The organism is Rhodocyclus gracilis (assembly GCF_009617575.1).
GTDB classification, from domain to species: domain Bacteria; phylum Pseudomonadota; class Gammaproteobacteria; order Burkholderiales; family Rhodocyclaceae; genus Rhodocyclus; species Rhodocyclus gracilis.
Genome location: NZ_WIXJ01000006.1, coordinates 55,749 through 111,977 on the forward strand (window position 1 = coordinate 55,749; position 56,229 = coordinate 111,977).

52 protein-coding genes, 1 tRNA gene and 1 other RNA gene (2 of these 54 running past the window's edge) are annotated in these 56,229 nt (G+C 65.5%); 22 read left to right on the forward strand and 32 right to left on the reverse strand.

All coding sequences use genetic code 11. From position 1 onward, the window contains the following. From GHK24_RS09415 to bioD, 6 genes are all read left to right on the forward strand, one after another. A protein-coding gene (locus tag GHK24_RS09415; RefSeq protein WP_153472555.1) for a site-specific recombinase crosses the window boundary here: on the forward strand, positions 1-323 show its 3' portion. It extends 1,912 nt beyond the left edge of the window; 323 of the gene's 2,235 nt are visible here — the last part of the coding sequence; its start codon lies off the left edge, out of view; its stop codon occupies positions 321-323. Positions 324-395: 72 nt separating this feature from the next. After that, positions 396-1,568, forward strand: a complete 1,173-nt coding sequence (locus tag GHK24_RS09420; protein WP_153472557.1) for a DUF2863 family protein — start codon at positions 396-398, stop codon at positions 1,566-1,568. A 73-nt stretch (positions 1,569-1,641) separates the two neighbouring features. Next, entirely contained in the window at positions 1,642-2,985 is a 1,344-nt protein-coding gene (locus tag GHK24_RS09425; protein ID WP_153472559.1) for an adenosylmethionine--8-amino-7-oxononanoate transaminase, read from the forward strand. A gap of 41 nt (positions 2,986-3,026) precedes the next feature. Continuing rightward, complete coding sequence (gene bioF / locus GHK24_RS09430; RefSeq protein WP_153472728.1) at positions 3,027-4,178, forward strand: 8-amino-7-oxononanoate synthase; 1,152 nt, start codon at positions 3,027-3,029, stop codon at positions 4,176-4,178. A gap of 15 nt (positions 4,179-4,193) precedes the next feature. Then, the gene (locus GHK24_RS09435) at positions 4,194-5,954 is read left to right on the forward strand and encodes an alpha/beta fold hydrolase (RefSeq protein WP_153472561.1); all 1,761 of its coding nucleotides are present in this window, start codon (positions 4,194-4,196) and stop codon (positions 5,952-5,954) included. Positions 5,955-5,969: 15 nt separating this feature from the next. Then, positions 5,970-6,650 (forward strand): dethiobiotin synthase, encoded by a 681-nt coding sequence (gene bioD, locus GHK24_RS09440; RefSeq protein ID WP_153472563.1) that lies wholly within the window; start codon positions 5,970-5,972, stop codon positions 6,648-6,650. Here the strand turns inward: bioD and GHK24_RS09445 are convergent. Beyond that, positions 6,647-9,595, reverse strand: a complete 2,949-nt coding sequence (locus GHK24_RS09445; RefSeq protein ID WP_194286406.1) for a PAS domain-containing hybrid sensor histidine kinase/response regulator — start codon at positions 9,593-9,595, stop codon at positions 6,647-6,649. The genes bioD and GHK24_RS09445 overlap by 4 nt on opposite strands. 190 nt (positions 9,596-9,785) lie before the next feature. Between GHK24_RS09445 and GHK24_RS09450 the strand changes: the two genes are divergently transcribed. The 5 genes from GHK24_RS09450 (at position 9,786) to GHK24_RS09470 (ending at position 12,471) form a co-directional block, all read left to right on the forward strand. Continuing rightward, positions 9,786-10,319, forward strand: coding sequence for a septation protein A (locus GHK24_RS09450; RefSeq protein WP_153472567.1), 534 nt, complete (start codon positions 9,786-9,788; stop codon positions 10,317-10,319). Then, positions 10,319-10,621 (forward strand): YciI family protein, encoded by a 303-nt coding sequence (locus GHK24_RS09455; protein WP_153472570.1) that lies wholly within the window; start codon positions 10,319-10,321, stop codon positions 10,619-10,621. The genes GHK24_RS09450 and GHK24_RS09455 overlap by 1 nt, the downstream gene beginning before the upstream one ends. Continuing rightward, complete coding sequence (locus GHK24_RS09460; protein ID WP_153472572.1) at positions 10,618-10,896, forward strand: BolA family protein; 279 nt, start codon at positions 10,618-10,620, stop codon at positions 10,894-10,896. Before GHK24_RS09455 ends, GHK24_RS09460 begins: the two co-directional genes overlap by 4 nt. A gap of 83 nt (positions 10,897-10,979) precedes the next feature. Beyond that, the gene (locus tag GHK24_RS09465) at positions 10,980-11,777 is read left to right on the forward strand and encodes a peptidylprolyl isomerase (RefSeq protein WP_153472574.1); all 798 of its coding nucleotides are present in this window, start codon (positions 10,980-10,982) and stop codon (positions 11,775-11,777) included. A gap of 313 nt (positions 11,778-12,090) precedes the next feature. Beyond that, on the forward strand, positions 12,091-12,471 hold the full coding sequence (locus GHK24_RS09470; protein WP_153472576.1) for a hypothetical protein: 381 nt from the start codon (positions 12,091-12,093) through the stop codon (positions 12,469-12,471). 63 nt (positions 12,472-12,534) lie between these two features. Here the strand turns inward: GHK24_RS09470 and purL are convergent, their stop codons facing one another. The 3 genes from purL to GHK24_RS09485 form a co-directional block, all read right to left on the reverse strand. Further along, the gene (purL, locus tag GHK24_RS09475) at positions 12,535-16,590 is read right to left on the reverse strand and encodes a phosphoribosylformylglycinamidine synthase (protein ID WP_153472578.1); all 4,056 of its coding nucleotides are present in this window, start codon (positions 16,588-16,590) and stop codon (positions 12,535-12,537) included. 283 nt (positions 16,591-16,873) lie between these two features. Beyond that, the gene (locus tag GHK24_RS09480; RefSeq protein ID WP_153472580.1) at positions 16,874-17,866 is read right to left on the reverse strand and encodes an ABC transporter substrate-binding protein; all 993 of its coding nucleotides are present in this window, start codon (positions 17,864-17,866) and stop codon (positions 16,874-16,876) included. Continuing rightward, positions 17,863-18,129 carry a hypothetical protein gene (locus GHK24_RS09485; protein WP_153472582.1) on the reverse strand — a complete coding sequence of 89 codons (267 nt, stop codon included), beginning with the start codon at positions 18,127-18,129 and terminating at the stop codon, positions 17,863-17,865. The genes GHK24_RS09480 and GHK24_RS09485 overlap by 4 nt, the downstream gene beginning before the upstream one ends. Positions 18,130-18,308: 179 nt before the next feature. On the opposite strand from GHK24_RS09485, the gene GHK24_RS09490 reads away from it, so the two are divergent. Together GHK24_RS09490 and nadC are read left to right on the forward strand one after the other, a co-directional pair. Then, a complete protein-coding gene (locus GHK24_RS09490; protein WP_153472584.1) occupies positions 18,309-19,934 on the forward strand; it encodes an NAD(P)H-hydrate dehydratase in 1,626 nt (541 codons plus the stop codon). Between the two features lie 219 nt (positions 19,935-20,153). Next, entirely contained in the window at positions 20,154-21,011 is an 858-nt protein-coding gene (gene nadC, locus GHK24_RS09495; protein ID WP_153472586.1) for a carboxylating nicotinate-nucleotide diphosphorylase, read from the forward strand. Positions 21,012-21,082: 71 nt separating this feature from the next. On the opposite strand, the gene thrC is transcribed toward nadC, so the two are convergent. From thrC to GHK24_RS09510, 3 genes are all read right to left on the reverse strand, one after another. Further along, entirely contained in the window at positions 21,083-22,525 is a 1,443-nt protein-coding gene (gene thrC, locus GHK24_RS09500; RefSeq protein WP_153472588.1) for a threonine synthase, read from the reverse strand. 225 nt (positions 22,526-22,750) lie between these two features. Then, on the reverse strand, positions 22,751-23,482 hold the full coding sequence (locus tag GHK24_RS09505; protein ID WP_153472590.1) for a diguanylate cyclase: 732 nt from the start codon (positions 23,480-23,482) through the stop codon (positions 22,751-22,753). Positions 23,483-23,753: 271 nt separating this feature from the next. Continuing rightward, positions 23,754-23,966, reverse strand: coding sequence for a hypothetical protein (locus tag GHK24_RS09510; RefSeq protein ID WP_153472592.1), 213 nt, complete (start codon positions 23,964-23,966; stop codon positions 23,754-23,756). Between the two features lie 401 nt (positions 23,967-24,367). Here GHK24_RS09510 and rlmD point away from each other — a divergent pair, with 401 nt between their 5' ends. Beyond that, positions 24,368-25,663, forward strand: coding sequence for a 23S rRNA (uracil(1939)-C(5))-methyltransferase RlmD (gene rlmD, locus GHK24_RS09515; RefSeq protein WP_153472594.1), 1,296 nt, complete (start codon positions 24,368-24,370; stop codon positions 25,661-25,663). Here rlmD and pgl read toward each other — a convergent pair. The 7 genes from pgl to GHK24_RS09550 all read right to left on the reverse strand — a co-directional run bounded on the left by pgl (position 25,637) and on the right by GHK24_RS09550 (position 31,562). After that, positions 25,637-26,362, reverse strand: coding sequence for a 6-phosphogluconolactonase (pgl, locus tag GHK24_RS09520; RefSeq protein ID WP_194286407.1), 726 nt, complete (start codon positions 26,360-26,362; stop codon positions 25,637-25,639). The genes rlmD and pgl overlap by 27 nt on opposite strands. A gap of 47 nt (positions 26,363-26,409) precedes the next feature. Next, complete coding sequence (zwf, locus tag GHK24_RS09525) at positions 26,410-27,792, reverse strand: glucose-6-phosphate dehydrogenase (RefSeq protein WP_153472598.1); 1,383 nt, start codon at positions 27,790-27,792, stop codon at positions 26,410-26,412. Beyond that, complete coding sequence (gene gnd, locus GHK24_RS09530) at positions 27,789-28,817, reverse strand: phosphogluconate dehydrogenase (NAD(+)-dependent, decarboxylating) (RefSeq protein ID WP_153472600.1); 1,029 nt, start codon at positions 28,815-28,817, stop codon at positions 27,789-27,791. Before gnd ends, zwf begins: the two co-directional genes overlap by 4 nt. Before the next feature lie 256 nt (positions 28,818-29,073). Beyond that, positions 29,074-29,150 (reverse strand) — tRNA-Arg (locus GHK24_RS09535). A 127-nt stretch (positions 29,151-29,277) separates the two neighbouring features. Beyond that, entirely contained in the window at positions 29,278-30,030 is a 753-nt protein-coding gene (locus GHK24_RS09540; RefSeq protein WP_153472602.1) for an amino acid ABC transporter ATP-binding protein, read from the reverse strand. A 4-nt stretch (positions 30,031-30,034) separates the two neighbouring features. Continuing rightward, complete coding sequence (locus tag GHK24_RS09545; RefSeq protein ID WP_153472604.1) at positions 30,035-30,688, reverse strand: amino acid ABC transporter permease; 654 nt, start codon at positions 30,686-30,688, stop codon at positions 30,035-30,037. Positions 30,689-30,770: 82 nt separating this feature from the next. Continuing rightward, entirely contained in the window at positions 30,771-31,562 is a 792-nt protein-coding gene (locus tag GHK24_RS09550; RefSeq protein WP_153472606.1) for an amino acid ABC transporter substrate-binding protein, read from the reverse strand. A 231-nt stretch (positions 31,563-31,793) separates the two neighbouring features. Between GHK24_RS09550 and ssrA the strand changes: the two genes are divergently transcribed. Further along, positions 31,794-32,118: a transfer-messenger RNA gene (gene ssrA, locus GHK24_RS09555) on the forward strand. A gap of 36 nt (positions 32,119-32,154) precedes the next feature. Here ssrA and GHK24_RS09560 read toward each other — a convergent pair. The 5 genes from GHK24_RS09560 to frdA all read right to left on the reverse strand — a co-directional run bounded on the left by GHK24_RS09560 (position 32,155) and on the right by frdA (position 36,749). Next, positions 32,155-33,072 (reverse strand): flagellar brake protein, encoded by a 918-nt coding sequence (locus GHK24_RS09560; RefSeq protein WP_153472608.1) that lies wholly within the window; start codon positions 33,070-33,072, stop codon positions 32,155-32,157. A gap of 245 nt (positions 33,073-33,317) precedes the next feature. Next, positions 33,318-33,710 (reverse strand): fumarate reductase subunit FrdD, encoded by a 393-nt coding sequence (gene frdD / locus GHK24_RS09565; RefSeq protein WP_153472610.1) that lies wholly within the window; start codon positions 33,708-33,710, stop codon positions 33,318-33,320. Further along, the gene (locus tag GHK24_RS09570; RefSeq protein ID WP_153472612.1) at positions 33,707-34,144 is read right to left on the reverse strand and encodes a fumarate reductase subunit C; all 438 of its coding nucleotides are present in this window, start codon (positions 34,142-34,144) and stop codon (positions 33,707-33,709) included. Before GHK24_RS09570 ends, frdD begins: the two co-directional genes overlap by 4 nt. Next, positions 34,141-34,896, reverse strand: a complete 756-nt coding sequence (locus GHK24_RS09575) for a succinate dehydrogenase/fumarate reductase iron-sulfur subunit (protein ID WP_153472614.1) — start codon at positions 34,894-34,896, stop codon at positions 34,141-34,143. The genes GHK24_RS09570 and GHK24_RS09575 overlap by 4 nt, the downstream gene beginning before the upstream one ends. Then, entirely contained in the window at positions 34,896-36,749 is a 1,854-nt protein-coding gene (gene frdA, locus GHK24_RS09580) for a fumarate reductase (quinol) flavoprotein subunit (RefSeq protein ID WP_340666161.1), read from the reverse strand. Before frdA ends, GHK24_RS09575 begins: the two co-directional genes overlap by 1 nt. A 260-nt stretch (positions 36,750-37,009) precedes the next feature. Between frdA and GHK24_RS09585 the strand changes: the two genes are divergently transcribed. Continuing rightward, positions 37,010-38,191: a branched-chain amino acid ABC transporter substrate-binding protein gene (locus GHK24_RS09585; RefSeq protein ID WP_228384642.1), complete on the forward strand. Its 1,182-nt coding sequence runs from the start codon at positions 37,010-37,012 to the stop codon at positions 38,189-38,191. Positions 38,192-38,355: 164 nt separating this feature from the next. On the opposite strand, the gene GHK24_RS09590 is transcribed toward GHK24_RS09585, so the two are convergent. From GHK24_RS09590 to rpsT, 4 genes are all read right to left on the reverse strand, one after another. Next, complete coding sequence (locus tag GHK24_RS09590; RefSeq protein WP_153472618.1) at positions 38,356-39,987, reverse strand: methyl-accepting chemotaxis protein; 1,632 nt, start codon at positions 39,985-39,987, stop codon at positions 38,356-38,358. A gap of 255 nt (positions 39,988-40,242) precedes the next feature. Further along, positions 40,243-40,716, reverse strand: a complete 474-nt coding sequence (locus GHK24_RS09595; protein WP_153472620.1) for a DUF2269 family protein — start codon at positions 40,714-40,716, stop codon at positions 40,243-40,245. 305 nt (positions 40,717-41,021) lie between these two features. Then, positions 41,022-41,456 (reverse strand): hypothetical protein, encoded by a 435-nt coding sequence (locus tag GHK24_RS13515; RefSeq protein ID WP_194286408.1) that lies wholly within the window; start codon positions 41,454-41,456, stop codon positions 41,022-41,024. 189 nt (positions 41,457-41,645) lie between these two features. After that, the gene (gene rpsT, locus GHK24_RS09605; RefSeq protein ID WP_153472622.1) at positions 41,646-41,912 is read right to left on the reverse strand and encodes a 30S ribosomal protein S20; all 267 of its coding nucleotides are present in this window, start codon (positions 41,910-41,912) and stop codon (positions 41,646-41,648) included. Positions 41,913-42,115: 203 nt separating this feature from the next. On the opposite strand from rpsT, the gene murJ reads away from it, so the two are divergent. Both murJ and GHK24_RS09615 read left to right on the forward strand, forming a co-directional pair. After that, on the forward strand, positions 42,116-43,654 hold the full coding sequence (gene murJ / locus GHK24_RS09610; protein WP_153472624.1) for a murein biosynthesis integral membrane protein MurJ: 1,539 nt from the start codon (positions 42,116-42,118) through the stop codon (positions 43,652-43,654). 79 nt (positions 43,655-43,733) lie between these two features. Beyond that, on the forward strand, positions 43,734-44,363 hold the full coding sequence (locus GHK24_RS09615; protein WP_153472626.1) for a YbhB/YbcL family Raf kinase inhibitor-like protein: 630 nt from the start codon (positions 43,734-43,736) through the stop codon (positions 44,361-44,363). A gap of 40 nt (positions 44,364-44,403) precedes the next feature. On the opposite strand, the gene GHK24_RS09620 is transcribed toward GHK24_RS09615, so the two are convergent. The 7 genes from GHK24_RS09620 to GHK24_RS09650 all read right to left on the reverse strand — a co-directional run bounded on the left by GHK24_RS09620 (position 44,404) and on the right by GHK24_RS09650 (position 49,702). Next, positions 44,404-45,675 carry a 6-phosphofructokinase gene (locus GHK24_RS09620; protein WP_153472628.1) on the reverse strand — a complete coding sequence of 424 codons (1,272 nt, stop codon included), beginning with the start codon at positions 45,673-45,675 and terminating at the stop codon, positions 44,404-44,406. Between the two features lie 9 nt (positions 45,676-45,684). Further along, on the reverse strand, positions 45,685-46,338 hold the full coding sequence (gene adk, locus GHK24_RS09625; RefSeq protein ID WP_153472630.1) for an adenylate kinase: 654 nt from the start codon (positions 46,336-46,338) through the stop codon (positions 45,685-45,687). A 245-nt stretch (positions 46,339-46,583) separates the two neighbouring features. Next, positions 46,584-47,396, reverse strand: a complete 813-nt coding sequence (gene kdsB / locus GHK24_RS09630; protein WP_153472632.1) for a 3-deoxy-manno-octulosonate cytidylyltransferase — start codon at positions 47,394-47,396, stop codon at positions 46,584-46,586. A 9-nt stretch (positions 47,397-47,405) separates the two neighbouring features. Beyond that, positions 47,406-47,582 carry a Trm112 family protein gene (locus tag GHK24_RS09635; RefSeq protein WP_153472634.1) on the reverse strand — a complete coding sequence of 59 codons (177 nt, stop codon included), beginning with the start codon at positions 47,580-47,582 and terminating at the stop codon, positions 47,406-47,408. Then, on the reverse strand, positions 47,563-48,657 hold the full coding sequence (gene lpxK / locus GHK24_RS09640; protein ID WP_153472636.1) for a tetraacyldisaccharide 4'-kinase: 1,095 nt from the start codon (positions 48,655-48,657) through the stop codon (positions 47,563-47,565). Before lpxK ends, GHK24_RS09635 begins: the two co-directional genes overlap by 20 nt. A gap of 10 nt (positions 48,658-48,667) precedes the next feature. Beyond that, positions 48,668-49,084, reverse strand: coding sequence for an ExbD/TolR family protein (locus GHK24_RS09645; protein WP_153472638.1), 417 nt, complete (start codon positions 49,082-49,084; stop codon positions 48,668-48,670). 9 nt (positions 49,085-49,093) lie between these two features. After that, entirely contained in the window at positions 49,094-49,702 is a 609-nt protein-coding gene (locus GHK24_RS09650) for a MotA/TolQ/ExbB proton channel family protein (protein ID WP_167682244.1), read from the reverse strand. Between the two features lie 673 nt (positions 49,703-50,375). Between GHK24_RS09650 and xseA the strand changes: the two genes are divergently transcribed. Continuing rightward, positions 50,376-51,755, forward strand: a complete 1,380-nt coding sequence (gene xseA, locus GHK24_RS09655; protein ID WP_153472640.1) for an exodeoxyribonuclease VII large subunit — start codon at positions 50,376-50,378, stop codon at positions 51,753-51,755. 115 nt (positions 51,756-51,870) lie between these two features. Further along, positions 51,871-52,458, forward strand: coding sequence for a superoxide dismutase (locus tag GHK24_RS09660; protein WP_153472642.1), 588 nt, complete (start codon positions 51,871-51,873; stop codon positions 52,456-52,458). 101 nt (positions 52,459-52,559) lie between these two features. On the opposite strand, the gene GHK24_RS09665 is transcribed toward GHK24_RS09660, so the two are convergent. After that, positions 52,560-53,639, reverse strand: a complete 1,080-nt coding sequence (locus tag GHK24_RS09665) for a YeiH family protein (RefSeq protein WP_153472644.1) — start codon at positions 53,637-53,639, stop codon at positions 52,560-52,562. A gap of 90 nt (positions 53,640-53,729) precedes the next feature. Between GHK24_RS09665 and GHK24_RS09670 the strand changes: the two genes are divergently transcribed. Continuing rightward, positions 53,730-54,608, forward strand: a complete 879-nt coding sequence (locus GHK24_RS09670; RefSeq protein ID WP_153472646.1) for a LysR substrate-binding domain-containing protein — start codon at positions 53,730-53,732, stop codon at positions 54,606-54,608. On the opposite strand, the gene GHK24_RS09675 is transcribed toward GHK24_RS09670, so the two are convergent. Beyond that, positions 54,588-55,376: an SIR2 family NAD-dependent protein deacylase gene (locus GHK24_RS09675; RefSeq protein ID WP_153472648.1), complete on the reverse strand. Its 789-nt coding sequence runs from the start codon at positions 55,374-55,376 to the stop codon at positions 54,588-54,590. The two genes, GHK24_RS09670 and GHK24_RS09675, sit on opposite strands and share 21 nt — an antisense overlap. A gap of 356 nt (positions 55,377-55,732) precedes the next feature. On the opposite strand from GHK24_RS09675, the gene GHK24_RS09680 reads away from it, so the two are divergent. After that, on the forward strand, positions 55,733-56,229 hold the 5' portion of the coding sequence (locus tag GHK24_RS09680) for an HAD-IA family hydrolase (protein ID WP_153472650.1). Its footprint extends 322 nt past the window's final position; 497 of the gene's 819 nt are visible here — the first part of the coding sequence; the start codon lies at positions 55,733-55,735; its stop codon lies beyond the right edge, outside the window.

Genomic DNA, 56,229 nt, shown 5'->3' on the forward strand with positions numbered 1-56,229 from the left:
CGACGATCATTGGCGTGCTGTTCGGGCTGCCGCTCGATATTCGCCACGTCGCCTTCTCGTCGGCCTTCATCGGCATCGCCACGGTCGGTACCGGCTTCGCGCCCGATGCCTGGACGCTCGTCTGGGCGGTGCTGGGCGTCGTGGCCATCGGCACGGCCAATTTGCTGGTGAGCTTCGCCCTCGCGCTCAACGTCGCCCTGCGCGCCCGGCAGGTGTCCGACGCGCAATGGCGGCTGATCGGCGCCTCGCTGGCGCGTCATCTGGCCCGCCAGCCACGCGACTTCTTCCTGCCCCCGAAAGCGCGCGCGCCCCATGAGACATAAGGCGCGCCAAGGTCGGGCACGGCCGGCGGCAGCTTGCTACAATACGTTCCTGATTCTCTTGCAAGGCCTATCATGAAACGCACCCGCTTCTCCGCGCGCAAACGCATTTCCCCCGACGCGGGAGAACTGGGCCGGCTCGCTACCGGCCTCGCCGAATCGGGCGGTCGCCTCGAAGACCACCTGTGGGAAGCGCAACTCGTCGCGCTGACGGAGCGGTTGCTCGCCGATGGCGCCGAGGACGACATCAACGCCGCGCTTGACCGGCTCTACGACACCCACGCCGACGCTCACGACGAACTCGCGGATCTCGTCGAATCCTGCGCCGAATCCTGCGTACTCACGCATCAGGGCCGCGATTTCGACATCCTGCTGTTCAACGCGCCGGTACTCGCCTGGTCGCGCTTTTCGATCCCGGCCGAACGCATCGGCGGCGGCACGCTGCAATCGCTGAAAGTCCAGCTCGGCGCGCACGTCTTCGCCGCCGGCGCCGATATTGCGCTGGTGGACTTCCTCTACAGCCCCGACCAACTGCCGCGCAGCTTTGTCGACACCTGGCGCCTGCTGCGCGAACTCGGCGGCGCCGCGCTCGAACACCGCGACCTGTCGCTCGACGTCGAAACGCTGCCGGAAACCTCGCGCTTCCTGTCTGACACGCGCTACCTCGTTGGCGCCGTCGCCGTGCCGCGCGGCGCACCGCTCTTCCGCTGGAACGAGAGCGACGGCAACCGCGAACAGGCACAAAAAGAATGGGTCAAGCAGGGCGGCCCCTGCCTCGAACCGCTGCTCACCGGCTGCGCCTTCCAGCCGCTGCTCGCCGACTCCTATCACGCCGCCTGCCGCAACGCCGACAGCGCCTCGCGCCCTTACTCCGTACACGCCTCGGCAGCGTTTTTGCAGACCACGCTCGGCCAGCCGACTGAATCGCTGCGTGCCGTCATCGGCGGCTTTCACGACCGGCAACTGGAGGAATTCCGCATTTCCTTCGGTCCGCGCGACTCCGATGCCGTCTATCACGGCGTCGTCTGGCCGCTGCTCGGCGCCGAAGACGAAAATACCGACATCATCGGCGAAATCGAAGCCGTCCTGCGCGAGTCGGGCGTCAAGGAAATCGTCAGTCTCGACCAGCAGTTCCCCTTCGAGTTTTGCGACGATTGCGGCGCGCCGCTCTACCCCAATCTCGAAGGCGAAACGGTGCACGCCGAAATGCCCGAAAGCGCCAACACCGCCTCACAAACCCTGCACTGAGCGAGTCGCCCATCGCGTCACCGCCCATCACCTGCAACCCTGTGGCCGCCCTTCCGGGCGGCCTTTTACCATCATGACCAACGACGAACTCCTGCGCCGCAGCCTCGCCGCCATCTGGCATCCGTGCACGCAGATGAAGCAGCATTCGCCGGCACTCGCCGCGCATGAGTCCTGGCTGCCGCTGACCCCCATCGCGCGCGGCGAAGGCGTCTGGCTGACCGACTGCGAGGGCAAACGCTACCTCGACGCAATCAGCTCCTGGTGGGTCAACCTCTTCGGCCACTGCCACCCGGCGATCAACGCGGCGCTACGCGATCAGCTCGAAACACTGGAGCACGTGCTGCTCGCCGGTTTCACGCACACGCCCGCCGTCACGCTGGCGGAGCGCCTGTCGGCGCTCACCGACGGCGCGCTCGGCCACTGCTTCTTCGCCTCCGACGGCGCATCGGCCACCGAAATCGCCCTGAAGATGTCGGTGCATGCCTGGCGCAATCGCGGGCGCAGCGAAAAATGCGAATTCGTCTGCGTCGCCGGTGGCTACCACGGCGAGACGGTCGGCGCGCTGGCCGTCACCGACGTCGCCATCTTCCGCGCCGCCTACGCGCCGCTGATCCGCGCCGCCGCCGTCGCCCCCAGCCCCGACGCCCGGCAGGCCGCCGCGGGCGAAAGCGCAGTTGACGTCGCCCGCCGCGCCGCCGCCGGCCTCGAAGCCATCCTCGCCGACCAGCACGAGCGCATCGCCGCCTTCATCGTCGAGCCGCTGATCCAGTGCGCCAACGGCATGGCCATGTACGACCCGGAATACCTGCGTCTGGCCCGCGCCCTCTGCGACCGCTACGAGGTTCACCTCATCTGCGACGAAATCGCCGTCGGCTATGGCCGTACCGGCACCTTCTTCGCCCACGAACAAGCCGGCATCCGCCCCGACCTGCTTTGCCTGTCGAAGGGCATTTCCGGCGGCTACCTGCCGCTGTCGGTCGTCCTCAGCAGCGACGCCATCTATGCCGCCTTCTGGGACGACAGTACAACGCGCGCCTTTCTGCACTCGCATTCCTACACGGGCAACGCGCTGGCCTGCCGCGCCGCGCTGGCGACGCTCGACCTCTTCGCAAGCCAGAACACGCTCGCCGCCAATCGCCAGCTCGCGCAACACATCGCTCAGCATCTGGCGCCGCTTGGCGAGCACCCGCAAGTCCGCCACCTGCGACAGCGCGGCATGATCGCCGCCTTTGACGTCGTCGACAGCGACCCCGGCTTTGGCCGCCGCTTTCACCGCGAAGCGCTGGCGCGCGGGCTGCTGCTGCGGCCCATCGGCAACACCGTGTACGTCATGCCGCCCTATCTCATCACGGAAAACGAGTGCGCGCTGCTCGGGCAAGGCATCGGCGCTGCGCTGCGCGCGAGTCTGCAACCGTGAGCGTCACTCCGGAGACGCCACGCCCGCCGGAAATGCCCGAGATGCTTGCCGATCTGGCGCGACAACTGGAAAAACTCGACGCCGACGGACTGACCCGCCGGCCGCCGACGCTGCAAGCGCCCTGCGGCCCGGTGGCGACGATCGACGGGCGCACCCTGATCAGCTTCGCCAGCAACGACTATCTCGGTCTGGCCAACGATCCGGCGGTGATCGACGCCGCCATCGACGGCGCCCGTCACTGGGGTGTGGGCGCGGGCGCTTCGGCGCTCGTCAGCGGCCATTTCTCCCCACATGCCGAACTGGAGCGCCGTCTGGCCGAGTTCGTTGGCTATCCGCGCGCCCTGTTTTTTTCGACCGGCTATCTCGCCAACATCGGCATCGTGCCGACGCTGGTCGGGCGTGGCGACGCCGTCTTTGCCGACCGCCTCAATCACGCCTCGCTGATCGACGCCGTTCAACTCTCCCGCGCCGATAGCCATCGCTACCCGCACGGCGACCTCGCCGCCCTCGAACGTCTGCTGGCGAGCCGCCCGGCGCGCCGCCGTCTGATCCTGACCGACGCCGTCTTCAGCATGGACGGCGACGTCGCCCCGCTGCCCGAACTGCTCGACCTCGCCGAACGCTACGACGCCTGGCTCGTCATCGACGACGCGCACGGCTTTGGCGTTCTCGGACATCAAGGACGCGGCAGCCTCGATCATTGTTGCCTGAAGAAATCGCCGCGCATCGTTTACATGGGAACTCTCGGCAAAGCCGCCGGCGTTTCCGGCGCCTTTGTTGCCGCAGAAGCAACAGTAATCGACTGGCTCCTGCAACGCGCGCGCAGTCACATCTTCACGACAGCGTCGCCCCCCTTGCTCGCCAACGCGCTTCTGGCGGCGCTCGATCTGATTGCCGAGGGCGAATCGCGGCGCGCGCATCTGGCCGGCTTGCGCGAGCAGTTGCGTAGCGGCCTCGCCGACACCCGCTGGCGACTCTTGCCCTCGCCGACCGCCATTCAGCCGGTCCTCGTCGGCGACAACCACGAAGTCATTGCCGTCGCCGCCGCCCTCGCCGAACGCGGCCTATGGGTGCCGGCCATCCGCCCACCGACCGTCCCCGCCGGGCAGGCGCGCCTGCGCGTCTCGCTCAGTGCCGCCCATGCCACCGCGCACGTCAGCCAGCTCGTCGATGCGCTGCGCGCACTCGACTGACCGCCGCCTGCCACCATGTCTGTGTCTGTCGCCCACCCCCCCCGCGCGCGCGCGCCTTCCCGCCATCTCGCCCTCATCCACGGCTGGGGATTCGGCGCCGAAGTCTGGCAGAGCACGCTGAGCGCCCTGCGCACCGCGCTCGCCCCCCTCGACCATCCACTCCTCGCCACGCCGCAGACCGACGCGACGCAAGCCGCGGCACCGCACTGGCAGATCCACCGCCTCAGCCTGCCCGGCTACGACGGCGTCGCCGACCGTGACGAAACCTTTGCCGCGTGCGCACAAGCCATGGTCGACGCACTGCCCGCCGGCGTCGTGCTTGGCGGCTGGTCGCTCGGCGGACTGCTGGCATTGCATGCCGCCGCCGCCAACCCCGAAAAAATCGGTGGCCTGATCCTGATCGGCGCCACGCCGTGTTTTCAGGAACGTGCCGACTGGCCGGCAGCCCAGCCCGCCGCAACGCTCGCCGGCTTTCGCGAGGCGCTCGCCAGCGATGCCGTGGCGACGCGCCGCCGCTTTGCCGCGCAGCTCAATCAGGGCGACCGGCAGGCACGCCCCCTGACGCGCGCGCTGACCAATCTGCTGGCAACTACGCCCGCCCCTGCCCCGGCAGCGCTGGCGCGCGGACTCGACTGGCTGCGCGACGTCGACCTGCGGCCGCCACTGCGCGCCTGCCGCGTGCCGACGCTGATCGTGCACGGCGCGCACGACGCCATCGCCCCGCCCGGCGCAGCGGAATTCCTCGCCGCGCAGATCGAGACGAGCGAATACGTCTGCCTTGCCGACGCCGCGCACGCGCCCTTTCTTGCCGAACCGGAACAGGTCGCGGCGGCTATCGCCCGCTTTCTCGGCAAGAACATCGCCCAGTCCGGCGCTGCCGACCCGACGCTGCCGCCGAAGCGTCTCGTGCGCGCGGCCTTCGACCGCGCTGCGGCGGCCTACGACGACGTCGCGGTCATCCAGCGCCGCGTTGCCGCTCTGCTCTGCGCCGGGCTTCCGAAGACCCTCGCGCCGACCTGCGACGACGCCGCAACCCTCGGTACGGCACCGCCGCACGCGCCAGCCCCATGGCGCGCCCCCTCACCTACCCGGCCGCTAGCCCTCGACGCCGGCTGCGGCACGGGGTTTGGCGGTCTCGAATTGCGCGCACGCTGGGAGGGGATCGAACTCGTCGCCGCCGACTTCGCCCCCGCCATGCTGGCCCATCCGACGCATGGCGGCTCGGCACGGGTCGCCAGCGACATCGAAGCCCTGCCTTTCGCGCCCGGCGTCTTCGACCTCTACTGGTCGAGCCTTGCCGTGCAGTGGTGCGACAGCGCGCGCGTGCTGGCAGAAGCGGCCCGCAGTCTGCGCGCCGGCGGCCATCTGGCGCTGTCGACGCTCGGCCCGGACACCTTCGCCGAACTCCGGCAGTCCTTCGCCGGCATCGATCGCTACCGTCACACTCTGGCCTTCACGGACCCTGACACCGTGCGGGAGCATCTGCAACAGGCCGGCTTTGTCGACATCCGGCTCGAACGACAGACGCTGACACTGCATTACGACACGCTGCGCGCCCTGCTCGCTGCCGTGCGCGACATCGGCGCCAACGGCGTCGGCGGCGGCGCCCGGCGCGGGCTGATGAGCCGCCGCGTCTGGCAGGCGTTCACCGCCGCCTACGAAGCACAGCGCCAGCCGGCGGGATTACCCGCCAGCTACGACGTCATTCTCGTCCACGCGCGCAAGGCGGCACACCCGCCGGCTGCCGCCTGCGCGATCTTCCCACCGACTTTTTAGCGTTCATTTGCCCTCATGACGACCCCGATTCCGCCCGCCCGACGCCCCGCCTGGTTTATCGCCGGCACCGACACCGGCGTCGGCAAGACCTTTGTCACCTGCGCCCTGCTGCACGCCTTGCGCCAACGCGGCCTGCGCGCCGTCGGCATGAAGCCTGTCGCCAGCGGAACGGACGTAGCGGGCGACAACGAAGACGTCAGCGCCTTGGCCGATGCCTCGAACGTCGACGCGCCGCGCGCGCTGCGTAATCCCTACTGCTTTCGCGCCGCCATTGCGCCGCACATCGCCGCCGCCGATGAAGGCGTCAGCGTCGAACTGCCGCGCATCGTCGACGCCTTCGGCGAACTGCGCGCGCTCGCCGATGCGACGCTGGTGGAAGGCGTCGGCGGCTTTCTCGTGCCGCTGGGCGACGAGATCGACGCCGCCCAACTGGCGGTCGCACTCGATCTGCCGGTCATCCTCGTCGTCGGCATGCGTCTGGGCTGCATCAACCACGCGCTGCTCAGCTACGAGGCGATCACCGGGCGCGGGCTGCCGGTCGTCGGCTGGGTCGCCAACCGCATCGACCCCGACATGCCGCGCGTCGAGGAAAACCTCGCCACGCTCGCGCGCCTGTTGCCGGCGCCGCTCCTCGGCGTTGTCGAGCACGGTGTGACGCCCGCTTGCGCTGGCGCCGGACTGCGCCTCCCCGACTAAGGTGCGCTTGCGGCGGGGTGGTCGCCGTCAGGCTGACTAGCGCCTGCGTCGCAGTTCCCCGCGCTTCCCGGCCCGTTCTCTGCGGCGAGTTCGGCGGCGAGACGCGTCAGAGCCGCGTGCAGCTTTGCCACCTCGGCCGTCAGCGCCTCTGGTGACGAAACGTCGTCGGCCCTCTCCGCCATCGCCTCCAGCCCGGCGGCGAGCTGACTACCCACCGTATCGGCGAAGGTGCCAAAGACGCTTTTCAGCGAATGCGCCTCGCGCGCCAGCGCCCCACGCTCGCCGCGTGCCAGCGCCGCGTCCAGTGACGCGCGAGCCGCCGGCAAGCTGCTACGGAAAACTTCGACCACCTGCACATAGAGCGCCACATCGCCGCCGAGCTGCGCCAAGGCCAGCGCCCGCCTCGACGCGCGGCCATCGCCAGACACCTGCGCCGCACCCGACGGGTCGTTAGCCGCATTGCTGGCCAGATGCCTGGCGGCTTCCCCGGCGAGGTTCGTAGCCGCCGACACCATGCCGCTCTTGCCACTCACAGCCTCCCGAGGCGCCAGTGCTGCCAGCTCTTCCGCCGTCAGCGGTGGCAGGACGCTGGCAATCGCCGCGAATAAGGCCTCGGCGCGCAGCGGCTTGGCGAGATGCCCGTCCATGCCAGCAGCGCGGCACTCGTCCTGCATTTCGCGCGTGACACTCGCCGTCAGCGCCAGCACCGGCAGGTGCGATGGCCGCCGCGCTTCCTGCTGCCCCGGAGATTCCTGCGCCCTAGAGGAGGCCTCCTCACGACGCAGCGCACGTGTCGCGTCGAGGCCATCGAGCCGCGGCATCTGGATGTCCATGAGCACCACATCGAAGGGCTCGCTGGCGATACACGCCAGCGCCGCCTCGCCATCGTCGGCGACGACGACCTGATGGCCGTGCTTTTCGAGCAGGGCACTGGCGAGGCGCTGATTGATCGGCGTATCGTCGGCCACCAGCACCCGCAGACGCCGCACACCGCTCGTCAGCGCAGCCATCATGGCGCCAACCGATTCCGGCGGTGGACTCCCGGAATCTGCTCCCGGAATACCCGCCACGAGCGCCGACGCATCGCCGCGCGCCAGAGCGAGCCGGACACGAAACGTGCTGCCAAGGCCCGGCGTACTGTCGAGCGATATCTCGCCATCCATCATGCGTACGAGCTTGCGCGTAATGGCGAGCCCCAAACCACTGCCGCCAAAACGCCGCGTAATCGAGCTATCGGCCTGCGTGAAGGCGGCGAAGACCTCGGCGTGTTTTTCCGGCGCGATGCCCATACCCGTATCGGTGACGGCGATCTCCAGGGCGACCGGCGTGGCGGCAGCCACGGGCGCGTCACTCGCTGCCGCCAGGCCAGCCACCTCGACCCGGATACTGCCGGTAGCGGTGAACTTGATGGCGTTGCCGACGAGGTTGATCAGGATCTGGCGCAAGCGCGCCGGATCGCCGAGCACGGCGTCCGGGAGAGACTCATCAATGTGCCAGTCGAGGCGCAAGCCCTTTTGCGCGGCGCGCACGGCGAGCGGGCGCAATGTCTGCGCCAGCCAGTCGCGCAAGGAGAAAGAGACGCGCTCGATCTCCAGACGCCCGGCTTCGATCTTCGAGAAATCGAGAATGTCGTCGATGATCGACAGCAGCGCATCGGCGGAGGCCTTCACCATCTCCAGATAATCGCGCTGCTGCGCGTCGAGCGCGGTCTCCAGCGCGAGTTCGGTCATGCCGACGACGCCATTCAGCGGCGTACGCAACTCATGGCTCATCGCGGCGAGAAAGACGCCTTTGGTGTGGCTGGCCGACTCGGCAAGTTCCTTGGCGTGCTGCAACTGGCGCTCGACCTTCTTGCGCTCGCTGATATCGCGGAACACCCAGAGACGCCCCCGGTAATCCTCGACGCGCGGCAGATCGGGGTAGAGGAAGACCGGCGCCTGATCGACCTCGAACACACGACCATCGGCCAGCAGCAGTTCGCGCTCGGCCAAGGCACACGCCGCGCCGAGCGGCACTACACGCTCGCCGCGCATCAGGGCGGCTGGCGCGTTGGCCGCCGCGCGTGCCACCAGTTCGGCCAACTGCGCCGGACGTTGCAGCAGGCGCGCCGCCTCGTCGAGCACGGCGGCGGCAGCGACGCCGCACAGCTCGCCACCGACGGCATCGATGGCAAAAAGCGAACACAAGGACTGATTGGCAATGACGACCCGACCCGCCTCGTCCTCGAGCATGACGCCAGCGTGCATGCTTTCGAGCAGCGCCGACAGACGCGACGCCATCGCCAGCAGACGTTCCTCTTCGTCGCGTCGCTCGCTGATGTCCTGAAAGACGACGACGCTGCCGACATACTCGCCGTCGGCAAAGAGCGGCGTCGATACAAGCGATACGGCAAAGGCGCTCCCGTCGCGCCGGATGAAGGCATCCAGATCCGAACGGAAGGGCTGACGGGCAAGCACCGGCGCATGCAGCGGGCATTCGTCCTGCGCCAGCGGCAAACCGCTGGCGGTACGAAAGTGCACAGCCTCGTGCACGTTGCGTCCGAGCAGATCGGCGCGCACCCAGCCGAGCAGGCGCTCGCCTTCGGCGTTGATGAAGGAACAGCGTCCCTCGGCATCGCTGGCAATGATCCCCTGCCCCAGCGCGTCGGTCATGCCAGCGAAGAAACGCTGGCTGGCGGCAATTTCGGCGTCCTGCTGCCGCAAGCGCGACGCAGCGCGTTTGAGCTCCAGCAAGGGCGAGCGCAAGACCAGCAAAAAGACACCGGCACCGGCAAGGCTGGCCGCGACGGCGATCACGACGCCCGACAGCGCAAAGCCTTGGGCCTCCGGCAGGTAATACCCGACCAGACTCAAGAGCAGGAGCAACAAACCGAGCAGCAGCGCGAAAACAATGACCGCCAGGCGAACGCCGATGGAATCCGAAGGAGGCAGGCGGGCAGGTTTCATGGCCGGCGAGTATAACGCGCGTGCGCCATGGACAGCCGCTCGGCGCATCGTCCATAATCGCCGCACCCTGCCGCCATGTGCCGGCGCCTTCCCACCTTATCTGCCCCGCCGCCTGCCGCTCGCCACCCTACGCGGCGTCACTTCCGGCCACCTGATCCGCCTTCGCGGAACCACCTTTGACGAGCCGCGCATGAAGTTTCTTTTCGACCTCTTTCCGGTCATCCTTTTTTTCATCGCTTTCAAGGCGGCCGGCATCTACGTCGCCACCAGCGTCGCCATTGCCGCCACCGTCGCCCAGATCGCCTGGGTCTGGCTGCGCCACCGCCGCGTCGAGCCGATGCTCTGGGTGTCGCTTGTCATCGTCGGCGTTTTTGGCGGCATGACGCTGGCGCTGCATGATGAATCGTTCATCAAGTGGAAGCCGACCATCCTTTACTGGGCGTTCGCCATCGCCCTCTTCGGCAGCGAGCGCTTCCTCGGCAAGAATCTGATTCGCAAGCTCCTGAGCGAGCAGATGCAGCTGCCGGAGGCGGTCTGGCAGCGACTCAATGTCGCCTGGATCGCTTTCTTCGTCTTCATGGGCTGTGCCAACCTCGGCATCGCCTACAACTTTTCGACCGATGACTGGGTCAATTTCAAACTCTTCGGTGGCATGGGCCTGATGCTCGTTTTCGTCGTCGTCCAAGGCCTGCTGCTCGCGAAGTACATTGAGGAGAAACCCTGATGCTCTACGCCATCATGGCCGACGACCGGCCTGATTCACTCGCCGCCCGTCTCGCCGCCCGCCCGGCCCACCTGGAACGCCTGAACCAGCTGCAACACGCCGGCCGTCTGCTGCTGGCCGGCCCCTTCCCGGCCATCGACGCCAATGACCCCGGCCCCGCCGGCTTTTCCGGCAGCCTCATCGTCGCCGAGTTCGCCTCGCTGGACGAGGCGCGCCAATGGGCGGACGCCGATCCCTTCGTTGCCGCCGGCGTCTACGCCAGCGTCAGCGTCCGCCCCTTCCGCAAGACCTTGCCGGCATGAGCACGCCGACCGCCGGCGTTGAAGAGCAGTTGCGCGAGCGACTGGCGCATCTGTCGCCGCGCCGCCTCGAAATCATCGACGAATCGGCGAAGCACGCTGGCCATGCCGGCGCACGCAACGGTGGCGGACACTACCGCCTGCTGATCGTCGCCGACGCTTTTTCGGGGCTGACGCCGCTGGCGCGTCATCGCCTCGTCATGGAGGCAGTGGACGATCTCATGCGCGGCGCCGTGCACGCGCTGAGCATCAAGCCGCTGGCGCCCGAAGACGTATAATCATCGCGCCGCATCGAGTTATTTTCCGGGCATCGGCGGAGTCACAACCGACCCGAACCAACCTAATAAAAGGAAAAAGATCCATGCACAAGCTTTCGACACTGGCCGCCGCGCTGCTCGTCGGCTCCCTGCTTTCGGCACCGGCTTTCGCCGCCGACAAGGCTAAAGGGTCGGTTTTTGCGACGGTCAATGGCACTGCCATCTCGCAAGGCACCGCTGACGCCTTCATCAATGAGCAAAAGGCTCAGGGCGCACCGGATTCGCCGGAACTGAGAAACGCGGTGCGTGAAGAGCTGATTCGCCGCGAACTGCTGGCACAAGAAGCCAAGAAGAAGGGGCTGGACAAGCAACCCGCCGTGGTCACGCAAGCCGACCTCGCGCGTCAGGCGATCTACGTGCGCGCCTTCATTCAGGAGTACGTGAAGTCGCACCCGATCAGCGACGAAGTCCTCAAGGCCGACTACGACAAGGTCAAGGCGCAACTCGGCGGCAGCGAATACAAGGCTCGCCACATCCTCGTCGACAAGGAAGACGACGCCAAGGCGATCATCGCCAAGCTGAAGGGCGGCGCCAAGTTCGAAGAACTCGCCAAGCAGTCGAAGGACCCCGGCTCCAAGGACAACGGCGGCGATCTCGGCTGGGCCAGCCCGGCCAACTACGTGAAGCCGTTCGCCGATGCCCTGACCAAGCTGCAAAAGGGCAAGTACTCCGAGACGCCGGTGAAGACCGAGTTCGGCTACCACGTCATCCTGCAGGAAGACGTCCGCCCGCTGACGCCGCCTCCGTTCGATTCGATCAAGCCGCAGCTCGCGCAACGCGCGCAACAGCAGCAGATCGAAAAGATGGTCAACGATCTGCGTAGCAAGGCCAAGGTCGAGTAAGCTCCGCGCGCCCGCCGGCCCAGGCGTCGGCTCCGCGACAAAAAAACGCCGGAACAGTATTACTGTTCCGGCGTTTTCGTTGCGCCGCTGTTTTCGTGGTACCAACGGACTCATCGAGAGGCTGACACCCGCACCGCATGCGGCGCTGGCGACGGAGCAAGCACGGCAGATCGACGCCACGCGCCGACTCCACTTACCATAGCGGCCCACCTGCGGCATGGCCGGCGCCTTATCCTCCGTTTGGCTCTCCGCTTGATTTTCCGTTACCCGCCTTTACCTTCTTTCCCCGCCCTTCTTTGACAGGAAACGCTCGATGTATCCCGCTCTCCAACACTCGCACGCGCTGACTGCGGCGCTCTCGCTCTTGTTCACCCTCGCCTGGGCCGCCGTGGCCTGGGGCAAGGTAACGCCAAGCACGACGCTCGGCGGCAAGCAGAAAGTCCTTTACATCGCCAACCGCGCCGTAACCGGCATTGCCGGTATCACCGGTCTGGCCGTTACTTTCCTCGGCCCCTGGCGCGAATACATCTTCCCCTATCTCGGGCTGGCGGCCTTCGTCGTACACGGCATCTTTGCCGCCATCTCGAAGCGCGCCTACCTGAGCGGTGAAGACTCGCGGTGCCGCATCGCCTTGCTGATGCAGATCGCTGCGCTGCTTTTTGCCAGCGCCGTCATGGCAACGAAATTCGCCTGAGCGATCTACTCACAGAGAGACAGCGCAGCGCGGCAAACGCCGCCCTGCGCTGTCTCTGTTTGATCAGCCGATAAAGCGGCGGGCGTTGCGGAACATGCGCAGCCAGGGCGAAGCCTCGATGCCGGCGGCGTCCCAGTCGGCCGGCCGCCAGGACATCTGCGCGGCGCGGAAGGTGCGTTCCGGGTGCGGCATCATGATCGTGAAGCGGCCGTCGGCGGTGGTGACGCCGGTCAGCCCGCCCGGCGAGCCGTTCGGGTTGTACGGATACACCTCGGTCGGCACGCCGCGGTTATCGACGTAGCGCAGCGCGGCGAGCGAGGCGGCGACGCGCTCGGCCTGCGCCGCGCTGTCGAACTCGGCGCGGCCTTCACCGTGCGAGACGACCACCGGCAGGCGGCTGCCAGCCATGCCCGAGAGGAAGATCGACGGCGAAGCGACGATCTCGCTCATCACGTAGCGCGCCTCGAACTGCTCGACGCGGTTGCGCACGAAACGGGGCCAGTCGGCGGCGCCCGGCACCAGTTCCTTCAAGGCGCTCATCATCTGGCAGCCGTTGCAGACGCCAAGGGCGAACACGTCGGCACGCGCGAAGAAGCGCTCGAACTCGTCGCGCGCGCGCGCGTTGAAGAGGATGGTACGCGCCCAGCCCTGACCGGCGCCGAGCACGTCGCCGTAGGAGAAGCCGCCGCAGGCGACGGCGCCCTTGAAGTCGGCAAGGCTGACGCGACCGGCGAGGATGTCGCTCATGTGCACGTCGACCGCGGCGAAGCCGGCACGATCGAAGGCGGCAGCCATTTCGACTTGGCCGTTCACACCCTGCTCGCGCAGGATGGCGACGCGCGGCCGCGCAGCGCTGGCAACGAAAGGTGCCGCCACGTCGTCGTTGGCGTCGAAGGACAAGCTCACCGACAGGCCAGGATCGGCGGCGTCGAGGATGCGGTCGTATTCCTGTTGCGCGCAGTCCGGGTTGTCGCGCAGCGACTGCATGCGGTAGCTGGTTTCCGACCAGGCGCGCTGCAGCTCGACGCGCTTCTCGGCGAACACCGCTTTGGCGTTGCGCACGACGCGCAGTTCGTCGGCGGCGTTGGGATGACCGATGAAGTGCGTCGCGGCACCGAGGCCGGCGCCGCGCAGGATGGCGAGCACGGCGTCACGGTCGGCGCGGCGGATCTGCACGACAGCGCCGAGTTCCTCGTTGAACAAGGCGCGCAGCAGGCGCTCGTCGGCGCGACCGGCCATCAGCTCGGGCTTGCGTTCGGCGCCGTCGACGTCGTTGGCCAGCGGGTCGTAGCACAGGCCATCCATGTCGAGCGTGACGCCGCAGTGCGCGGCGAAGGCCATTTCGGCAGCGGCGGCGAAGAGGCCGCCGTCGGAACGGTCGTGATAGGCGAGCAGCAGGCCGTCGCCGGCGAGCTTACGGATGGCGGCGAAGAAGGCGGCCAGCCGCGCCGGCTCGTCGAGGTCGGGCACCTCATGGCCGACGGCGCCATACACCTGCGCCAGCGCCGAGGCGCCGAGGCGGTTGCGGCCGGCGCCGAGGTCGATCAGCAGCAGTTCGGTGTCGGCCTGCTCGCGTGCCAGCAGCGGCGTCAGCGTGCGCCGCGCGTCGGCGACCGGCGCGAAGCTGGTGACGATCAAGGAGAGCGGCGCGACCACCGACTTCGGCGTGCCGGCGTCGTCCCAGGCCGAGCGCATCGACAGCGAATCCTTGCCGACCGGGATCGACACGCCGATCGCCTGGCACAGGTCGGAAGTGGCGCGCACCGCGTCGAAGAGGCGCGCATCCTCGCCGGGGAAACCGGCGGCGGCCATCCAGTTGGCCGAGAGCTTGACGTCGCCGAGTTTGCCGATGTCGGCGGCAGCGAGATTGGTCAGCGCCTCGCCGATGGCCATGCGCACCGACGCCGGCGCGTCGAGCACCGCCAGCGGCGTGCGCTCGCCCATGGCGAAGGCTTCGCCGGTGTGACCGACGAAATCGGCGAGCGTCACCGCGACGTCAGCGACCGGCACCTGCCAGGGGCCGACCATCTGGTCGCGCGCCGTCAGCCCGCCGACGCTGCGGTCGCCGATGCTGATCAGGAAGGTCTTGTCGGCCACCGCCGGCAGGCGCAGCACGCGGTAGGCGGCGTCCTTGAGTTCGATGCCGCCGAGCGCGAAGTCGGCGCCGGGCGACGGCAGGCGCGCCACTTCTCGCGTCATGCGCGGCGGCTTGCCGAGCAGCGCTTCCATGTCCATGTCGACCGGGTTCTCGCCGAAGTGGCGGTCGGTGACGACGAGCTTGCCGTCGTCGGTCGCTTCGCCGACCACGGCAAACGGACAGCGTTCGCGCTCACAGAGGGCGCGGAATTCGGCCAACCGCGTCGGCGGAATGGCGAGGACGTAGCGTTCCTGCGACTCGTTGCACCAGATCTCGGCCGGCGACATGCCGGGTTCCTCGATGTGCACCTCGCGCAGTTCGAAACGCGCGCCGCAACCACCGCCGTGGGCGAGCTCGGGCAGCGCGTTGGACAGGCCGCCGGCGCCGACGTCGTGGATCGACAGGATCGGGTTGCCGTCGCCAACACCATAGCCGACACCTGCCGGCGCGCCGAGCTGCCAGCAGCGGTCGATCACTTCCTGCGCGCGCCGCTCCATTTCCGGGTTGCCGCGCTGCACCGAGGCAAAGTCGAGGTCTTCCGAATTGGCGCCGGTGCTCATCGAGCTGGCGGCACCGCCGCCGAGGCCGATCAGGAGGCCGGGGCCGCCGATCTGCACGAAGAGCACGCCCGCCTTGAGCGTTTCTTCCTTGAAGCACTGGTCGGCGGCGATGGCGCCGAGGCCACCGGCGATCATGATCGGCTTGTGGTAGCCGCGCACGACGCCGTCGACCGGCTGCTGGTAGGTGCGGAAATAGCCGGCGAGATTGGGCCGGCCGAATTCATTGTTGAAGGCGGCGGCGCCGATCGGGCCGTCGAGCATGATCTCAAGCGCCGAAGCGATGCGCGACGGCTTGCCGTAGGCCGCCGAATCGGCTTCCCAGGGTTGTAGCGCGCCGGGCAATTGCAGGTCGGAGACCGAGAAGCCGCACAGGCCGGCCTTGGGCTTGGAGCCGCGGCCGGTGGCGCCCTCGTCGCGGATTTCGCCGCCGGAACCGGTGGCGGCACCGGGGAAGGGCGAGATCGCCGTCGGGTGGTTGTGCGTTTCGACCTTGGCGAGGATGTGCGTCAGCTGCTCGTGGTAGCCGTAGCCGCCGTCGGGCGTCGGGAAGAAGCGCTGCGCAACGCCGCCCTCGATCACCGAGGAGTTGTCCGAGTAGGCGACGACGGTGCCTTCGGGATGCGCCTTGTGCGTCTCGCGGATCATGCCGAACAGCGTCTCACTGCGCGGCGCGCCGTCGATCACCCAGGCGGCGTTGAAGATCTTGTGCCGGCAGTGCTCGGAATTGGCCTGTGCGAACATCATCAGCTCGACGTCGGTCGGGTTGCGCCCGGCGCGCGTGAAGATGTCGACGAGGTAGTCGATCTCGTCCGGCGACAGCGCGAGGCCAAGACGCGAATCGGCCTCGACCAGCGCGGCACGGCCGCCAGCGAGCAGATCGACGCGCGCCAGCGGTTGCGGTGCGACATGGTGGAAGAGATCGGCCGCCCGCGCAAAATCGTCGAGCACGGTTTCGGTCATCCGGTCATGCAGCAGGTCAGCGATGTCGGCGCGCTGCGCTGGCGTTAGCGTTCCGGGAAAGGCGACGCGATAGGCGATGCCACGCTCGATCCGCTCGATGGCGTCGAGCCCGCAGTTCCAGGCAATGTCGGTCGACTTCGACGACCAGGGCGAAATCGCGCCCAAACGGGGCGTGACGAGGAACAGCTCGCCGGTCGCGGGGCTTGGCGCGCGCTCAGACAACAGCGCCGCCAGGCGTTCGCGTTCGCCGCCTGCCCAGTCGCGCCGCCGCGCAACGAAATGCCAGTGCTCGGCGGAAACCAGCGTGGCGCCGGGAACGCGTGCGCTCAGTCGTTCCTGGAGGCGCGCCCGGCGAAAAGCGGAAAGAGCGCTGTCACCGCGCAAAAACTCCAGTCCGGCAACATGACGCGGCGCAGCAGGAGAAGAGGAAGAAACGACGGAATCAGCAGCAGAATCGGCCATGGCGGGCGTCCGGAAACGACAAGCAAAAAATGAAGAGCGAAGAAGGCGCGGGGCGGCGAGGAAAATCCGGTCGGCACAGAGCGTGGCATGCAGAATGCAAAACGCCGCGACAGCACGACATTCACGACGACGTCGGCGGCCTCATCACGACGCGTCAAGAGCACAACGAGTCACAGTGCGTCACAACGATCGGCAACGAACGACAACGAGGCACGGCGACCAACGCCCGGCCCCCGGAAAACCCCAAGCCCCCCAAGGTGCGCGATTATAGCCCAGAGGGGGCTTACTCGCCCTCCGGCTGGCTGGCGAGCACCGCGTGCAGAACGCCGTCAGCCGGCGGTTTGAGCGCGAAGGAACGGGCCACCGCGCGATTGACCGCAATCGAGAAGAAGGTCGGATACGTCGGTGCCGGCAACGCCGAGCGCCCCGGCGGCAAGGCGCGCAGGATATCGACCGTCTGCCGGGCGATTTGCGATGGCGTGCTGAACACCGCCGCCAGCGCGCCGGCGCTGACGTAGGCTTGCGAAAACCCGACCAATGGCTTGCGATAGCGGTAACTGGTGAGGAGGATCGAGCGCGCCGATTCGCGCGTAAACACGACGCTGTCGGGCAAGGCCAAAAAGACGTCGGCGCTCCCGAGCAAGCGCGTCAGCGCGGGGATGACCTCAAACTCGGCGCTGACTTCTTCGCTTACCAACTCATGCCCGGAACGCGCCACGGCGGCACGCAGCCGGGGCAGATAGAACTCGGAATCAGGGCCGAGCACGGTCGCCACGCGACGTTTTCCCGGCATCAGTTCATGCAAAAGATTGAGTTGGCGCGATACGGGCTGGTCAAGATAGATCGCCGAGAACTGTGCCCGCGCCCGCCGCCGCCCGGTCTCGGTAACGACGCGCTCGTAGTGCGTGCGCGGCACCAGAACGTTCAGCGTCGGCGGTGCATTGTCCCAGCCGGAAGCGGCGCGCATCGCCTGCACACCAACGGCTACCACGACCGACACGCCGGCCAGGCGCGGATCGCTGCCATCGTCGGCATTGGCGTTCATCTCGATGGCGGTGAATGTGCGGCCATTCGACGGTGGCTCGTTGAGCGCCCGATAAAACGCGTCGATGAATTCACTGTAGTGGCCGCCGCGCTCGCTGAGCAGCAAGGCCACCCGCTCCTGCGCCTGGGCCAGGCTTCCCGCCAGCGCCAGCCACGCCGACGCCAGCAGCAGCGCCGCAGCCCGCCAGGCGAGGCGCGCACCGGGATGTCTGACCAAGCGTTTGCAGATCATGGCGAAGAGGCAGTTCTCAACAGACCCGACCCAGTTTCGACAGCACACAGGCTCCAGAAATTCTTCCCACGGCGGCCTTTTCGACCGACCAGCCAACCGCGCGTCACGAACGCCGTCAGGGATACCCACTGACCCGACGAGTTGCCAGAGTCTGCACCTTTTTTATCATGATCGGACGGCATTTTGCGCGCGGATTGGCAGCGACAAAGGTCGCCGGTTTCCACCGTCATGGCGAGCACCGAACCGCCTTTTTCCAGCGTCATGATGACCGCCAGGCAAGACTTGCCGAGCCTGTCGCCGGCGGGGCAGCAAGGAGTCGCCACGGCGACCGGTGCATGCCATCATCGTCGCCGTCGTTACCCGGCTGACCGCCGCAGCGGCGTACATTTTCGCTAGTATCGGGGGCGCAGTATTCGCCCTCCCTCCTTCGCAGGTATCACGCATGCATGCCGACGCCACTGAGTTGATCCTGACCGTTCGTGCCATTCGCGCACTTGAGCGCGACTCCGCCCACAGCGGATTGATGGAACGCGCCGGCCACGCCGCTGCTGATCTTGCCGAATCGCTGGCGGGCCACGGTGGCCACATCCTGATCGTCGCGGGGCCGGGCGCCAATGGCGGCGATGCGTTCGTCACCGCACGCCTGCTGCGCGAGCGGTTTTTCGCAGTTTCCCTTGTCGCCCTCACAACCTCTGCCGCCACGGCCACGCAGGGCGCAGACCCGGACGACACCGCCGCCGCGCGAGTCGCGTTCGTTGCCGAGGGAGGCGAGTTACTTGAATCCATCCCCGACGACACGCCCTGGGCGCTGATTATCGACGGGCTCTTCGGCATCGGCCTCAGCCGACCGCCACGCGAGCGCGCCGCCGGACTGATTAGCGCCATGAACGCCTTGGCACGCAGACATGCCTGCCCCGTGCTGGCGCTCGACTGCCCGAGCGGACTGAACGCCGATACCGGCCACGCCCAGCCGACGACCGTTCGTGCCAGCCATACGCTGAGCTTCATCGCCGCCAAACCCGGCCTGCTGACGGGAGACGGCCCGGACTACTGCGGGCAGCTACGCGTCGACTCGCTGGGCCTGACATCGGGCGCTGCGAATCCGGGCACAACGGCAGCGGCAACCGATTCGGTACCACCACGAGAAAAGCCACCTTCTGCACCGTCAGCCCCTCTAATCTCGCTTAACACTGCCGAGCCTCCACCTGAACCCGCCGCCCAAGGCCACATCATCCAGCGACGGAGCTTCGCCCGCCATCTGCGCGCACGCGCGCGCAATTCGCATAAAGGCAGCTTCGGCAGCGCGGTCGTCATCGGTGGAGCACCGGGAATGGCCGGTGCCGCGCTGCTCGCTGGCCGCGCCGCCCTCAAGCTGGGGGCCGGTCGCGTCTACCTGGGCCTGCTCGACGAACGCTTCGGCAGTGTCGACCCCGTCACCCCCGAACTCATGCTGCGCCCAGCCTCATCCCTAGCAGCAGAGACGGCCGATGCGCTGCTGCTCGGTCCCGGCTTGGGTAGCGGCGAAACAGCGCAGCGACTCATGGGGCAGCTCTGCGGGGGGCCTGTTCCATTGGTTCTCGACGCCGATGCGCTCAATCTTCTGTCCACGCATCCCGCACTCGCCGCGAGGGTGCATTCGCGTCAGGCGGCCACGGTGCTGACACCACATCCGGGCGAAGCCGCCAGACTTTTGGCATCGTCGATCAATGCGGTACAAAGCGACCGCATCGCCGCAGCGTCCGCTCTCGCCCGACGTTTCAACGCGCATGTCGTACTCAAAGGCAGCGGCAGCGTCGTCGCACTGGCCGACGGCCGCTGGTTCATCAACACCACCGGCAATCCGGGGATGGCGAGCGGCGGCATGGGCGATGTGCTGGGTGGCATCCTCGTCGCCCTGCTCTCCCAAGGCTGGCCGGCGGACGAAGCCGCGCTGGCGGCAGTGCACCTGCATGGCGCCGCCGCAGACCGCCTCGCCGAAGCGGGGATCGGCCCGATTGGCCTGACGGCGAGCGAAACCATCGACGCCGCCCGCCACCTCTTCAACCGCTGGTGCGCCGGCGCCGAATGACATGCCCGCAGGCGGCTGAAGCGGCTGGCAGCACCTCTCCGCTCGCGCGCCCCCGGGCGCGCCCGGGGGCGCAGCGGTGCTAAAATTCGCGCCACTCACGCGCGCTTGTAGCACACTGCCCTTTCCGTCCGTTGGCGAAGGACACGCCCGGCGCATTGAAGAAACGCACGCCCCCGCCTCCCGAACCGGCACCATCCGAAAACCGCCTACGAGCCACCGATGATTCCCGTCCTGCCCCCCCTTGCCGAAATCGACCGCAACGTCGCCGCCACCATTGACGAGGACGTCGGCGCCGGCGACCTGACAGCGCAACTGATCGCCGCTGATCGCGTGGGGCACGCCCGCATCGTCTCGCGCGAAGCGGCGGTGCTGTGCGGAACGGCATGGTTCGAGCGCAGCTTTGCCGCCGTCGACCGCGGGGTGAGCGTGCGCTGGAACGCGCGCGATGGCGAACACGTCGCCGCTGGCGATGTGCTGTGCGAGATCACCGGCCCGGCCCGCGCGCTGCTGACCGGCGAGCGCACCGCGCTCAATTTCCTGCAACTGCTCTCCGGCGTTGCGACGCGCACACGCGAATTCGTCGATGCCGTTGCCGGAACGCGTGCGCGCATCGTCGATACGCGCAAGACGCTGCCCGGCCTGCGGCGGGCCCAGAAATACGCCGTCGCCTGCGGCGGGGGCGATAACCACCGGCTCGGCCTGCACGACGCAATCCTGATCAAGGAGAACCACATTGCCGCCGCCGGTGGCATCACCCCGGCGCTACGCGCGGCGCAAAACGTCGCCGCACAGGCGGGCGAGCGCTGTCAGTTCATTCAGGTGGAAGTCGAAAATCTCGACGAATTGCGCGAAGCCCTCGACGCCGGCGCAACGATGATCCTGCTCGACAACATGACGCTGGCGATGATGCGCGAAGCCGTCGCCCTGACGGCGGAACGGGCGATTCTCGAAGCCTCGGGCAACGTCTCGCTCGCTACCGTCGCCGCCATCGCAGCGACCGGCGTGGATCGCATTTCAATCGGCGCGCTGACAAAAGACGTGCGCGCGCTCGATCTGTCGATGCGTTTTATCGACTAAGACGCGGGCCCCGGCGGCGGGCGAGACGCCCGCCGCGCCGCACCACGCCGCAGCGTCAGCCCCTCTGCCCCTCAGCCGAGCTGTTCGACGATCAGGGCTTTGACGGCCGCGACGTCGACATCGAGCACGGTCACACGCTGCGGCAGTTGTTCGATCCCCTGCAAGGCTGCCGGGCGCGGCGGCGTACAGCCGAGGGCCTCGACGATGGTCGCCTCGAACTTCACCGGCTGCGCCGTCTCCAGCACCAGCATCGGCACACCTGCCTGCCGATGCGCAGCAGCGACCTTGAGGCCGTCGGCCGTATGCGTATCGACCATCACGCCGTACTGTTCCCAGGTCTTGCGGATCGTTGCCAGACGATCGGCGTGCGTGCTGCTGCCGGAGACAAAGCCGAATTCGGCGATGCGCTGGAAATACGGCGTCTGCGACAGATCGAAGCCGCGACCGGCGTCGACCTCGGCCCACAGTGCACGTACTACTGCCGGGTCGCGACCCACCAGTTCGTAGATGAAGCGCTCGAAATTCGACGCCTTGGAGATGTCCATCGACGGGCTCGACGTCGTGTGCGTCTCGGCGGCGCTGCGCGGACGATAGACGCCGGTACGGAAGAACTCGTCGAGTACGTCGTTCTCGTTGGTCGCCAGCACCAGCGTATCGATGGGCAGGCCCATCAGGCGGGCGATGTGGCCAGCACAGATATTGCCGAAATTGCCTGACGGCACAGCGAAGGACACCTTCTCGTCGTTGCTCTTCGTCGCCGCGAAATAGCCCTTGAAGTAGTAAATGACCTGCGCCGCGACCCGCGCCCAGTTGATCGAATTGACCGCACCGATGCGATAGCGCGCCTTGAAATCGGCGTCGCCGGAGACAGCCTTGACGATATCCTGCGCCTCGTCGAAATTGCCGCGCACGGCGATATTGACGATGTTCTCGTCTTGCAGGGAATACATCTGCGCACGTTGAAAATCGCTCATGCGCCCGTGCGGCGAGAGCATGAATACCCGCACGCCACGCTTGCCGCGCATGGCGTATTCGGCCGCCGAACCGGTGTCGCCCGAGGTGGCGCCGAGAATGTTGATTTCCTCGCCGCGCTTTTCGAGCACGTATTCGAAGAGCGCGCCAAGAAGCTGCATGGCCATGTCCTTGAAGGCCAGCGTCGGCCCGTTCGACAGCTCAAGCAGCGCCAGCCCCGGCTCCAGCCAGCGCAGCGGCGTCACTTCGCTGGCGTCGCCGCCGTCACGAACGTAGGCGTAGGTTTCGGCCGTATAGGTACGCGCCGTGATCGCCTTCAGATCGTCCGCCGGAATGTCGTCGATGAACTTCGACAGGACGGCAAACGCCAGATCGGGATACGACAGAGTGCGCCAGGCGTCGAGTTCGGCCCGCGTCAGACGCGGCGTCGTTTCCGGCAGGTAGAGGCCGCCATCGGGCGCCAGACCGCCAAGAAGGATTTCGCAAAAAGACTTGCTCGAGGCGGACGATGCCGCGGACGCACGGGTCGACAGATAGCGCATGACGTAAGGGAATGCCGGGCAGAGGTTGCGGGAGGCGGGGAGTCTACCACGCCGACCCGTGCGCCATCACGCCGCTAGTCCGCCGGGAAGCGTCCGGAGCAGCCCTTCATCGGCAACTGACGAAAGGCCTTGGGCACAACAGCGGGGAAGGAGATCGCGGGCGTCAGCGACGCTGACTGAACTTGATACGGCAGGCGACGCCGTGGAGCCACTATGCGCTACGGATCAGGCGCGGACGACGCAGTTTTTGCCGCTGCGCTTGGCTACATAGGCAGCGGTGTCGGCGCGGGCCAACAGGGCTTCCAGACTTTCGTTGGCAACATGCGTGGCGACGCCGGCGCTGACCGTCAGCGAGAAATCGGCTTCCGGCACAGGCTGCGCCGCCAGTGTGCCTTGCAGACGCGTCATCGCTGCCTGCGCCTCTTCACCCTGCACGCCGACCAGCAGCAGCGCGAATTCTTCACCGCCGATACGGCCGATCACATCGGTCGGCCGCATCGCCTCACGCAACACCGAGACCAGATGCTGCAAAGCACGATCACCGAGCGAATGGCCGTGTTCATCATTGACGCGCTTGAAGTTGTCGACGTCGAAGACGACGACGCTCAACGCCTCGCCACTACGTTCGGCTCGCGCCAATTCACGCTGGAAGGCATTTTCGAGACCTCGCCGATTCACCGCACGGGTCAGCGGGTCGGTGCAGGCCATGGCACGCGCCTCCTGAAGCTCCTTTTCGAGATCGGCGATGCGCATTTCCGCCGCCAGCAACTCCAACATCCCTGCATCGCGCACCACGGTCGCTGGCAGCGCAGCGAGCGTTTGCGGCGCCACCCACGCCGTGCACGCCGACTCGGCAACCCCATGCGGCATCATGCGCGCGCTGGCGAAATGACGCCGATGCAAACGCGGCGAAGCGTGGCGATTGGTGTGGGTCAGCGGTTGGCTTGCGTGATTCACGGCGGAACTCCCGTCAGTGCCGGCCGAATGGCGGCGCTATGAGACGCTTACGGCACGACGAAACGAAACTTAAGGGGCTTGCAGTAAATTCTCCAAATAATCTGCAATAAATTGTTTTTGTTATATTTTTTTATATCAAAAAGCAAAATCGGAACGCCCAAAAAAAACGCAGCACGGGCGGCCTACAGACGCAAAAAAGCCGACCCGAAGGTCGGCTTTTTGACAGCGGCGTGAGACAAGCCGCCGAATCAGACCGCTTGCGCGGCGCTGATTACTTCTTGGCGTCGGCCGGAGCGGCTTGGTCAGCCGGAGCAGCTTGGTCAGCCGGCTTGGCATCAGCCGGAGCAGCTTGTTCAGGAGCCGGAGCTTGTTCAGCAGGAGCGGCAGCAGGAGCAACGGGAGGAGCAACCGGAGCTTCCGGCTTCTTGTCGCAAGCGGAAACGGCAACGGCGATCAGGGCGGCAACCAGGAGGGAGTTTTTCATTTTTGAATTCCTTATCGACAAAAAGATGAATCTACAAACCGGCCGACGCGAACGTCGGCATGACCGACGTCTCCGTCAGTCAGCGCGGAATCTTACTCCGATTTCCGCAGAGGGGGTAGGTCTCAACTTTGCGCATAAATCCCCACGGCATTCACTCAATGCCTCACGGGTAAAAGGCGCGCGCGCACGCCGAACGGGCACAAATGCCCGCGCTTGAGTGCCCCGCCACGCTCGCGAAGCGCCAGCGAACGAGCGAGGGCCCGCGACGACTCCAGCCTCTCACGCCGGGATTCACGCCAAAGACAACGCATTGAAAATGCGCCGCTGCTCGCTACAATCCGCCCTTTCGCATTTGAGCCGGGCGGTGACAACGCCAGCGCCCACGCAGACCAGGAATTGCCATGCCTATCGGAATCATCGAATCCCTCGACCATGACGCGCGCGGCATTGCCCGCCCGGACGGCAAAACGATCTTCGTCGAGGGCGCCTTGCCCGGTGAGCGTGTCGAATTCGCCAGCTATCGCGTCAAATCGAACTACGAAATCGCCCGCGTCAAACGCATCCTGCGCCCCTCGGCGAACCGCGTGCCGCCGCGCTGCCCGAACTTCGGCTCCTGCGGCGGATGCAGCATGCAGCATCTCGACGCGACGGCGCAGTTGGCAGCCAAGCAGCGCGTCCTCGAAAACAACCTGCGCTTTCTCGGCAAAACGAAGGCCGAGCAATTGTTCCCCGCCATCTACGGCAGCGCCTGGGGATACCGCCAGCGAGCGCGTCTCTCGGTATGGCAGCGTTCGGACGGCAAGGTGCTGGTGGGGTTTCACGAGCGCAAGAGCAGCCATGTCACCAAGATGACGGAATGCCCGATCCTGCCGCCGCACGTCTCCGCCCTCATCGTGCCCTTGCGCCTCCTGATCGCACGCCTGTCGATCTCGCAACGCCTGCCGCAGATCGAAGTGGCTGTCGGCGAACGGGTCACGGTGCTGGTGCTGCGCATTCTGGCGCCGTTGATACCCGATGATGAGGCGCTGATCCGCCAGTTTGCCGACACGCACGGCGTGGTGATCTATCTGCAACCGAAGGGGCCAAGCTCGGCGTACCGATTCCATCCGGACGCTGCGCCCGCGCTGTCTTACACGCTGCCGGAATCAGGCATCGAACACTTCTTCGCGCCGACGGACTTCACGCAGGTCAATCACGCCATCAACCGCGTGCTCATCCGCCGCGCGCTGAGGCTGATCGACGCGCAACCGGGCGAGCGTATCGCCGACCTCTTTTGTGGCCTGGGCAACTTCACGCTGCCGCTCGCACGCTCGGGCGCAACGGTGGTCGGCGTCGAAGGCAACGCCGAACTGGTGCAGCGTGCCGGCGAAAACGCCACAGCCAATGGCCTGGCCGAGACGACGCAGTTCGCCGTCGCCAACTTGTTCGAAGCGACGCCGGAGTCCATCGCTGCCCTCGGACATTTCGACAAGATGCTGATCGACCCGCCCCGCGAAGGCGCGATCGAGGTCGTCAAATCGCTCGGTGACGATGCGCCACGGCGGATCGTCTATATCTCGTGCAACCCCTCGACGCTGGCCCGCGATACCGCCGTGCTCGTGCATCAAAAAAACTATCGCCTGCGCGGCGCCGGGGTGGTGAACATGTTCCCGCACACCTCGCACGTCGAATCAATCGCCCTCTTCGAGCGCGGCTAAGTCGCCCGCGGCGGCCACATCGCACAGCAGAAGGGCATTTTCCCGCCGGATGCGGCTCGCTGGCAGCGCTGCGTCACCCACAACAAAGCGCGCCAGCACCGCCGCCTTATCGGCGCCGCTCACCAGCCAAAGCACGCGTCGCGCGCGGTTGATGACGTGCCGCGTCAGCGTCATCCGCCGCCAGCCCTGGTAGCAGGCGCTCACGGCCAGCGCCTGCCCCGTCACGTCAAGCGCCGCATCGCCCGGCAGCAGCGAGGCTGTGTGCCCATCGCCCCCCAGTCCGAGTTGCACGAGATCAAGCTGCGGCGGATCGCCCATCAACTGCCGCAACTGCGCTTCGCACGCCGCCATCGCTGCCTGCGGGTCGATGGCGTCCACCGGCAGCAGATGCACCTGCGCTGCCGGAATCGGCACGTGCGCCAGCAGCGTCTCCTGGAGTTGCGTCAGGTTGCGCGCCGAGTGACCCAGTGGGGCGATTCGCTCGTCGACTTGCAACAGATGCACGCGCGACCAGTCGATCGGCTTCACGGCCAGCGCGCGCAGCATCGCTTGCGGCGTCTGCCCGCCGCTCAGGGCGAGTAGGAATTGGCCACGTTCGGCGATGGCCTGCGCGGCCGCTGCGGCGATCTCGGTGGCAGCGGCCTGGGCGAGTTCCGCCGCATCGGCATACACCTCGCGCGGCAACGACGCGGCGGACACGGCTGGTGCAGGGCCGGCCCGAGAATCGGCGCTGTCAGCCGCGCCGCTCACTCTGCCGCCTGCGGATTCCGCCAGCCGCCGTAGGCAGCGATCATGGCGTCGGCTTCGGCCGGCCCCCAGCTGCCGGGTTCGTAGTCGCGCACCAGGGTCTTCCGGCTGAGCACCGGATCGACGATACGCCACGCCGCTTCGACGGCGTCCTGCCGCGCGAACAGCGTTGCGTCGCCTTTCAGCGCGTCGCCGATCAGGCGCTCGTAGGCGTCCATTTCATCCTCGTGCATATTGAAGACGTGTAACTCGATGTCGTCGCCGATGTTTTCGCTGCCACGGCGTTTGACGCGTGCGCCGATGGCAATGGCGACTTCGCGCGGGCCGAGGCGAAAGCGCAGGTAGTTGGCCTGCGTCGGCAGCATTTCCGGGAAAACCTCGTACGGCGGCGGACGCAGGCTGACCACCACTTCGGTCGCCGTCAGCGCCAGCTCCTTGCCGGCGCGAATAAAGAAAGGAACGCCCTGCCAGCGCCAGGAATCGAGGTGAATGCGCATCGCCGCGAAGGTTTCCACCCGCGAATCGGGCGCCACGCCGGTCTCGTCGCGATAGCCGCGATACTGGCCACGCACCAGACTGTTGCCGCTCAGCGGGCGAATGGCGCGAAACACCTTCACCTTCTCGTCGCGCAGCGATTCGCTGCCGCTGCCGACCGGCGGCTCCATCGCCAGATTGGCGACGACCTGCAACAAGTGGTTCTGCACCACATCGCGGATGGCACCGACCTCTTCATAAAACCGCCCGCGCCCGGCAACGCCGATCGACTCGGCCAGCGTGATCTGCACGCTGTCGACATAATTGCGGTTCCAGATCGGCTCGAGAAAAGCGTTGGCGAAGCGAAAGAAGAGCAGGTTCTGCACCGGCTCCTTGCCGAGGTAGTGGTCGATACGAAAGATCGCCGACTCGTCGAACACCTCGTGCAGCGTACGATTGAGCTCGACCGCCGACGCCAGATTACGGCCGAAGGGCTTTTCGACGACGACGCGCCCGCCCTTGGCGCACGCTAACTGGCCGAGGCCATGCACGACCGTAGGAAACATGCTCGGCGCAATCGCCAGATAAAAGAGCGGCCGCTGCGCGCCGGCCAAGGTCGCACACAGACGGTCGAAGGTATCGGCCGCGCGGTAGTCGCCACCGACAAAGTGCAGCAAGCCGCAAAGGCGGGCGCAGGCGGCCTCGTTGAAGTTCTCGTTTGCGGCCAGCGTCTCGCGCACATGCGTGCGAAAGCGCTCGAGATCCCAGCCGCCGCGCGCCACGCCGACCACCGGTACGTCGAGCGTGCCGCGCCGCACCATCTGCTGCAGCGCCGGGAAAATCTTCTTCTTCGCCAGATCGCCCGTGGCGCCGAAGAGCACCACGGCGTCGCACAGCGGCGCGCTCATGCGTGGTCAGACGGGTGCGCCGCCTCGGCGTGGCCGCCGAACTCGCTGCGCATCGCCGACAGTAGCTGGTTGGCGAAAACATCCTCGCCGCGCGAGGCGAAGCGCCCGAACAGCGCGGCGCTTAATACCGGCACCGGCACCGACGTATCGACAGCCGCCTTCAGCGCCCAGCGTCCTTCGCCGGAATCGGAAACCCTCCCGGCAAAACCGGACAACTCGGGATCGCGCGCCAGCGCCTGCGCCGACAGATCGAGCAGCCACGATCGGACGACGCTACCGCGTCGCCACAGTTCGGCGATCGCGCCGACATCGAAGTCGTACTGGTAGGCCGCCGGATCGTCGAGCGGCGCCGTTTCGGCGTCGGCCTGACGGGCGACGCTGCCACTGTTGGCGTGACGCAGGAGGTTGAAGCCCTCGGCATACGCCGCCATCAGTCCGTACTCGATGCCGTTGTGGATCATCTTGACGAAATGCCCGGCGCCGCTGGCGCCGCAGTGCAGATAGCCAAGTTCTTCGCGGCTGGGGGCATGGTCGCGGCCAGACGTGCGCGGCACGGCGCCCATGCCCGGCGCCAACGCGCGAAAGACTGGATCGAGCCGCGCCACCGCCGTCGCGTCGCCGCCGATCATCAGGCAATAGCCCTGCTCCAGCCCCCAGACGCCGCCGCTGGTGCCGACGTCGAGGTAATGGATGCCATCAGGCGCCAGCGCCGCTGCGCGGCGGATGTCGTCGGTGTGCGGCGAGTTACCGCCGTCGATGAGGACATCGCCGGCTTCGAGCAGGCCACGGAGTGCCCCGACCGTCTCCTCGACCACCGCCGCCGGCAGCATCATCCAGACGCAGCGCGGTCTCTGCAGACGCGCGACCAGATCGGCGAGTGACGCAGCGCCAGTGGCGCCCTCGCCGACGAGGCGTTCGATATTGCCCGGATGGTGGTCATTGACCACGCATTCATGTCCTGCCCGCAAAAGGCGCCGGCACATATTCGCGCCCATCCGCCCCAAACCGATCATGCCGATCTGCATCGCTCCGCCCCTTCGCGCCCACGGGCGCCTTGGCACACGTCCGGCGATGTGCCGCACGCTCGCGGCGGCGCGCCACAACCGCCGTCTCGGAGTTCGGACCGGTTATTGGGCGAAGAAGTTGCAGGTGGGACTTGGCTGGCACTCAGGCAAGCGGCAAGAGTGGCGCTGGCGTGTAGCAGGGCTGGGTAGCACCGCAACGGACGGCACCAAAGCAAAAAGGCCGATTTCTTTCGAAATCAGCCTGTTACTTGTTCATTGGCGCGCCCGGAGCGATTCGAACGCCCGACCCCTTGGTTCGTAGCCAAGTACTCTATCCAACTGAGCTACGGGCGCGCTGTTTTCTTTAGCAACTTCGCTTTCGCGTTGCTGCGTCAAGAAGCTGCGCATTATAGCGAGGGAAGTTCGCTTGCTCAAGCCCCCGCTGCGATTTTTCTGCAAAAAAGCGCAGCGAGCGTTGAAATCATGCCAAATGATTCAAAAATGCGCGCGTGCGCGGATGAGCCGGGCTGGCGAACATCTCGGCTGCGGGCCGCTCTTCGACGATCTCGCCGCCGTCCATGAAGATGACTCGCGTCGACACATCACGCGCAAAAGCCATCTCGTGCGTGACGACGATCATCGTCATGTGCTCTTCAGCCAGCTGACGGATGGTGCGCAGCACTTCACCGGTCAACTCCGGATCGAGCGCCGAAGTCGGCTCATCGAAGAGCATGATGTCGGGCTCCATGGCGAGCGCACGGGCGATGGCGACGCGCTGTTTCTGTCCACCCGAGAGGTGCGAAGGATAGGCATCGCGCTTGTGCAGGAGCCCAACCTTGCGCAACAACTCCTCAGCCGGCGGGATGGCCGCTTCGCGCGTCAGCCCCTTTACCGTCACCGGTGCCTCAATGATGTTCTGTAGCACGGTGAAATGCGGAAAGAGGTTGAACTGCTGGAAGACCATGCCCATCTTGCGGCAGATACGGCGCGCGTCGGCGTCGGCAGCATAGCGGCAAACGCCACCGGCGTCGGTATCGACAAGCGTTTCGCCCTCGATATCGATACGGCCGCGGTCGATGGTTTCGAGGCGGTTAAGACAGCGCAGGAAGGTGCTCTTGCCGGAACCCGAAGGGCCGATGACGGCAACGACGTCGCCCTTGTCGATGTGCAGCGAAACGCCGCGCAGCACTTCGGTGCTGCCGAAGCGCTTGTGAATGCCCTGCGCCGAAATCATCGGGCTAGTCGTCGTAGACGGCATATTTCTTTTCCAGGCGCATGAAGCCCCAGGTTAGCACCAGGGTCATGAAAAGGTAGAAAGCGGCGGCGACCACAAACGGCATGGTCGTGAAGTCGCGCTGAACGATGCCGCGCGCGGCGCGCAGCAGGTCGTTCATCGCCAACACATAAATCAGCGAGGTGTCCTTGACGAGCGTGATCGTCTCGTTGCTCATCGGCGGCAGGATGCGCTTGACCATCTGCGGCAGAACGATGCGTCGCATGGTCTGCCCATACGAGAGACCCAACACCTGCGCCGCCTCGTGCTGCCCACGGCCGACCGACTGGATGCCGGCACGGAAGATCTCGGCAAAATAGGCAGCGTAGTTCAGCGTGAAGGCAGCAATGGCTGCCGGAAAATCGGGCAAACGCACGCCGATGACAGGCACGAAGGGCAGCGCGAAGTAGATGAAGAGCATCTGGAGCATCAGCGGCGTACCGCGCATCAGCCAGATATAGCCGCTGACAATGCCGCTGGCGGTGCGGAAGCGCGACACGCGCACCAGCGCAAGCCCCAGCCCCAGAGGCACGGCGAGTGCCAGCGTGATCAGGAACACCTGTAAGGTGACTGCCGTGCCGTTCAGCAGAGGCCCGAGTATTGCGGTGAAATAGTCCATGGGCCTGCCTAGTCAGCGGGCCGAACCCAGGGTTCGGCCCGTGTGAAGCCTTGTTTCGGTAGAGAGGAGAATACTTCGAGGATTACTTGACGATATCCTTGCCGAACCACTGCGTCGAAATGCGCGCAGCAGAGCCGTCCTTTTTCATCTCGTCGAGCGCCTTTTGCAGCTTACCGAGGAGTTCGGTGTCGTCCTTGCGCACGCCGACGCCGTATTCTTCGGTGCCGAAGTTTTCGTCGAGCACGACATATTCGCCTGGCTTCTTGGCGATGTAGTAACGACCAACCACTTCATCGACGACAAGTGCTTCGAGACGACCGGCGGAGAGATCCATCAGCGCCGTCACGTTGTCGCCGAATTTCTTCAGTTCCTTGAACGACTTGGCCGTGGCGGCATCTTTCTCGATCGCCTCGACGGCGCTGCTGCCTTCCTGCACGCCGATGATCTTGCCCGCCAGCCCGGCCTTGTCCTTGATCTTCGAGTTGGCCGTGACGATGACGATCTGCCGGTTTTCCAGGTAAGGCGTGGTGAAGGCGATGTTGGCCTTGCGCTCTTCGGTGATGGTCAGGCCATTCCAGAGCACATCGACACGCTTGCCGTTCAACTCGGCTTCCTTGGCATTCCAGTCGATGGGTTTGAACTCGACTTCCGCCCCCAGACGCTTGGCGGCTTCGCGCGCGAGATCGATGTCGAAACCGACCAGGGTGTTCTTTTCGTCACGGAAACCCATCGGCGGAAAATTGTCGTCGAGACCGACAACGATCTTGCTCACCGCCGCCGGCTTGGCTGCCGACGCGTTTTCGGATTTATCGCAGCCAGACAAGGCCACACCCGCCGCCAGGGCCAGCACCAACATCGAAAGTGTTTTTTTCATGCGATTACGCTTCCCAATAAAATCAACAGACTGGATGAAGGCACAGCCAGACGACATCTGGCATGCCCGGTGACGGATAAGGGGCTGAATTGTCACCTTAAAAGACGCCGTTTTCAACCGCCACACGCACGCTGCCACGACGATTTCGGGTTCCTGCAAGTGGCTTTCAGCGCCCATCGGCACGAGGGTTTGCGGGCAACGGCACGCCGCCGCGCCCGCACCCGCGAAAACCTTCGCTGAATCCTTGAATAGCGGCGGGTTCGGCCCCATAATCCTAGGATGGTTGTAATTCCGGCAATCTGGAGGCGTTCTGGACGCGGGTTCGATTCCCGCCACCTCCACCTAAAGGCACCGGAGTGCGTTTAGGTGGGGGTGTACTGGCTTCGACAGGGCGGGCGAAGGTGAGCAGGCAACTCGTCAGGCGATCGACGTTAATGAAGCAAATCTCTAAACGCCAACGATGAGCGTTTCGCAATCGCCGCTTAAGGCCTTTGCCGAGGCTGCTTGAGCCTTGTTACCAAAGAAAAGCCGGCGGGGACTTCGGTCCCCGTCGTCAATTCCAGGCCCAATTCCAAGCCCAACGTTCAGTCTGCTAGAGCACCGTATGCGGCTGCTCGATCATCTGCTGATAGATCATGCTCTGCAGAATCAGCGTGTCGTTCGGTAAGAGATCGACGAACTCCAGACCATGATTGACCAACGGCACGCTCCCATTGGCCGGGGGGTCTTCGACGAACTGTGCGCGCACGACGGCGTTGATACTCAGCACCGTATCAATCGCGTGCAGACTGACGCGAAACGCCAGTTTGATCGACTCTCCCTTTTCGGCGATAGCGCGACGCGATGCCAGCAAGGCCCCCTTGGCGCTGAGGTTGACGATCATTCCGGAAATATTGTCGTCGCTGTCGTTAGCTCCCGCCGCGTTGGCAACAGAGCAAACGATTTTTGTCTTGACGCGCGGGGCCGTGCGGATGACGACGCCCTTCACCTCGTAGGGGAAAGACAAGTGGAGATACTCGTACGGGATCTTGATGATCTTGAGTATCGTCGCCGGAAAGCCAAAAGCGTTCTGGCTGGTGAATACCCGCACCACCAGTTTGTCGTTTTCCACCAGTTGCATGCGCAGACCGCTGGATTCGCGGGGCGCGCTGACGAGCAGGCTCTGGTTGGGCGTATAGCCGATCAGCCGCACGATCACCCGATCAACCGCCAAGCGCTGCGGCGGCTGAATCTGCAAGCGATCGCCCACCTTCAGTTTCATGGCCTCAAAGGTGAAGGTATTTTCCTGCTTGCCATTACTGCCGGTGATTTCCTCGTCGCTCAACTCGTCGTCCGACGGCTCGACGGGCTGATCACGACAGGCTTTCGTCGAAATCAACAACTGCACATGTTCGCGTGTGTGGATGATGTCGCCAATCGCCGCAACGCGGTTGCCCTGCGGATCAAACACGTTCCACGGCAAGGCCTTGCCGATGGTGATGTCACTTTTCTGGATCGGAATTCGATTCATTACTGCCCGCTCCGACGGGAATTTTTCTTATTGCCAAATCGCCAGCACGGCGCGCCTGCGGCCCGACAGCCCAAGCAATGCCGCTCGAAACACATGTCATTTCCGTATTCTAGCGAATTGGCGTGCCCAGTTTCCCATCGACAGCGGGGCTACGCGATAAATCCCCGACGCTTCCGCCCCAACGACGCGACCGGACCGACACTAGACACGCCGCCGATCCCCATGCAGCGAGGAGAACGCGCTGCTCAGAAACCGATAAGCATCAAGGCCGCCCCGGCCACCAGCGTCGCAACAAAAGCGCTCCCGTAGAAGACGACGCGCGCGCCGTTGCCGGCCTGGATGCCCAGATCGTGCAGGCTGTGGAAGATGCGGTGCGCCGCGTGCCAGAAGAAGAAGGCGACGACGGCAAGCAGGAGCGCCTTGCCGATCGGGTTCTGCGCCAGCGCCAGCATGTTGCGGTAACTCATCGCGTCGGCCGGCAGCAGGAAGGCGAGCGGCACGGCGATGCCGGTGATGAAGGCGAGCATCGGCGCGATCAGCGCCGAGAGCATGCCGCCGGCGCCGAACAGCGCCCAGAAGATCGGCTCCGGCGAGCGCCGCGTTTGTGCCGGACGACCCGGAGTAGTGGAATGGCTCATCGCGTCAGCCCCCAGACAATGCCGAACAGCGCGAGGCTCGCGCCAGCAGCGACGGCGATGGCGCCGGCGGTGATCGCCGACTGCGCCACGCGCTTGCCGCCGACGATCAGCGGCGGCATCGTCTTCGGCAGCACCTCGAACCAGGTGACGGTATGGAAGGCGAAGACGGCAACGAAGACGACGTGCAGCAGGATCGACGCCGGGCTGCGCAGCGCCTCCAGCCAGCCGTTCCACGCCGCCTCGCCCTGCGCCAGCCGGACGAGGCCGACGAGCAGGATCAGCGCGTAGGCAGCGACGAACAGTGCCGTGCCCTCGCGCGCCATGTAGCGGACGAAGAACGGGTTGCGCTGCCACCAGCCGGCCATCGGCCGCACGTAGGGGCGGCGCGGATCATTGGCCGGGCGGGCCGCCGGCCGCGGATCGGATGCACTCATTTGCCGCCTCCCTTGCCAAGAAAGCCCAGAAAATACTCGCGCACGCTGGCGCCCTTGGCCTGATTGACCGCGCTCGCCGGATCGACGCCCTTGGGGCAGACTTCGGAGCAGTAGCCGACCGCCGTGCAGTGGAAGGCGCCGCTTTCGGCGCCGACCACCGGCATGCGCTGCGCGGCGCCGCCGTCGCGCGAGTCGCTGTTGTAGCGGAAAAGCAGCGCCAGCGCTGCCGGGCCGACGAAGTCCGGACTCAGGCCGACCTGCGGGCAGGCCGCGTAGCAGAGCAGGCAGTTGATGCAGGAACTGTACTGGGCGTAAGCGTCGAGCTGCGCCGGCGTCTGCCGGTATTCGCCGGCGCTGAGCGGGCGCGGCTCCTTCGGGATGATGTAGGGTTTGATGCTCTCGAGTTTCTCGACAAAGCTGTCCATGACGATCACCAGATCGCGCTCGATCGGGAAGTTCGCCAACGCCTCGACACGCACGCGTCCCTTGCCGGCGTAATCGCGCAGGAAGCTCTTGCACGAAAGCTTGGGGATGCCGTCGATCATCACGCCGCAGCTGCCGCAGATCGCCTGCCGGCACGACCAGCGGAACGACAGCGTGCCGTCGAGGTGATCCTTGATGTACTGCAACCCCTGCAGCACCGACATGTCGTCGCTGAAGGGAACGACGTACGTCTGCGGGAAGGGCGCCGCGTCCTGCTCGGGACGGTAGCGCAGGACTTCGATTTCGATGGTCTTCTCGTTCGTGCTCATCACGCTTTCCCGTCTGCTGCATGGCCGGCCGCCTGCGCGGCGGCCTTTTCCATTTTTTCTGCCTTCGCCATCTTCTCCGCCTGCTCGCCGGCGGCGCCGTAGGCGCGCGTCGCTGGCTGCAAGCGGGTGATCTTCACCGCGCCATAGTCGATGCGCGGCGGCCCGCCCGGAACGTAGTGCGCCAGCGTGTGCTTGAGGAAGCTGGCGTCGTCGCGCGCCTCGAAGCCGTCGAGGCGCTGGTGCGCGCCGCGCGACTCACGCCGGTTGATCGCCGAATGCGCGATCGCCTGCGCCACATCAAGCTGGTAGTCGAGCTCGATGGCGAGCAGCCAGTCGCTGTTCCACACGTTCGACTTATCCTCGACGACGACGTTGGCGAAGCGCTCGCGCAGTTCGGCGAGCTTGTCGCAGGTCGCCTGCATGCTCTCGGCCAACCGGTAGATGCCGCAGCCGGCTTCCATCGTCGCCGCCATTTCCTGACGCAGCACGGCGATGCGTTCGCCGCGGCCGCCGTGGCCACCCGCCGGCGTGCGCGCACGCAAGGCCAGCGCCCGCTGGCGCGCCGCTTCCGCCTGGCGCAGCAGCGTGTCGCCAGCGGCCGGCACCGCGCTGCGCGCGAAGGCCGCGGCAGCCAGCCCGGCGCGCTTGCCGAAGACACACAGTTCGGCCAGCGAGTTGGAGCCGAGCCGGTTGGCGCCGTGGATGCCGACGCTCGAACACTCGCCAGCGGCGTAGAGGCCGGGCAGCGGCGTCGCGCACTGGCCGTCGACGAGGATGCCGCCCATCGTGTAATGCACCGCCGGCCGTACCGGGATCGGTGAGTGCGCCGGGTCGATGCCGAGGAATTCCTCGGCCAGTTCGCAGATCTGCGGCAGGCGCTCGCGCAGTTTCTTCTCGCCGAGGTGCCGCAGGTCGAGATTCACGTAGCTGCCGTGCTTGCCGGCGAGCGTGCGTCCCTTCTGCTCCTCGTACCAGAAGGCCTGGCTCAGACGGTCGCGCGGACCGAGCTCCATCGCCTTGTTGCGCGGTGTGTCGGTCGCCGGGCCAAGGCCGTAGTCCTGCAGATAGCGGTAGCCATCCTTGTTGACCAGGAAACCGCCCTCGCCGCGGCAGGCTTCGGTAAACAACAGGCCGGTGCCCGGCATGCAGGTCGGGTGGTACTGCACGAACTCCATGTCGCGCAGCGGCACGCCGTGGCGGTAGGCGAGCGCCATGCCGTCGCCGGTGACGATGCCGGCGTTGGTGTTCTCGCGAAAGACGCGGCCGGCGCCGCCGGTGGCGATGATCACCGCCCCGGCCTCGATCAGCGTGAAGCGACCGGAGGCGACCTCGATGGCGACCACCCCCTGCGCGCGCCCGTCCTCGACCACCAGATCGACGCAGAAATACTCGTCGAAGCGGCGGATCGACGGGTACTTGAGCGAGGTCTGGAACAGCGTGTGCAGCATGTGGAAGCCGGTCTTGTCGGCGGCAAACCAGGTGCGCTCGATCTTCATGCCGCCGAAGGCGCGCACGTTCACCCGGCCGTCTTCCTTGCGACTCCACGGACAGCCCCAGTGTTCGAGCTGCACCATCTCATCGGTGCAACGGGCGACGAAATCCTCGACGACGTCCTGCTCGCACAGCCAGTCACCGCCGGAAACGGTGTCGTTGAAGTGATGCTCGAGGCTGTCGTGCGCCTGCACGACGCCGGCCGAACCGCCCTCGGCGGCAACCGTGTGCGAGCGCATCGGATAGACCTTCGACACCAGCGCCACGGTGAGCGCCGGATCGGCCTCGGCAATGGCGATCGCCGCGCGCAGTCCGGCACCGCCGGCACCGACGATGACCACGTCGGCCTTGAATATTTCCACGTCTGCTCCTTTTGAATCTTGCCTGAGCGCGGTACCAGACACCGCGTCCGCCATCTTAGCCGCTCGCGAGAGGAAGGCGAAGCACCCTTATCAGGGCGCGGGCAAGCCCCCGCTATCGCGACGACCATGGCACCCGCAGCACCGGCGCCAGCCCCTGACAGGGCTGGCAGACCTTGACCGACGCCGCCTGAGAAGCGAGACTCGCAGGCTAGCCGACATTCGCCGGCACTGCTCCCTCCCGCCCACAAGGAATCTGCCCGATGAAGATGAACGCCCTGTTTCAGTGCTCGGCGCTCGCCGTCAGCCTCGCGCTGCTTGGCGGCTGTAGCCAAAAAGATGAGGCTCCGGCCGCTGCCGCTCCCGCCGCCGCCCCGGAAGTCAAAGTCGTCAAGCTCGGTTTCGCTGCACCTCTGACGGGCCCGCAGGCCCACTATGGCAAGGAAATGCAAAACGGCGTCATCCTTGCCATCGAAGAAGCCAACGCCGGCCAGCCGCAAATCGGTGGACAGCCTGTGCGCTTCGAGCTGGTCTCCGAGGACGACCAGGCCGATCCGAAGCAAGGCACGGCAGTCGCCCAGAAACTCGTGGACGCGAAGATCGTCGGCATGCTCGGCCACTTCAACTCCGGCACCAGCATCCCGGCTTCGCGCATCTACTCGGAAGCCGGCATCCCCGAAATCGCCATGGCGACCTCGCCGGCTTACACCGGCAACGGCTACAAGACGACCTTCCGCGCCATGACCAACGATGTGCAACAAGGCAGCGTGATGGGCCGCTTTGCGGTCGAGACGCTCAAGGCACACCGCATTGCCATCATCGACGACCGTACCGCCTACGGTCAGGGCCTTGCCGACGAGTTCGAGAAATCCGCCAAGGCCGCCGGCGCCGATATCGTCAAGCGCGAGTTCACCAGCGACAAGGGGACGGACTTCATGGCCATCCTCACCAGCATCAAGAGCGCCAAGCCGGATGTCGTCTTCTTCGGCGGCGCGGACGCGCAAGCGGGCCCGATGGCTCGGCAGATCAAGCAACTAGGCATCAAGGCGGCGCTGATGGGCGGCGAAATGATCAAGTCACCCAACTTCCTGTCGCTCGCCGGCACCGCCGCCGACGGCACCATCGCCTCGCTGGCCGGCCTGCCGCTGGCACAGATGCCGGGGGGCAAGGACTACGAAACGAAGTACAAGGCACGCTTTAACGAAGACGTGCAGATCTACTCGCCCTACGCCTACGACGCGACCATGGTGCTGATCGCAGCCATGAAGGCCGCCGGCTCCAGCGAACCCGCGAAGTACCTGCCGGCACTGGCCAAGACGCAAATGGCGGGCGTCACCTCCGGCACCATCGGCTACGACGAAAAAGGCGATCTGAAAGACGGCGCCATCACCGTCTACAAGGTCGAAGGCGGTGAGTGGAAGGTTCTCGAAGCCAGCAGCAAGTAAGCGCGACCGTTCTGCAAGCCAAAGGGGCGGGCACATCGTGCCCGCCCCTTTTTCGTCAACGAACCACAGACGATTCCTCCGACGACCGCGCTTCGCGTGCGCGTATTGCCTGCCTTACCGCCGTCGCCATCCCGTCCGCCCGGTCGGCTCGGGCATGGCCCGCATCAGACGGAGAACTGATTCACCGACTTGCGCATCCGCTCGACGACGCCGTTGAGCACATCGACAGAGCCGTGCGTCTGTTGCGCCACGCCGAGGTTTTGCTCGGTCATCGTCGCCACGCGCTCGACGCTCTGCGCCATCAGGGTGATCGCATCCTGCTGTTCCGCCGAGGAATGCGAGATGTCACTGACCATGCTCAGCGTCACGCCCATCTGGCTGTTGATCTCCTGCAAGGCCTGCTGAGCGTCCTGAACCAGCAGAACCCCCTCCTCCACCTGTGAGGCGCCAGAGCGCATGCCATCGACGGCCTTGCGCGTTTCGCCCTGAATCGCGCCGATCATGTCGCTGATCTCCTGCGTCGCCTTGCCGGTGCGTTCGGCAAGCTTGCGCACCTCGTCGGCCACCACAGCAAAGCCACGTCCCTGCTCACCGGCGCGCGCCGCCTCGATGGCCGCGTTCAGCGCGAGCAGATTGGTCTGATCGGCAATCTCACGAATGACCCCGGTAATGCGGGAGATTTCTTCGGACTGTTCGCCGAGCAATTCAACCTGCGCGGCGGAATCCTTGACGGTACCCGCCAGCGCCAGAATCGTCGCGCTGGCTTTTTCGGACAGTGCCGCACCGCGCACCGAGACGTCGCTGGCCGCCTCGGCAGCCGTGCGGGTCGATGCCGCATGCGCTGCGACTTCGCCAATCGACACGGTGATCTCTTCGATTCCCGCCGCCGCCGAAGAGGTCGCGTCGCTTTGCACCCGCGTCGCCTCGGCGACGTTATCGACGCCACGCTCGACTTCATGGCTGACCTGCTGCACATGCGCGGCGGAGTCGTCCATCCCCTGCACCGTCGCCTGGATCGACGAGATGAAGCTGTCGATGCGCGAAGCGATCCCACCGACCTGGTCGCGGCGCCCCAACTGGAAGCGCTGCCGCAGATCGCCGGTAGTCAGCACGCGTTCGAGGTAATCGGTCGTCGCCGTCAGGTCGCGGCGCAAACGCGGCACGAAGAGCGCAAGGAACACCGCTCCCCAGACCACGCCCAGCGCACCCAGCGCCTGCAAGACCCAAGGCAGGAAGGGAACATCCAGCGGCGGCAACAGCAAAGCCGCTCCGAGCAGCACAGAGAAAATCCCCGCCACCGCCAGTTGCGTATTGAGCGAGGAAGCCAACGCAAGGAGCGATGGCCGCGCCGGCACGACACGGCCATGCTCGATACGGATCGAGTGGTCGCCTTGCTTCAAGCGCTGATAGGCGGCCTGCGCGGCAGCAATTTCGTCGCGCTGAGGACGGGAACGTACCGACTGGTAGCCGACGATGTTGCCGTTTTCGCGCACCGGCGACGCATTGGCGATGACCCAATAAAAGCCACCATCGCTGCGCCGATTTTTGACGATGCCGCGCCAGGGCCGCCCAGCCTTCAGGTCGCGCCACATATCGGCAAAGGCCTCGACTGGCATATCCGGGTGGCGAACGAGATTGTGGGGCTGTCCGACCATCTCCTCCTGCGTATAGGCGCTGACCTTGGCAAAAGCCGCGTTCGCCTCGACGATCATGCCCTTGAGATCGGTCCGCGAATAAATGAACTCCCCTTCGGGAAGCTGGGTTTCTATGTTGGTGACTGGCTGGTTGTTACGCATCTATTTCCCCACGTTGAGCGGCGGCGAAAAGCGAACGCTCAAAAAAGAACCGCACGGCAAGCCGCGAATCATACGACCGCCGTGCGAAAAAGTAATGGCTATTACTTTAGTACTAATACAAATCAATTAGTTCATGACAATCGACGAATCGCAGAACTCTTCCCACCAACGGCCACGACGCCGCCGAAGGCCAACAGAAGCGAGGAACGAAGCGCAGCGCGCAAGTACGCCAGCCCCTTTGATGCGCATTGAGCATCAAAGGGGCTTGAAGACCATCCAGTAGAGATTGGCGAGCACCAGCACGGTCGCCAGCACGCCAACGCCGATCCACACGCGCTCAGCGCGCCAGTAGCAAAGCGGAATTTCACCTCCCGCAGCGAACTGCCGAGCGAGACGTGCCTGATGAATCTGCAGGGGGATGAGTACGAACACCCAGAGCAGCGTCGAAAGCAGAAATAGCGCACTGCTCCAGCCAATCCAGCGCACCACGGGGTTCGTCCAGCCGGAGAGATAAGCGTTGGTGAGCCCGGTCAGCAAGACCAGCGCGGCGCCGGCGAAGGTGAAGACGATATCGGTCAGCGTCACCTGACGCTGCGCAAAGGCGATGATCTGCGGCTGCCGTGTGCGGTTGGCCATGACCTTCCACCACAAGGTCACAAGCACATTACCCAAGAACAACACCACACCGAGAACGTGCAGGCTCTTCAGCAGCAGATAGCCGGAGTTCATTACCGCGCCTCACCCAGCAGCCAAGGCTGCGCGCCTGGAGATAAGCAGCGCAACATCCCCTGCGGCTGATGACGATGACGACACGAACGTGCCGCGCAGAGACGGCGTAAAGAGTCCCAGAGGGAATGCCGAAGGCAAACACCAGCCCCCGGACTCGACGAGACGGGCGGCACAATCAAAAAGGAAAAAAACGAAGACGCCGCCGGCCGAGCAATGACCGGAAAGCTGACGCAAGTGGCAAATGCCGAGGCAGCCAATACGATCAGGCGACCCAGAATGCCATCCTGACGCGTGTTACCGCGAAATCAGGCGACGTCGGGACGCGGCGGGCGCTGCCGCGGTTTGCGGAAGGGCTTCTTGCCCGGCGCGCCGCCGTTGGCCGGAGCCCCCCCCGCATTACCCGCGTTACCACCCGCCGGATTTCCGCCCCCTTGGCCCGCAGCTTTGGGCGCTGAAGGGTTGCCGGAGCGATTCTGCGACTGGCCGCCACCCTGTGAGTTACCTTGGCCGCCACCTTGGCCACCGCGCCCCTGACCGGACGAGCGACGCGACTGGCCGGACGAACGACCGCCGCGCCCCTGAGCGTCGCCCTGCGGTGCCGACGACTCACGGTTGCCGGGTGCCAACTGGATTTCCAGCTCATTGAGCTCATCCCACTCGGCATCGGTGCGATCACGATCCGGCACGGCCAGCAACTGCTGCAGCCGACGGCGAGGAGAAACGGGTTGCGGTGCGTTCATGGCGTCATTATCCCATTGTTCGCCGGCCAGTGCGAAAACACTGCCGGCTTCATGGCGACGGTCGCACCGGCACAGGCCGGCGCCCTAGCGCCTTAAAAACGGGCAAAACCCAGCCCGGACAACTCAACAACGACAGCAAAAGAAAACGGCGCCTATCGAGGCGCCGCATCGGTGCTGCTGCGGCAGCAATCAGGCAGCTAGCGCCTTGATTTGTGCCGAGAGGCGGCTCTTGTGGCGAGCGGCCTTGTTCTTGTGAATGATCTTCTTGTCAGCAATGCTGTCGATCTCGGACACGGACTGCTGGAAAATGCTTTGCGCAGCCGTCTTGTCGCCAGCGACAATCGCCTTTTGCACACGCTTGATGGCCGTGCGCAGAGTGGAGCGCAGGCTGGCGTTGTGGGCACGTTGCTTAACGGCTTGGCGGGCGCGCTTGCGGGCTTGTGCGCTGTTGGCCATGGATGTTCGTCCCTGAATGAACTGATGCGTTGATCGAAAGCGCGCAATCATACCGGCGTCGCTGCGTCAATGCAAGCGCGCAAAACGCTTCATTGGGCGGACAGCAGCAAACGCGCGCCTCCTGCCGGTTTGGTCGGCGCTGACTAAGCCGCTAAGATGTCGCCTTTTCGTCGCTGGCCGTTCAACGCGCGCTTTCCTCCCGGATGAATCTGCTCAGAGCACTCGCCACCGTCAGCGGCATGACGCTGATTTCGCGCATCCTCGGCTTCGTGCGCGATTTCGTCATTGCCACGACTTTCGGCGCCGGCATGATGACGGACGCGTTTTTCGTCGCTTTCAAGCTACCCAACCTGTTGCGACGCCTTTTTGCCGAAGGAGCCTTCTCGCAGGCCTTCGTTCCGGTGCTCGGCGAATACCGTAACCGGCGCGGCGAGCAGGAGACGAAGCTCCTCGTCGATCGCGTCGCCAGCCTGCTGTTCCTTGCCCTGCTGCTGGTCACGCTCCTCGGCATCGTCGGTGCGCCGATCCTCGTCTATATTTCGGCCCCCGGCTTTGTGGGCGATCCCGACAAGTTCGCGCTGACCGTCGCGCTCACGCGCATCACCTTCCCCTACATTCTCTTCATGTCGCTCGTCGCGCTGGCCGGCGCGGTGCTCAATACATGGAGCCGTTTTGCCATTCCGGCCTTCACGCCGGTCTTGCTCAATGTGTCGTTCATTGTCATGGCCCTGTTTGCCGCGCCCTGGTTTGATCCGCCGGCGCTGGCGCTGGCTTGGGCGGTCTTCCTCGGCGGCGTTCTGCAACTGGCCTTGCAGCTGCCGAGCCTGCGACGTATCGGCATGCTGCCGCGCTTCGATCTGCACTGGCGTGACGAGGGCGTGCAGCGCGTTCTCAAGCTTATGGCACCAGCTGCGCTCGGCGTATCGGTGTCGCAGATCAGTTTGCTGATCAACACGATCTTCGCCTCCTTTCTCGTCGCCGGCAGCGTCTCGTGGCTGTATTACGCCGACCGCTTGATGGAGTTCCCCTCCGGCATGCTGGGCGCGGCCTTGGGGACGATTCTTCTGCCCTCGCTGTCGCGCTGCCACGCCGAGCAGCGCTTTGATGACTATTCAAAACTCCTCGACTGGGGCCTGCGCCTGTGTTTCCTGCTCGCCGCGCCGGCGGCGGTGTTCATGGCCGTCATTGCCGCGCCGCTGGTTGCCACGCTCTTTCATCACGGCGCCTTTACCGCTGACGACGTGATGCGCACGCAAGAAGCGCTGGTCGCTTACAGCGTCGGACTGGTAGCACTGATTCTCGTCAAGGTGCTGGCCCCCGGTTTCTACGCGCGCCAGAACATCCGCACGCCGGTGAAGATCGCCATCGTTTCGCTCGTTGCCACGCAAATACTCAATCTGCTGCTGATCGGCTGGCTCAAGCATGCCGGTCTGGCGCTGTCGATCAGTCTCGCCGCGTGCATCAACGCAACGCTGCTCTTCCGTGGACTGCGCCGGCACGGTATCTATGCACCGCAGCCGGGTTGGGGCGGCTTCTTCCTGCGTCTGGCAGTCGCGCTTGGCGTGCTCGCTGCCGTTCTCTGGGGGGGGATGGGCGCCACGGAGGACTGGCTGCGCTGGGCGATCAGCGAACGTCTGCTGCGCCTTACTGCACTCCTTGGCTTCGGGGTTTTCGCCTATTTCGCTACACTGGGGGTATTGGGCTTCCGGCTGCGCGATTTCAAGCGCAGCGCGGCAAGCTGAATCGGGGGGATGCGGGTGGCAAGACCGCCAGCCATCCTCAACGCGCGTACGACCATCCTTTGACACGAGGGACTCGAACATGCAGCTTTTCAGCGAAAGCTTTTCCGACCACGGTGCCATTCCCGGCGAATTTGCCTTCTGCGTCGCCGACCCGCTCCGCCATGTCCGCCTCGGCGGCAATCGCAACCCACACCTAGCCTGGCGCGACGTACCGGCAGCGACGCAGTCTTTTGTGCTGATCTGCGCCGATCCCGACGTTCCAAGCCGTGGCGACGACGTCAATCGTGAAGGCAGCGTCGTGTCTGCCAGCCTGCCGCGCGTCGAGTTTTTTCATTGGTTGCTGGTCGACCTGCCAGCCAGTGCGAGTGAGATTCGCGCTGGCGAATTTTCGACCGTCGTCACCCCGCGCGGCAAAGCCGGCCCCTCGGCCGCGAAGGGCGCGCGCCAGGGCATCAACGACTACACCGGCTGGTTCGACGGCGACCCCGACATGCGCGGCGACTATTTCGGCTACGACGGCCCGTGCCCGCCATGGAACGACGAACTGGTGCACCGCTACGTTTTCACGCTCTACGCTCTCGACGTCGCGCAGCTGCCGGCGCACGGGCCACTGACGGGAGCCGTCATTCGTGCCGCCATGACAGGACATATCCTCGACAAGGCAACGCTGACAGGGCGTTACACGCTCAATCCCGCCATCGCCCTCTGAGCGCGATGGTGGCGGGAAAAGCGGAGTTACCGCAGCGGAGTTACAGCGCGAAATCCGGCAGCCGACGAGGCACGGCCAGATTCTGCAAACGTACGTAGTCAGGCAGGCCGTCGCGGAACGGGGGAAAGTCTTCGCCTTCGATCAGCGGCGCCAGATAGGCGCGGCAGGCATCGGTAATGCCGAAACCATCCGCCGAGATGAAATCGGCGGGCATCTTGCGCTCGATGTTGGCGACATCCTTCAGCGCAGCCACGCCCACCTGCCAGCGATAGGGCGAGTCGGACAGCCGCTCGATCACCGGCATGACGGCATTACGCCCCGCCAGCGCCAGATCGACGGCGGCGCGTCCCAAGGCATACGCCTGCTCGACATCGGTGCGGGAGGCCACGTGGCGAGCCGCGCGTTGCAGGTAGTCAGCGAGCGCCCAGTGATACTTGTAGCCCAGCCGATCCTTGATCAACTGCGCGACGATCTGCCCAACGCCACCCAACTGCGCGTGACCGAAGGCGTCGCGCGTCCCCATGTCGGAAAGAAAGCGCCCGGCGCTGTCACGCAAACCCTCGGAGACAGCAATCGTGCAGTAGTCGTAACGTTCGACGCAGTCTTTGACGCGCGCGAGAAAACGCACCTCGTCGAACGCCACTTCGGGGAACAGCAAGAGGTGTGGCGGCTCAGCCGCCGACTGCGCCGCCAAGCCACACGCCGCCGTAATCCAGCCGGCGTGGCGGCCCATTACTTCGAGCACGAAAATCTTGGTCGACGTGCGCGCCATCGACGCCACATCGAAGCCCGCCTCACGCATCGACGTGGCGACATACTTGGCGACCGAGCCAAAGCCAGGGCAGCAATCGGTCAGTGGCAGATCGTTATCGACGGTCTTCGGCACGCCAACACAGATCAGAGGATAGCCAAGACGCTCGGCGATCTGCGACACCTTGTTGGCGGTATCCATCGAATCGCCGCCACCGTTGTAGAAGAAATAGCCGATATCGTGCGCGCGAAAAACCTCGATCAGACGCTCGTACTGTGCCCGCTGCTCGTCGATACTCTTGAGTTTGTAGCGACAGGAACCAAAGGCGCCGCCCGGCGTATGGCGCAAGCGGGCAATGTCGGTATCGCTCTCGGCGCTGGTGTCGATGAGATCCTCGGCGAGGGCGCCGAGGATGCCGTTGCGCGCGGCGAAAACCTTGCCGATGCGAGGTGAAGCGGCGCGTGCCGCCTCGATCAAGCCGCAGGCGGAGGCGTTGATCACCGCCGTAACGCCGCCCGACTGAGCGTAGAGAACGTTGCGGGGGATTGCCGTCGCCGCCATGACTTGCTCCTATTTCAGTGCGTTGAAGGCCCGTTCGCGGATTTCATCGACGCTGCCGACACCGGCAATGCGCCGACACTGTGGCGCCGCCGCGTCACCACTCGCCGCCCACTGGGCGTAGTAATCGACCAGAGGACGCGTCTGCTGGTGATAGACCTCAAGACGCTTCTTCACCGTTTCTTCACGGTCGTCGTCGCGTTGCACCAGCGGCTCGCCGGTCACGTCGTCGACACCCTCGACCTTCGGCGGATTGAAGCGCACGTGGTAGCTGCGCCCCGAAGCCGGATGCACGCGCCGACCGCTCATGCGCTCGACGATCTCGCTGTCGTCGACGGCGATTTCGAGCACGTAATCGATGGCCACGCCCGCCGCCTTCATCGCCTCGGCTTGCGGAATGGTGCGAGGGAAGCCATCAAACAGATAACCGGCCTGACAGTCCGCTTGCGTCAGGCGATCCTTGACGAGACCGATGATGATGTCGTCCGAGACGAGGCCGCCGGCATCCATGACCTTCTTGGCTTCGATACCGAGCGGAGTGCCAGCCTTGACGGCCGCACGCAGCATGTCGCCGGTGGAAATCTGGGGAATCTGGTACTTCTCGCGGATGAACTGGGCTTGCGTGCCTTTGCCAGCGCCGGGTGCGCCGAGCAGAATGAGTCTCATCGTTGTTTCCTTTTTTGGGTGTACGAATATCGCGTGATTTCGGCGCCAACCGGCCCCAGCCAGGGCGCCACGCAGATGGCGGGAAACTTACCTGCAATCGTCGCCCCGGTCAAACCGCTGCCAGCACAGGCGATCCGCTTTACCGGGGCGTGCCAGACTGGCGCGAAGCGGCGACGAACACTGAAACAGACTCGCGCCAAACCACCGCGCCCGCGCACGGCAGCAACAACTTGCTTACGGCTGAATCAAGGCCGAATGCCCGCGGCCGAAGCGGCGGAAACGAGGGGATCGTCGGCCGCAAGCAGACGACGCACACGTTCAGCATCCGCCGGCGTATCGACGCCGGGCGCCGGTAGCGCGTCCGACACGGTCACGCTGATGCGATAGCCATGCCACAGCGCGCGCAGTTGCTCGAGGGCTTCGACACTTTCCAACGGCGACGGCAACAACTGTGCGTAGCGGCGCAAGAAGCGCGCGCGATAGGCGTACAGGCCGATATGCCGCAGCGCGGTGAACTCGGCGGGCAGGCTCGCCGGCTGGCCGGCTGTCTGGCGGGCAAAATGATCGCGCGCATAGGGAATCGGCGCGCGCGAAAAGTACAACGCATCGCCGCGATCAGTGCACACGACCTTGACGACGTTCGGGTTGAAAAAGTCTTCGGCCTGCGTCACCGGATGCGCCACCGTGGCGATCTCCGCCCCGCTATCGGCCAACTGACGCGCCGTCTGGGCGATCAGGCCGGGCTCGATCAGGGGCTCGTCGCCCTGCACATTGACGATGATCGTCTCGTCATCCCAGCCGCGCTGCTCGACGACTTCGGCCAGACGTTCGGTGCCACTGGCGTGATCTTCACGCGTCAGCATGACGGGGATACCGCACGCCGCGACGGCTGTCTGCACCGCCTCATGGTCGGTCGCCACCCACACCTCGTCGGCTCCGGCCGCCAGCGCACGGCGCGCGACACGTACCACCATCGGCATGCCACCGAGATCGAGCAGGGGTTTGCCCGGCAGACGCGTCGACGCATAGCGCGCCGGAATGACGACCTTGAACGTCATGATCGCAAATCAGGACGCGTCGGCAGGCAGGCGACGCGCTTCGTCTTCGAGCATGATCGGCACGTTGTCGCGCACCGGGTAGGCCAGCTTGCAAGGCGCGCACACGAGTTCGTTGGCGCTCTTGCGGTATTCGAGACGGCTCTTGCAGATCGGGCAAACCAGGATATCAAGCAGGCGGGCGTCCATTGAACTTCTCCAGAATGAGGTCGAGCAGGCCAGGCGCACCGGGCGCCGAAGTAATGTCGGCGTCCACCGGCAACACCCAGCTTTCGGGCAGGGCCGAGGATGCGTGTCCGGTCACCGCGGGGGCCGCGGCAGGCAGAAGGGCGGCGCATTTTACCGCATCTTTCTCGGTCATCAGCAGCACGCCGTCACGCGCGAAAGCCAGATCCGCCGGGCTGTAGAGGTGATGATCCGGGAAGGCGCGCGGCGCAAACACGAGCCCCAGCACCTCGAGGTGGCGGAAAAAGCGTTGCGGATCGCCGATACCGGCGAGCGCATACAGCGGTCGGCCGCCGCACAGAGCGGCCAGATCAGCCGCCGCGCAGTGCCGCGCGGGATCGGCCAGAGCGCGAAAAGTGCTGCCGGTCAGGGTCATGGCGAACTGCGGGAGTCCGCAGGCCGCCCGCGCGGCGAGAGGCTCCGGCGCACCGTTCCAGACCACTGCCGTGCATTCGTTCAGGCGCGACAGGGGTTCACGCAATGGGCCGACCGGCAGCATCCGCCCGTTGCCGGCACCACGACTATCGAACACGGCAATCTCGACATCGCGCCGCAGGCGATAGTGCTGCATGCCGTCGTCGGCTACGAGCACATCGCATTCGGGATGCGCCGCCAGTAAAGCCTGCGCCGCCGCCACGCGATCTTGCCCCACGAACACCGGCACGCCACTTCGGCGCACCAGCAGCGCCGGCTCGTCACCCGTCGCCGTCGCATCGTCGGCGGACGCGGCGCGCACGCCCGCCGCGCGACCGCCGTAGCCGCGACTGACAACGCCGGGATGCCAGCCCGCCTGCCGCAACTGCTCGACCAGCCACAGCGTCACCGGCGTCTTGCCGCTGCCGCCGACGGTCAGATTGCCGACGACGACGACCGGAACGGGAAGGCGCACGCTGACCCGGCGGCCCGCGAGAAACTGCGCCCGCCGCCGCGCCACCAACCGCTGGAACAGCCAGGTGACGGGCAAGAAAGGCAGCAGCGCAGGCGCCGGCTGGCGTTGATACCACCAGCGGGGCAGACGCTGCACGAGAGAAAGCGCCATCAGCGGCGGATCAGTGGGAGGTCTGCGTCGCGAAAGAGATGTGCGCGTAGCCGGCGCCTTGCGCGGCCTGCATGACATCGATGACGCTCTGGTGCGTCGTGCGCGCGTCGGCGTTGATGACGATCAGAGGATCGGTCGCCGCCCCGGCGGCGCGGCGCAGCGCCTCGCTGATCGAAGTGACATCGCTGTTCGCCAGCGGCACCTTGTTCACGAGGACCTGTCCGCCGACGGTGACGACGACGTTGATCTCGTTAGGCTGATCCGGCTGCTTGGCGGCATCGGCCGTCGGCAAATTGATCTCCAGCCCCGAAAACCTGGCGTAAGTCGTCGTCAGCATCAGGAAGATGATGATGACAAGCAGCACGTCGATCATCGGGATCAGATTGATTTCCGGCTCGTCATGCCGCCGTTCGCGCTGAAATTTCATGGTCGGCAATCAGGCCCGGCGTTCGCCTTGCAGGGTTTCCACCAGCCGCACCGCCTGTTGCTCCATGTCGATGACGAAACTGCCAACGAGCGCCCGGAAGTGGCGCCAGAAGATCATGCTCGGAATGGCGATCACCAGACCGAAGCCGGTGTTGTACAAGGCGATGGAAATCCCGTGCGCGAGCTGCATCGGGTTGGCACCGCTCGGCGATTGCGAACCGAAAATTTCGATCATGCCGACGACGGTACCGAAGAGTCCGAGCAGGGGGCTGATCGACGCGATGGTGCCGAGCGTCGTCAGATAGCGTTCGAGCTGGTGCGTCGCGAGACGACCGGCCTCTTCGACGGAGTCTTTCATCACCTCGCGCGGCGCGCCGACGTTACGCACGGCGGCAGCAAGAACACGTCCGAGGGGCGACTGCTGCTCAAGCGGCTGCAACCAGTCTTCCGCAACGCCATTTTCGCGATAGTCGGCAACGACGCGTTGCAGGAGCCCGGACGGCAGGATTCGGTTACGGCGCAGCGTGGCCAGGCGTTCAAGGATCAGGGCGACGGCAATAATCGATGCCAGCAGCAACGGCCAGATAGGCCAGCCGGCGGCCTGAATGATGGCAAACACGCTTTCTCCCGTGGTTTTTTCGGTGGCGCAGACTTTATCCTGCGACGCCCCTCGCGGCAAGTCCCGTGCTTGCCTCACACGGGCGTCCCGGTACCGCTCGCGGCCGCTCCTGACGCAGCGGCATTACCCGAGAAAAACGCTGCCTGTCAATGACGAAGTCAAGCCGCAAAAGCGTTGACAAAAGGGGGCTAAACAGCATCGGCAGAGAGCTAATCCTTATCCACAGAATCTGTGGATAACTGTGTGGACAGCCTTGGGACGAAGCACCTAAGTACCGCCAGCGAAAGGACTTTTCTTGCTCTGCCAAAAAAAGCGGCGTCGCCATTAAATATATACAAATCAATTAGTTGGAAAAACACCATGGTTTCATCGGGGTTTTTCCCGATACGCCGTGCGGCGACCGGCGATGGATGTGCATCATTTCGCCTGATGGAAGAGAAGGTAGAATCAGGGCATGAGCATTTCACGCACTCCCGCCGACCTCTTTAGCCCTCTGCCAAATGACGCGGGCGCCCCGCCGGATACGCCCCTGTCATCACCCCACCGCCCGCCTTTGGCGACGCTCGAAGAGAGCAAGGCGAGTCCTGTTTTTGCTGCAAGTGCGAGGGATTCGACGGATTCAAGGCATGCGGCGAACCCACCAGGTTCGCCAAGCTCACCGCCTCCGCCGACAATGGCGAACGCAGCGACGGCAGCCATCCCGGTATCGCTGCTGATCCGCCGCGTGCGCGAGCGCATCGAGAGCGGCTTTCCGCTCTGCTGGGTTTCCGGTGAGGTCTCCAATCTCGTGCAGGCGGCGTCCGGCCACTGCTATTTTTCGCTCAAGGACGCCAACGCCCAGGTGCGCTGCGTCATGTTTCGCCAGCGCGTGCAAACGGTCGGCTTCCGGCTGGAGAACGGCCTGCGCGTCGAAGCGCGCGTGTTGCCGGGCATGTATGAAGCACGCGGCGAATTCCAGCTCAACGTCGACGGTCTGCGCCGCGCCGGTGTCGGCGACCTCTTCGAGCGCTTTCAGCGGCTGAAGGAAAAGCTCGAACGCGAGGGACTCTTCGCCGATGACGGCAAACGCCGCCTGCCGCCGTTCCCGCGCCGTATTGGCGTCGTCACCTCGCCACAGGCAGCAGCGCTGCGCGACGTGATCACGACGCTGCGCCGCCGCGCGCCGCAGATCGACGTTCTGATTTACCCGGCGACTGTTCAGGGCGAAGACTCGGCCGAGCAACTGACCGCCGCGCTGACGCTGGCCGCCCAGCGCCACGCGCAAGACCAGTGTGATGCACTGATCCTCTGCCGCGGCGGCGGCAGTCTCGAAGACCTGCAATCCTTCAACGACGAAGCGCTGGCGCGCGCCATCTACGCGAGCCCCGTGCCCGTCATCAGCGGTGTCGGTCACGAAACCGACTTCACCATTGCCGACTTTGTCGCCGACTGCCGCGCACCGACGCCGACCGCCGCCGCCGAAATGGCCGCCCCCGACGCGGCGGCCCTGCGCGCCCGCCTCGCCGAACTCTCCGTGCAACTCCGTCGCAGCGCGACGCGCCGACTGGAATACGTCAGCCAGCGCCTCGACTGGCTGACGCGGCGCCTGCAACACCCGGCACAACGGCTCGCCGCACAAGCGGATTCGTTGCGACAACTACAGCGCCGACTCGCCAGCGCCCTGATGCACGGCAACGCCGTGCGCCGCAGTCAGCTGGGAAGTCTGACGCAGCGTCTTCTGCTGGCCCGTCCCGACGCCGCTCAAGGCGCCCGGCGCATCGACGCCCTCGCGCATCGCCTGACGCACGCCCGTCGCCGCCTCCTCGAGCACAAAGCGGCGCGAGTGGGCGCCCTCGCCAGCAGCCTCGAACATCTCAACCCGCGCGCCGTGCTGGCGCGGGGCTACAGCATTGTCAGCGACGAAAACGGTCGAATCGTCAGCGACGCCCGCACTCTGGAACCAAGCCAGCGACTGACGGTCAGTTTCAGGCAAGGGCAAGCGCTGACGCGTATTGAATCGCTGCGTGAGCAGGCTGACCCCGTCTTCCGCTCACCCAGTGAGGATGCCGGATAAGCGACGCCGCCGTCGATGACGAACGGCCCGCCAGCGCCTCCGGCCACGCCCGCCCCCCGAAAGCCTTCCTTCCGATCCACCGTACACCACGCATTTTCATCACGGAGAAAACACCATGGCACATACCCTGCCCGCCCTTCCTTTTGCTGCAGACGCGCTCGTTCCCTACCTCTCGGCGGAAACCTTCGAATACCACTATGGCAAGCACCATCAAGCCTATGTGACCAACCTCAACAACCTGATCAAGGGCACCGAGTTCGAATCGCTGCCGCTCGAAGCCATCGTGCGCAAAGCGCCGGCCGGCGGCATTTACAACAACGCCGCCCAAGTCTGGAATCACACCTTCTTCTGGAATTCGCTGAAACCGGCCGGTGGCGGCACCCCGACGGGCGCGCTGGCCGACGCGATCCAGCGCAAGTGGGGCTCCTTCGACGAATTCAGCAAGGCTTTCCAGGCCTCAGCCGTCGGTAACTTCGGCTCCGGCTGGACCTGGCTGGTGAAGAAGGCCGATGGCTCGGTCGATATCGTCAATACCGGCCCGGCCGGCACACCGCTGACGACGACCGACACCGCCCTGCTCGCCATCGACGTCTGGGAACACGCCTACTACATCGACTACCGCAACGCCCGCCCGAAGTTTGTCGAGACCTTCCTCGCGCATCTGGCGAACTGGGATTTCGCCGCCAAGAACTTCGCCGCCTGAGCAGCAAATCCACAGCGATTCACTCGCGGGCGGTTTAACGCACCTGCGTGCCCCACCGGCGAGTGAGCTGAACAAAAAAGGGAGCTTCGGCTCCCTTTTTTTCAGACACTGCCGGCAATGAGGGGCAGCAACGCCCCCGCCAGATGCAGGTTGATCCAGCCACCCACACCGACCAGATAGGCAAATAGCACGCCCCCGAGCAACAAGGGCCGCAGCCCGGCCTGACGCAGCAGGCGCCAGGTCGTCTCCAGACCGAAAGCCGCCATCGCCAGACACAAGCAGAGTGTCGCCGACATCTGCGCCAGCCCTCGCAGCCCATTCGACAAGACGCCCAGTGAATTGAGGATCGCGCAGGCAACGAAGCCGAGCGCGAACCACGGCACGCGAATGTCGCCGACGCGCCCCATCGCGTCGTTGCCCTGCGCGCGGGGGTCACTCCAGGCACCCCGCTCGCGGCGAAGCCAGACGCTCAAGAGAAGCAGAAAGGGCACCAGCAACAGCACGCGCACCATTTTGACGATGAGCGCGTTCTTCGCTGCATCGCCACCGATCGCATTGCCGATGACGACCACCTGCGCCACCTCGTGCACCGTCGAACCGACGTAGACGCCAAAGGGCGCCGTCGCGCTGCCCAGATGCGCAAACAGCGCCGGATAGAGCAACATCGACAGCGTGCCGAAGAGCACCACGGTCGCCACCGCCGTCGCCGCGTGGCGCGCCTGTTCGGCCTCGCGCAGGCGCAATACCGGCAGCGTCGCGACCACGGCGGCTGCGCCACAGATTGCGCTACCGGCGGCGATCAGCAGCGCTGCGTTGCGCTCCATCCGCAAGCAGCGCGTCCCCACGAGAACGCCCAGCCCCAGCGTCGTCACCACCATGAAGACGTCGATGCCAATTCCGGAAAGACCGATCCCGGCCAACTCCTGCCAACTGAGGTTGAAGCCATAGAGAACCACACCGAGGCGCAGCAGGCGCTGCTGGGCGAAGCGGATGCCCGGCCGACACAGGCCGTGCGCCACTGCCGGCCGCAGATTGCCGGCAGCGGCGCCAAAAGCCATCGCCAGCGTCAGGGGCGTCGCACCGAAGCGACGCCAATCGGCGTCCGCGCCAAGAAACAGCGCTACGCCGACCAGCCCCAGCAACAGCAGCAGCCCCGGCCACACCCCGCGTTCGCCCGACATACGCTCTTGCCTCACACAAAAACGCGATGCTAGTGGCGGCCGATCAATCAATAAAACGTATAATTTTTATAGATAAAAAAGGTTTTGCTGATGAAGATCACCCTGCGCCAACTCGAAGTGTTCGTCGCCATCGCCCGCCAAGGGCAGGTCACGCGCGCAGCACAACAGGTCGCCTTGAGTCAGGCCGCGGCCAGCATGGCACTCGCCGATCTCGAACAGCAGTTAAGTGCCCCGCTCTTTCACCGCAGCGGCCGCCGCCTCGCACTCACCGACAACGGGCGCGAAATCCTGCCATTGGCGCAAGAGATGCTCGACCGCGCGGGCGATATCGAAAGCATCGCCGCCACGCGCGGGCGCAGTTTCGATATTCGCCTGGGCGCCAGCGTGACCATCGGCAACCATCTGCTGCCGGCGCTGATCGCCGAACTCGGCCAGCGCGAGCCGCTTGGCACGGTGCACATCTCGCGCCACAACACCGATCAGGTGCTGGCCCGCCTGCTCGCCTTCGACATTGATCTTGGCTTCATCGAAGGCGCGGCGAACGATCCCCGCCTGCACTACTTCCCCTGGCGGAACGATACGTTGCGCGTCTTCGCCGCCGCCGACCACCCGCTCACGCGCCGCCCGGCGACAGCCGACGACCTGCGCGATGCCCGCTGGATCACCCGCGAACCGGGATCGGGCACGCGCGAACACATCGACCGCGCCCTGGCCGCCGCCGGCATCACACCGCACATCGCACTCGAACTCGAACAACCCGAGGCCGTGCGGCAATGCGTCCGTCTCGGCATGGGCATCGGCTGCCTGTCGACGCTCGAACTGCGCGACGCCTTTCAGGCGGGGTGGCTGGCGCCGGTAGAAACGCCCTTTCTCGACCTCGAACGCCCCTTGCGCATCGCCATCCATGCGCAGAAGCACCGCACCCGCGGCATTCAGGCAGTGCTCGCGCTATGCGGCGTCGACACCTGAGCGGCTGAGGATTTCGCGCATCGCCTCCGCCGCGCCCAGCGCCAGCGGGTAATCGACACGCCCCGTCAGCCGCGTCGGGTGCGGATTGATTTCCACGGTCGGAATGCCCGTCGCACGCGCCAGCAAGACCGGCTGTGCGATGTAGGGAAATATGCTCGACGTCCCGATGCTGAACACCAGATCGAAACCGCGTTCCTCGGCCGCCGACAACTGGCGCAACGCCTTCTCCGGCAAGGCTTCGCTGAAGAGAACGACATCCGGCCGCAAGACGCCGCCGCAGACCGGACAGCGCGGTGGCAACGGCCGCCCTTCCAGATCCCCCGCCGGCTCACGATGCGTACAGTCCGTACACGAGAGGTGTTGCAGATTGCCGTGAATCTCGATCAGGGCGCGACTACCGGCGAGCCGATGCAAGCCGTCGATGTTCTGCGTCAGTACCGTCGTTCCCGGCCGCTGCGCCTCGATGGCAGCGATGGCGCGGTGCGCCGCGTTGGGCCTGGCCCCACGGCAGACCTGCGCGATGTGCGCGAGGTACTTCCACGTGATGTCGGGGCGCACGGCGAACACCTCGGCGGACAACGCCTCCTCGATGCTCAGCCCCTCGTCGGTCGTCACCTCGTCGTTGTAGAGGCCGCCGAAACCGCGATAGGTCGGCAAGCCGGAATCCGCCGAAATGCCCGCACCGGTAATAAACAGAATGTTCCGCGCGCGCGCCAGTTCGGCAGCCACGGCATCGAGCATGGCGCTCGTTTCTTCGCTCAACGACATCAGTGTCCCTCAGGACGAAAAGGCGCAGATTATCGCGCCACTCCGCACCGACACCGCAGCTTTTGCACGACCAACGCCCAACATAGCCGCAGGAGAGAGACAAAAATTCCGCAGAAACGTCCGCCCGATCACCTCACTCGAAAGCCGCCGAGCGCAGCTGCCAACAATTGATAAGTTTTATTTAATCAAATAAACATTAACATTAACTTTAAATAAACACCGCCCTCACCTAGACTGCCGCTTACGCTGTAGCGCAACATCAGACAGAGGCATAAAGACAAGCAACACCAGCCATACCCAGCGCTGTCGAATCCTCCGACTCCTCCCCAACGCCTTCATCCTGAGCAACCATACCGATGCCCACGACTCCCACCGCACCCGCCGACGCCGCTCCGACGCCGGTTGACTTACGCGCGGTGATCTTCGACGTCGATGGCACGCTCGCCGATACCGAACTGAACGGCCACCTGCCCGCCTTCAACCAGGCGTTTGCCGAGGCCGGACTCGGCTGGCACTGGTCGGCGCCCGAGTACCTGCGGCTGCTCGCCATCGCCGGGGGCAAAGAACGGATGATCCATTACGCCCGCACGCAACACCCGGACGTCGCTGCCCGCGCCGATTTCGCCGAGCTCATCACCCATCTGCATCAGGAAAAAACGCGCCACTACGCTGCACGGGCCGCCGCCGGCGCGACACCGCTGCGGCCGGGCATCCGGCGCCTGCTCGACGAGATCGCCGACGCCGGACTGACGGCAGCCATTGCGACGACCACCACGCTCGCCAACGTTCACGCCCTGCTGCGCGCCCAACTGGGCGCCGGGGGCGAAAAGCGCTTCGCGGTCATCGGTGCCGG

Bases quoted from the DNA above. Each gene is read 5' to 3' on its own strand.
- GHK24_RS09510 (WP_153472592.1), bottom strand. From the start codon at position 23,966: ATGAAAAACTCCCTCCTGGTTGCCGCCCTGATCGCCGTTGCCGTTTCC.
- GHK24_RS09450 (WP_153472567.1), top strand. From the start codon at position 9,786: ATGAAGTTTCTTTTCGACCTCTTTCCGGTCATCCTTTTTTTCATCGCT.
- purL (WP_153472578.1), bottom strand. From the start codon at position 16,590: ATGGCCGATTCTGCTGCTGATTCCGTCGTTTCTTCCTCTTCTCCTGCT.
- GHK24_RS09590 (WP_153472618.1), bottom strand. From the start codon at position 39,987: ATGCGTAACAACCAGCCAGTCACCAACATAGAAACCCAGCTTCCCGAA.
- GHK24_RS09660 (WP_153472642.1), top strand. From the start codon at position 51,871: ATGGCACATACCCTGCCCGCCCTTCCTTTTGCTGCAGACGCGCTCGTT.
- GHK24_RS09635 (WP_153472634.1), bottom strand. From the start codon at position 47,582: ATGGACGCCCGCCTGCTTGATATCCTGGTTTGCCCGATCTGCAAGAGC.
- adk (WP_153472630.1), bottom strand. From the start codon at position 46,338: ATGAGACTCATTCTGCTCGGCGCACCCGGCGCTGGCAAAGGCACGCAA.
- GHK24_RS09665 (WP_153472644.1), bottom strand. From the start codon at position 53,639: ATGTCGGGCGAACGCGGGGTGTGGCCGGGGCTGCTGCTGTTGCTGGGG.
- thrC (WP_153472588.1), bottom strand. From the start codon at position 22,525: ATGCGCTATCTGTCGACCCGTGCGTCCGCGGCATCGTCCGCCTCGAGC.
- gnd (WP_153472600.1), bottom strand. From the start codon at position 28,817: ATGCAGATCGGCATGATCGGTTTGGGGCGGATGGGCGCGAATATGTGC.
- frdD (WP_153472610.1), bottom strand. From the start codon at position 33,710: ATGAGCCATTCCACTACTCCGGGTCGTCCGGCACAAACGCGGCGCTCG.
- GHK24_RS09470 (WP_153472576.1), top strand. From the start codon at position 12,091: ATGTATCCCGCTCTCCAACACTCGCACGCGCTGACTGCGGCGCTCTCG.
- GHK24_RS09550 (WP_153472606.1), bottom strand. From the start codon at position 31,562: ATGAAAAAAACACTTTCGATGTTGGTGCTGGCCCTGGCGGCGGGTGTG.
- GHK24_RS09435 (WP_153472561.1), top strand. From the start codon at position 4,194: ATGTCTGTGTCTGTCGCCCACCCCCCCCGCGCGCGCGCGCCTTCCCGC.
- zwf (WP_153472598.1), bottom strand. From the start codon at position 27,792: ATGAGCGCGCCGCTGTGCGACGCCGTGGTGCTCTTCGGCGCCACGGGC.
- GHK24_RS09620 (WP_153472628.1), bottom strand. From the start codon at position 45,675: ATGGCGGCGACGGCAATCCCCCGCAACGTTCTCTACGCTCAGTCGGGC.
- GHK24_RS09570 (WP_153472612.1), bottom strand. From the start codon at position 34,144: ATGAGTGCATCCGATCCGCGGCCGGCGGCCCGCCCGGCCAATGATCCG.
- nadC (WP_153472586.1), top strand. From the start codon at position 20,154: ATGATTCCCGTCCTGCCCCCCCTTGCCGAAATCGACCGCAACGTCGCC.
- GHK24_RS09445 (WP_194286406.1), bottom strand. From the start codon at position 9,595: ATGAAACCTGCCCGCCTGCCTCCTTCGGATTCCATCGGCGTTCGCCTG.
- bioD (WP_153472563.1), top strand. From the start codon at position 5,970: ATGACGACCCCGATTCCGCCCGCCCGACGCCCCGCCTGGTTTATCGCC.
- kdsB (WP_153472632.1), bottom strand. From the start codon at position 47,396: ATGACGTTCAAGGTCGTCATTCCGGCGCGCTATGCGTCGACGCGTCTG.
- GHK24_RS09455 (WP_153472570.1), top strand. From the start codon at position 10,319: ATGCTCTACGCCATCATGGCCGACGACCGGCCTGATTCACTCGCCGCC.
- GHK24_RS09615 (WP_153472626.1), top strand. From the start codon at position 43,734: ATGCAGCTTTTCAGCGAAAGCTTTTCCGACCACGGTGCCATTCCCGGC.
- GHK24_RS09485 (WP_153472582.1), bottom strand. From the start codon at position 18,129: ATGACGCTGGAAAAAGGCGGTTCGGTGCTCGCCATGACGGTGGAAACC.
- GHK24_RS09420 (WP_153472557.1), top strand. From the start codon at position 396: ATGAAACGCACCCGCTTCTCCGCGCGCAAACGCATTTCCCCCGACGCG.
- GHK24_RS09545 (WP_153472604.1), bottom strand. From the start codon at position 30,688: ATGGACTATTTCACCGCAATACTCGGGCCTCTGCTGAACGGCACGGCA.
- lpxK (WP_153472636.1), bottom strand. From the start codon at position 48,657: ATGGCGCTTTCTCTCGTGCAGCGTCTGCCCCGCTGGTGGTATCAACGC.
- GHK24_RS09480 (WP_153472580.1), bottom strand. From the start codon at position 17,866: ATGATCTGCAAACGCTTGGTCAGACATCCCGGTGCGCGCCTCGCCTGG.
- GHK24_RS09670 (WP_153472646.1), top strand. From the start codon at position 53,730: ATGAAGATCACCCTGCGCCAACTCGAAGTGTTCGTCGCCATCGCCCGC.
- GHK24_RS09425 (WP_153472559.1), top strand. From the start codon at position 1,642: ATGACCAACGACGAACTCCTGCGCCGCAGCCTCGCCGCCATCTGGCAT.
- GHK24_RS09460 (WP_153472572.1), top strand. From the start codon at position 10,618: ATGAGCACGCCGACCGCCGGCGTTGAAGAGCAGTTGCGCGAGCGACTG.
- rpsT (WP_153472622.1), bottom strand. From the start codon at position 41,912: ATGGCCAACAGCGCACAAGCCCGCAAGCGCGCCCGCCAAGCCGTTAAG.
- xseA (WP_153472640.1), top strand. From the start codon at position 50,376: ATGGCGAACGCAGCGACGGCAGCCATCCCGGTATCGCTGCTGATCCGC.
- rlmD (WP_153472594.1), top strand. From the start codon at position 24,368: ATGCCTATCGGAATCATCGAATCCCTCGACCATGACGCGCGCGGCATT.
- GHK24_RS09645 (WP_153472638.1), bottom strand. From the start codon at position 49,084: ATGAAATTTCAGCGCGAACGGCGGCATGACGAGCCGGAAATCAATCTG.
- GHK24_RS09575 (WP_153472614.1), bottom strand. From the start codon at position 34,896: ATGAGCACGAACGAGAAGACCATCGAAATCGAAGTCCTGCGCTACCGT.
- GHK24_RS09585 (WP_228384642.1), top strand. From the start codon at position 37,010: ATGAAGATGAACGCCCTGTTTCAGTGCTCGGCGCTCGCCGTCAGCCTC.
- GHK24_RS09560 (WP_153472608.1), bottom strand. From the start codon at position 33,072: ATGAATCGAATTCCGATCCAGAAAAGTGACATCACCATCGGCAAGGCC.
- GHK24_RS09490 (WP_153472584.1), top strand. From the start codon at position 18,309: ATGCATGCCGACGCCACTGAGTTGATCCTGACCGTTCGTGCCATTCGC.
- GHK24_RS09540 (WP_153472602.1), bottom strand. From the start codon at position 30,030: ATGATTTCGGCGCAGGGCATTCACAAGCGCTTCGGCAGCACCGAAGTG.
- GHK24_RS09675 (WP_153472648.1), bottom strand. From the start codon at position 55,376: ATGTCGTTGAGCGAAGAAACGAGCGCCATGCTCGATGCCGTGGCTGCC.
- GHK24_RS13515 (WP_194286408.1), bottom strand. From the start codon at position 41,456: ATGAACGCACCGCAACCCGTTTCTCCTCGCCGTCGGCTGCAGCAGTTG.
- GHK24_RS09595 (WP_153472620.1), bottom strand. From the start codon at position 40,716: ATGAACTCCGGCTATCTGCTGCTGAAGAGCCTGCACGTTCTCGGTGTG.
- murJ (WP_153472624.1), top strand. From the start codon at position 42,116: ATGAATCTGCTCAGAGCACTCGCCACCGTCAGCGGCATGACGCTGATT.
- bioF (WP_153472728.1), top strand. From the start codon at position 3,027: ATGCTTGCCGATCTGGCGCGACAACTGGAAAAACTCGACGCCGACGGA.
- GHK24_RS09465 (WP_153472574.1), top strand. From the start codon at position 10,980: ATGCACAAGCTTTCGACACTGGCCGCCGCGCTGCTCGTCGGCTCCCTG.